Source organism: Pseudomonas sp. stari2, assembly GCF_040760005.1.
GTDB lineage: Bacteria > Pseudomonadota > Gammaproteobacteria > Pseudomonadales > Pseudomonadaceae > Aquipseudomonas.
On record NZ_CP099760.1, the window covers coordinates 55,295 to 112,965 of the forward strand.

Sequence of the window (57,671 nt, forward strand, 5' to 3'; positions counted from 1 at the left end):
TATTTGGAGTCAGCTTCCTGATTGCAGACACCTGCCGCCATCACGGCTATCGGCAGCCAGCTCATGCATAACACCAGCAGTCGTTTCACTTCACATCCTTCGAATTCATCAATTCCAATTCACCATCCCGATACAACACTTCGCACCCGATCCACGCCAGATCCACCTGCGGCATCACCGCCGAGGGCTTGCGCAGTTCCCGCAACAACGTCGAACCATGCGACAACCGCCCACCCATCCGCGCAATCACCGCCCGCGCTGCCTGATAGTGCGCGTGACGCCCCGGATCGAGGGTGTCTTCCAGCAAGATGTCTTCGCCAAGAATGCCCCGCACCTGCCCCGGGTAAATCATGAATCCGGTGGCCTGTTCGGCACCTTCGCGGCCGTCCTGCCAGAAGCTGCCGTCGCGCGTGCGGATGTCCGGGTGCGGCGCAAACCAGTGTTCGCGATCCGCCAGTGGCATGGAGTGATGCAGGCGGAAGAAGATGCGCATCAGGTTGTCGCGATACCACTCGCGTACTTGCAGGTAGTAACCACGCAGGCCCGGCAGGCCGGTTGAATGGGCGAAACGGATCAGGCCTGACCATTGCGGGAAGGCCTGTAGTGGCAACGCGCTCGACGCGGGTCGAGGTGTGGCCGGATCGGTCTCCCACGGCAGTCGATGAGGGCTGTTTTCCAGGTTGTCGTAAGCGGTGGGCGGTCGGCCCAGCCAGTCCCCGCCGCTGCTGGCCAGCGCCGTGGCGATGCACAGATTGCCCTGCACCACGAACACATAGAACCGGGTGAACCAGTCGGCCAGTTCCTGACCGTCAGCACCCTGGGCGACGAGGTCGGTCAGCTCCCGGTCGAAGCGCTGCAAGCCGTGCTCAAGGCTCAGCAAATGCCCGCGAGCGATACGCTGCATGCGCAGAAACAACGGTAGCGAACGCAACATCCGCAGCGGTCGCCACGGCAAATGCGGAGTCGCGCCGCCGACTTCACCGGCATAGTTGCTGGCACTGATGCCCCAGTCGGCCAATCGTGCGAGAAACAGGTCGTTGTTGATGTAGGACGCGCCGCCAAACACGGCCGTGAACGGTTCGTTGTCCTGCAACACCCGCGCATCCCAACGGGCCATGATCGCCGGAATGCTCGCGGCGGCCCGGCGCTGGGCGTACTCCACCAGCACGCTGGGTTGCGGCGGCAGGATCTCGGCGATGTTGGCGGCCGTCAGGTGGCGGCGCCAGCCGTAGTCGCTGATCGGCCGGTATTGCAGCAGCCACAGTTGCGTACCGTCCCAGGCCCATTCGACATCGCCCGGCACATAGTGAAACACCCGCAGGACATCCTGGAGAAAGCGCCACAGCACGTCTTCGGTCAAACCGCGGGCGGTCGCGAACGTGCCACTGCGCCAGGCATCGCCGAGCCGCGAAAGCGTCGCACGTTCCGGACTGATCTGACCGTCGGCAAGGGATTCGAGATGGCCTTCAACCCACTCGAGCTCCACCGACAGATGGCGCACAAACGCGATGCCCGACACCTGTGGCGTGATGAAACGCTGCACCACCACTTCCTCGACACCTTCGGCAGTCAGCGCGGCAATACGCGCTGGCACGTTGGCAGCCGGCTCGCGCAGATAGGTCGTGCTCAAACCGGCATTCGCCGAGTCGGCCTGATCTTCGCCGTAACTGGAGGAACGCACCGCCCAGGTCGCCTGTGATTGGCTGGCGAGAAAGGCCGGTAGTCGCGGATCGTTGCAATCGTTGAGGGTCAGCGCCGCCGGCACCGGTTGCCGGGCCAGTTCCGCCAGACGCAAACGCCCGCCCTTGGTGTGCGCGACGAAGCCGCGCTCGCCCGACTCCAGCCACTGCGCAAACTGCGCGGGCGCGTCGATCCACGGGTAATGGCCCCAACCGGGTTTCAGGCTGATGGTCAGATCTGCGCGCGCAAGAATCGCCGACCATGCGGCGGCTTGTTCGATGCCGAGCACCTTGTCCTGATCGCCCCAGACCAACTCGACCGGGTCGGTGATCCACTCCAACAATGGCAGCGCGGTGTCGGCACGGATCAGATCCCAGTGCGGCACAAACGCACGGCAGCGCGCATAACCGGCGCCCATGCGCTGGTACTGCGCGGGTGTCCAGGTCTGGTTGGAGAACTTGCGCGCAAACAGCGTGGGCTTGTTCGACAGCAGCCAGTGAATGGACTTGCGGATCGGCAGCGGTGACATCAACGCCGGCAATCGGCGCTGCCACAAAAAGGCGCCCACCGGCGCCAGCAACACACTGCGAGCAAAGTGCCCGGGCCGACGTTGCAGCGCATGCAGCACCAGCAACGCGTTGACCCCGACGGCCATGATCGCGCTGCCCTTTTGCGTCATCGCCAACAAGGTCTGCGCATAAGCCGCCAGATCCTCGCAGGGCGGCTGCGGGTTGGCGCCGAAGCCCGGCAGCTCCAGCGGCACCACGTCGTAACGCTGAAAGTGCGGCAGCGCGTCATCCCACCAATCGGCGGCGCTGCCGTTGCCGGCCAAGAGGTACATCAGGGGCTTGCTCATGGGCGATCCTCAGGCCAGATCGCGCAGCGCGGCGTCGAGGGTCGGATAGCGGAACGTGTAGCCCGCCTCGCTCAAACGCTGCGGCACCACACGCTGACCGTCGAAGAACAGCTGAGCCATTTCCCCGGCCAAGGCACGCACTGGCGCGGCTGGAATGTGGAACCACACCGGACGCTTGAGGACCTTGCCGACGTTCTCGGCGAACGCTGCCTGACTGACGGTTTCGGGCGCGACCATGTTGTAGGTGCCGCGCAAATTTTCATCGTGGAAGGATCGAGCGATCACCTGAATCACATCGTCGCGATGCACCCAGCTCATGATCTGCCGACCATCGCCCATGCGCCCGCCGAAACCCAGGCGGAACGGAATCAGCAATGGCAACAGCGCACCGCCCGGCCCGAACACCACGCCGAGGCGCAGCACCACCTGACGCACGCCAAACTGCGTGGCGGGTTGCGCCGAAGCCTCCCAACGCGCACAGAGCTCCGCCATGAAACCGTCACCCTTGCTGGCCTGTTCATCGAGGCTTTCGCTGGCATCGCGCACACCGTAAAAACCGATGGCCGAGGCCTGAATCCACAGCGCCGGTTTGTGGCTTGTGTGCTTCAGCCAGGTCATCAAGGCTTCGGTGGTATCGATCCGACTGGCGAGTAGTTGCGCCTGCCGCGCGGGGCTCCAGCGCGGCCCGGCGACCGGTGCGCCGGCGAGGTTGATCACCACGTCGAAGGGTTCGTCGCAGCCGAGTTCGCTCAACAAACGCACACAGCGAACGCGACCGTCGAACAGGTTCGCCGCTTTCAATGGATCCCGCGCCAACACGCTGACGGTGTGGCCAGCATCGAGTAACTGATTGACCACGGCTTCACCGATAAACCCGGTGCCCCCGGTGATCAGCACGCGCTTGTAGGCGCCGCCGACAAAGGGGTTGGACTTGCTCACGGTTCTTTCTGGTGGGGATGTCCGACGATCATGGCGCAACAACCAGATCAGCGGCGGCAACAACACCAGCAGCGCAAAACCGTCGAGCCACAGATGCGACCAGACCTGTTTTTGCGCTGAAAGCCACATGTCCTGCGGCGCCCATAACAGAACACCAGCCATCAACCAGGCCCAAATTGCGGGAGCTTTAAAACGGTTGCCGAGGTGCACCAACGCGAGCATGTACAGCGAATAACTTTGCAGCGTCGCGCCGAACAGCGCGAGCCACCAGACCTGTAGCTCGTGACCGGCGGCAGGAACCGCATCGGCGCCCCAGAATGCGAGTTCGAGGGTGTGAAGATAGCCGTCGAGTAATCCGGAATGACCGGCCCAGGTCAGCGTGAGACTGGCGAGCACATGCACAATTGCCGCGGCATACAGCCACAGCACCATCGCGGGGCGAAGAGAGAAAGAGGGGGCTGGCATTCCGTGTCCTGAGCGCGTTCCTTGAGGGCGGGGAGTTTAAAGGAGACAGGAAGAATACAACCCGTCTCCTTCCAACTTACTTCAATGCTTTGATGGTTGGATCTTGATAGCTTGAGTCAATTTCAATACCCGCCTTTTCCGCCTTGTCTTCTCGGGACTTCCGAATAGCAGCATATTCTTTCATCTTGGCTGGCAGCAGCTCTTTCCAACGCTTTTTATCTTCAGCCTCGGTGAAAGCAGCACTCCAGTATTCACGCTCGGTGGTGAAGCTCAAACTTACCAAATACGTTCCGCGCTCATCAGGAGCATCATCAGAGTCTCGCCGCCATGCTTGCAACGCAAGATGATTGCCATCCTTATAAAAATGCCAATTGTAGAATTTACCGACTTTCAACCATCGCTCATGATCCAGATTATAGTTCGGATCCAGCCACGGATGACTTAATACGCTATCACCCATGACTTCATCAGCTGAATTAATCTTGCCAATTTGACTACCGGAAATTCTAGGATCAGAAGGTGCGTAATAGTGTACCCAGCCCGCCTTCTTTATATCTTTTATGAGATCGTATAGAAACGCTCGATACTCATCATGCTTGCTTCCATCCGGGAGACTCCGAATTGATAAGTCGAGGTTCTCCACAGTAGTGCCTACCTCACCATCTACTGCAGTACTGACACTCGCAACCTGGTCTAGACGCAGAGATTTATTCACCTCGACTGATGGAAGGTCTTCATCACCGAATGACTTTTTAACTTTATACCAGCACATATCCACATCAGAAATGCACTCTTTTGAAAAAGACACAGGAGAACTAGAAAGTAGATTGCTTATCTCCTCACCAATCTCAACACTGATTAACTGGGTTTTGTTTGCCATGGAAACAGTCCCTACTTTGTCTGAGTCACCGCATGCAGCGAGCAATAAAAAAAACAACAACCCGTAAAATTTCATTTTCGGCTTTTCCAGGTAGAAATCGTCTCTATTTGCTGCTCCATATAATCTTTCTTTTGCCCCATCATTTTATGGTATTGCTTTGCAATTTCCAGAATAAACTCCATTCGATCAGACTCGTTAAACAAGTCCCCTTTAGTCATCTGAACCCTCAACTCCTTATTATTTACATCGCAGGCAGAACTGAAAGAAGCAACCCGCAACGGTACAAACGGTGCACCCTCAGCGGCAGCTTGTGTCTGCAGAACTTTCTGAAACAAAAAGCCGTTATAGATAAGCGGTTGAAGAATTCTTCTTTGTTCATGATCAGCAATTGCCAATAGTGATTGCTGTTGAATATTTCGTTTCGCAACCGGATCAGATGTCGTCTCGGATTTTTTTATGAGGTTGAAGCCTGCAGTGATGTCAGGAGTCAGTCCCAGATTTTTCAGAACAGGTAGTGCTTTATCCGCCCAAGGCAACTCATCGATATTCATCTGAACTTGCGCATCGCAGCTCTTCGCGTTTCGCTTCGGGGCACAGTCATTAAATTGCTCCGGATATTTTTTATAGAACCAATGCCAGACAAAAATATCCTGAAACAGCCAAAAGTTGCCCATGCCGAGGCCATTTTTGCCTATTTTGTAGGGGATCTGAAATGGCAACGGCACTATGCCTGTCAGGTACGGTTCCGAAGGAATGTAATCGAGACCACACATGACTTGCTTGCTCGCGAAAGCTGCCAATCCCATCCAGTAAAAGCGTCCCTTCAAGTCAGGTTTGCCGTCCTCACCACGCTCTAGGTAAAACTCAGCATAGGCTGCTGCAATGCGCGCGGCTCGTGCGCTGAAGTCACCCACCAATACCATTTTGCTCGACGAAGAAAACCAGCTCTTTTCTGAGACACTCAGTCGGCTGATAGCCTCTTGCTGCCCCATCGTCCACAGCTTGTCGCATTTCAACGTGATGTCTTGAACGGAGCAGCTTTGGTTATTGGTTTTGAATGTAGCAACGGGTGCGCTCATTTATTTCTACTCGCTTCGTAATCGTCGGAGCCTTCCGGCACGATGAGTTCGTCCCACATCAGATGGACCTCAGCGGTTTCCTCGCTGTCAGTCACCACACGCGGATGCAGACCATCTGTGTTGCTTTTGGAGATTTTAGGAGCGACCGACGAAGGGACAATAATCGCTGCCTTCACAGACTTTATGGGTTGACCGAGCCCGGTCACAAAACGGATTTGTTCGTCATACTTCGGACTATTGGCAGTACCGGACTTCAGTGTGTTCCCCGCCCTAGCCTGATCCGCAATCAGCGGAATGACCGGTGCCAGAATGCCAATTCCCGTACCGCTTCCTGCCGAGCCTCCGGCATTGATCTTCACCACCGGTCCAACCACCGTCACACCACCGCCATCGAGCTTGATAAAGCTCCCACCGCCCAGAATGGTCAGTTCGGTGCCAGCCTCAATCACCATCTTGTCGCCAGACTTCAGGTGGATCTCTTTCCCCACACTGGTCAACTGGGCGGTACCGAGTTTGATGTGCTGGCTTTCTCCTACCGTCAGGTGATCGTCGGCTTTCGCTTCGATCTTGCGGTCGCTTATGGTGGTGCGGTGTTCTTCTGCCTTGAGCTCGGTGTAGCTGTTCTTCACCACCGTGTCGTGACGTTCATTCCCGACGCGGATTTTCTGGTCGTGTTCGACGTTTTCATCCCAGTCGCGCTGGGCGTGGATGAAGATTTGTTCGGCGCCTTTTTTGTCTTCGATGCGCAGTTCGTTGTAGCCACCGCCGCCCGGGGAGCTGAGGGTTTTGAAGACGGTGCGGGTTTTGTTTGCCGGGAGGGCGTAGGGCACCGGGTTTTCCTTGTGGTACAGGCAGCCGGTGACCAGTGGCTGGTCGGGGTCGCCTTCGAGGAAGGTGACGAGGACTTCCATGCCGATGCGCGGGATGGAGATGGCGCCGTAGCGGTCGCCGGCCCAGGAGCTGGAGACGCGCAGCCAGCAGCTGGTTTTGTCGTCGGCCTGGCCTTCACGGTCCCAGTGGAATTGCACCTTGATGCGGCCGTACTGGTCGCAGTGGATTTCTTCGCCTTTGGGGCCGGTGACCATGGCGGTCTGGCTGCCGAGCACGCGGGGTTTCGGGTGCTCGAGGGCCGGGCGGTAGAACACGTCCCATGGGGTGGCGAGGAAGGTGTTGCGGTAGCCCTGGTGGAAGTCGTCCTTGTTGTCGGTGGTGTCGCTGGTGACCGATTCTTCGAGGACTTGCGGCTGTTTGCCTTCGTGGAAGATTTCGGTGAGCAGCCACAGGTCGTTCCACTCGCTGCGCGGGTGGTCGGACATTTCCATGAAGTGGCCGCTGACCAGTCGGGTCTGGTCGCTGCGACCTTCGGCCTGACGGTAGTCGGCGCGGTGACGTTCGAGGGCGCGCTGGCTGAGGAACTTGCCTCGCGCACGGTCGATGAAGCGGCCGGGGTAGTCGTAGTCTTCCAGATCCGGTTCAGTGCTCTCGCCGTCCGGTTTGTACGCGGCTTCCATTTGCAGGCGCGGTTTCTCGAAATCGTAGTCGCGGCGGGTGGTGCGGCTGGTGCGGGTTTCCAGGCGCAGCTTGAAGCCTTTGATCACCGGCTCTTCGGCGACCATGCCGCTGCCCTGCACGTACGCGGTCGGCTGGCCGAGGTTCGGGAATACGGTCTGGTCATCGCCGAACACCAGTAGATGGCCTTTCTGGCTGTGCTGGAAGTGGTAGTGAATGCCTTCCTCTTCGCACAGACGCTGGACGAAGTGCAGGTCGGTTTCGTCGTACTGCACGCAGTAATCGCGATCCGGGCACGGCTGGCTCAGCTGGAAGCTGTAGGCGTTGCCCTTGATGCCGTGCTCGTCGAGGATCAGCGCGATGATTTTCGGCGCAGACATCTGCTGGTAGATGCGCTGGTTGGTGCGGTGATGCAAGTATTGCAGCTGCGGCACCAGCGAAACCTTGTAGCGGGTCAGGCGCTTGCCGGCATCGCCCTGGGCGACGCGGTAGATCTGGCCGTGGATGCCCGAGCCTTGTGGATCGAGGGCGAGGAACGCCTGTTTGTGCAGGAGTTTTTCCAGGTCCAGATCCGGGTTTTCGCTGACCAGTTCCAGGTCGAAACGGAACGGCTGGCTGATGCCTTCGGTGCCGGTGAACGACAGGACTTGCAGGTCGCCTACGTAGTCTTCGACCGTCAGGCTGAAGTGCGTTTCGTTAGCTGGGTTGAACATAGTGTGCTCCCTGTTCGAATGTCATCCGTTACGCCCTCAGCCGCAAACGCTGCAACCAGGACGAGGTGGCGCCCAAGGCGTCACTCAATTGGTCAGCAGAAATGTTGCGCTCTGCCGCGTCAAAGGCCAGCGCGGTGCGCAGCGCGGGCCAGCAGTGTGTCGGCAGATTTGCCGGCGCTTGCAGTTCGCGATCCAGGTGTTCGTCACGGGCCTGGGTCGAGGGCAAGCGGCGGAACGGGTGTTTGCCGCCCGCCAGTTCATAAATCACGCAGGCTACGCCGTACACGTCTGCGCTGGCCGACAACGGTTGGCCCTCAAGCAGTTCGGGGGCGGCGTAGCCCGGGGTCCAGGCGTTGAAGCGCTCGCGGCTCAGGTGCGGCAGGCCGGGAAGGATGCCCTCCTCAGCCTGCCCGAGACCGAAATCGAACAGGCGCACGCCGTCTTCGCTGAGCATGACGTTGCTCGGTTTCATGTCTCCGTGCAGCACACCGCGACGGTGGGCGTAGGCCAGCGCGTCGAGCAGCGGCAGCGCGATGTCGCGCAGTTCTTTCCACGGCAGGCCCAGTGGCCGCTCGCAGAGCAGTTTGTCCAGGGTCAGGCCACGCATGAGTTCCATGGTGATGAAGGCCCGCTGGCAATCGGTGTCCACTTCGAACGTGTGCGGTCGCAGCACGTTGTCGTGGCGCAGGCGTCGGGTCAGGGCGAACTCGCTGTAGAGCAAGGCACTGGCGTCCGGCGACTCGGAAAATTCTTCGCTGAGGATTTTCAGCGCAATGTAAGGATCGGGATCGCCGAACTGTTCGTGCAGCAGATCCCGGGCCCGGTAAACCGCACCCATGCCGCCGGCCCCGAGCAGACGCTCAAGGTGATAGCGGCCGGCGAGTACGTCCGGCAGTGCACCGATGCTGGCCTTGGTCGGCACCAGCAAAGGCTCTGCCTTGTTTTCCTTGGCGAAGGCGAAGTAAGTCAGGTTGTTGGCCTGCTCTTCGCTCATCAGCAAGTCATCGACTGAGGATTCGATTTCAGTCATTGGCGGATCACCACGGCAGTCAGGTTGTCGCGAGCGGCACCACGCAGGGCGCCGTCGAACAGACGTTCCAGCGCCACGTGCGGCGCCGCCAGGCTGAGCGCATTGCCGAGGGCATCGCTGCTCAGGCCTTGATACAAACCATCGCTGCACAGCAGGAACACATCGCCCGGATACACCTCGAGTTCCAGCACATCCAGGGTCAGTTGTTCCGCTGCACCGACCGCCCGGGTCAAGGCCTGGGCCGCTGGGTGCGCCGCAGCCTGCTCGACGCTCATCTGTTGCTCGTCGATCAGTTGCTGCTGCAGCGAATGATCCTTCGACAGCTGATACAACCGCTGGCCGCGCCACATGTAGCAACGGCTGTCGCCGGCCCAGATGCAGGCCGCACGATTGCCTTCCACCAGCAGCGCCACGACGGTGCTGCCCATGATGCTGTCGTGACGCCCGGCGGTGACGGTCAACTCCTGCCCCAGGCGCCGGTTCAGCCAGTGCAGGCACTGGCGGATGGCTTTGAGGCGTTCGTCGAAGTCTTCGTGCTGCGGCAGTTCAGCCAGGCTGGCGACGATCATCTGGCTGGCGATGTCGCCCCCCTGATGACCGCCCATGCCGTCCGCGACCACCCACAGCCCATGCTGCGGGGTGTCGAGGAAGGCATCTTCGTTGCGCGACCGCACCTTGCCCGGGTCGGTTCGCGCCGCGCTGCGCCAGGGACTGGCCACCAGCATCAGAGCTGCACCGGCATACGGAAGGTACGCATCACGCCCATGTCGAACGGATTCGGCGTGCGCTGGCTGGTGAGCAGGTAGTTGGCGCGCAGGCCACCCACATCGGCTTTGAGCACCAGCACGTCGCGACCGGTCAGGTACTCGGTCTGCATCAGGTCGAACAGACGGAACAGCGACCACGGACCGGAGTTCTTCTCGATGCCGATCGGGCGGCCGGCCATCTTGTCCATGACGAGGCTGGTGCGACCGTCTTCAGCATCGGTCGGCCATTTGAAGTTCATCGGCAGGATCGGACCGTGGCGGTATTCCATGGTCTTGTCGCCGAACTTGAACTCGGAACGGCTGACCGCCGGATCGAGGGTGTACGGCTCCAGCTTGAACTGCACGGTCGGCTCGGCCGGGTTGATCGAGAAGAAGCTCTGGCGAATGTTCAGTGCCGCCGCCATCTGGTCGAGGAAGACCTTGGACACCGGCAGACTGCGACCGTCGACGCTGCGCATCCGGTAGTTGCCCGGATCACCGCTGACGAATGGACGCATGTAGCTGTCGAAGAAGCGGTCGATGGTGCCTTGAGCCCGGAAGAACTCGCGGAAATCGCTGATCGCCACATCGCTGGTGCTCGATGCGCTGAATGGGTAACGCTGGTTGATGGTCTTGCCATACACGCTGTACAGCTCGCTCTGATAGCGGCCGTTCAGGTATTGGTAGGCATCGTTGAGCACCAGGCGCCACGAGTCTTCGGCCAGCACGTTGAACCACACGCTCAGCGGACGCGGCAGACGACCCGACGCATTACGCAGGTTGGTCAGCGCATCACGCTGGCCGCTCATGCGGGTCTTGGCCAGTTCGAACGCGGCTTGCTCCGGCGTGCTGGAACGGGCGAGGCCCGCCATTTGCAGTTGCAGGTCGTTGAGCGCGGCGAATGCCGGGGTCAGGTCAGCGGCCGGGCCGTTGTTGTCGTCGAGCAGCTTATGCAGCGGTTCGAAGCGACGTTGCAGGGACTTCTTGGCGGTGTCCGGCAGATTCTTCGCCACGTTCATGGCCGAAGCCTTGTCCGCGACAGCGGAAGCAAGTTTGCCGACCTTGCCCAGTTTGCCCTTCTGCCCCGCCAGCGCATCGGCGGCGTCACCGGCTTCATCCACCGGCTCAGGGGCCGCCTGGAAGCGGGTGTTTTCGCGGACTTCAGTCAGCAGCGCCAGCACCGGCGAGTTGGCTGACGTCAGGCCCGCCAGTTGCTCGGCGCCTTCACCGGCATCGCTGATCGGCGGCAGCGCCACCTGGCCAACGGCCTCGCTCCAGTAGTTGGCGTAGTCGCGGAAGTACAGTTGCTCCAGCTCGACCATCAGGCGACGCAAATCCATGTCGCTGATGCCCGCGCCTTCGCCCAGTACCCAGTTGTCACGCAGGATGTCGGTCACCAGCGATGCGCCTTGTACCGAGAAATACTGCTGATAGCCGGTCTGGGTGTAGAAGCCCGGAATCACGTATTCAGTGCCAATGAACAGCGAGCCCTGCGGCCCGAGGTGCTGGCTGAAACGGTAATCCGGCAGGTTGCGCGCCTGCTCGCGGAGCATGCGGTAAACCACGGTCGCCAGCGACTCGCTGCGCAGGATCTGACGCGCCTGGGTCACCAGTTGCTCGTTGAGCGGATAGATAAACGGCTGCTGCAACAGACGCTCGAGGTGCGTGTTCAGACCGTTCTGCACTGCGGTGTTGCCGGTGTAACGCTGCGACCAGTCCGCCGCGATCCAGTCCTTGAGCCATGCCGCGTCGCGACGATCCTTCATGTTCAGCATCAGGTACGCGCGCAGGCTGTTGATCAGCTTTTCGCGGTCCTTCATGTTGGCGCGGATCTGGCCTTCAAGCATCGTTGCAACGCGCGGCAGCAGTTGCTTTTCAAGCTCGTGCTCGTAAGCCTCCTTGACCACCGGATTGACGTCCTGGCCCTGATACAGACCCATCCGTTCGTGGTAGGCAGCGTCGCCCTTCTTCGGGAACACCTGAGTCGCGGCGTAGCTGGTGTCGAGGGTTTTCAGCACGCCCATCGCGTCATCGCGCGGCGACAGTGCCGTACGCTGCTGAGTCCAGTTCTGCGCCAGGTTGCGCAGGTTTTCCAGACGCTCGTAGTTGGCCGAGAAACCTCCGGCCCAGAGCATGCCGAACAGCACCAGCGCACCCAGTGCGCCGACGTACAACGCACGCTGGCCCCAGTGGATGCGGCTGCGTTCGCGCTTGTCCAGCCCGGCCAGATCGGCCTCGGGGAAAATCACCCGGCTAAGCAAGTGATGGATGAAACGCGAACGACCGCTGCGCAGCGTCGGCAACACACCGGCGCTCATGCCCAGACTCGCGCCGATACCGGCGGTGGTCGAATCCATTTCCTGAGTCAGATGCGGAGCGCTGGTCAGGTAGAAGCCACGCAATTGAGTCGCACGCTGGTAGCGGTTGCCGGTGAACGCCATGTCGACGAACAGGCACAGACGCTCGCCGATCTGCCCCATCTGATGCGGGAAGTCGAGGATGCGGCCACGGCGCTGGGTGTCGCGCTCGGAGTGCATGCGCATGATCACCTGGCTGTTGAGGCGACGCAGCAGCTCTTCGAACTCGTTGCGCAGTACCGTCACGTCGGTGCCGACCTGATCCTTGCGGAAACTGGTACCCAGCACCTGATCGCTTTCTTCGCGGGTCAGTTGATCGAAGAACTCGTCGAAGCCCAGCAGCTTGTCGGCCTTGCTCAGCACCAGATACACCGGCACATCGACGTGCAGCTTCTGATAGACGTCTTGCAGACGCGCACGCACCTGGCGGGCCAGGGTTTCGATGTCCTGTTCGCTGCCACCGGTCAGGGTTTCCACCGGAATGGTCACCAGCACGCCGTTCAGCGGACGACCGCGACGACGCTTGCGCAGCAGCTCCAGCAGGGTGGTCCAGGCGCTGCCGTCGACTTCCGCATCCGGCTGGGTCAGGTAGCGGCCGGCGGTGTCGATCAGTACACCGTGATCGGCGAAGTACCAGTCGCAATGACGGGTGCCGTGGGTGTCACGGGTCAGCTTGCGGTCAATCTTGTTGATCGGGAATTCCAGCCCGGAGAAGTCCAGCAGGCTGGTCTTGCCGCTGGCCTGCGGGCCGATCAGCAAGTACCACGGCAAGTCATTGCGCCAGCGCTCGCTGCGGCCTCGATACAGGCTCGAAGTCTTGAGGGTTTTCAGGGCGTCCTTGAAACGCTCCTTCAACTCTTTCTGCTCTTCGTCGATCAACTCTTCGCGGCGGATACGGTCCTGGCCGTCTTCGGTTTCTTCGACGGCTTTCTTGCGAATGCCGGCGCGCCAGCTGACGAAGACCATGGTCAGGCCCCAGATCAGGAACAGCACGCTGATGGTCAGCAGACGCGACGTCGCGCTCTCCCAGAACTTGTAGTCATCTACCGCCAACAACGGGCCGACGAACCACACCAGCAGCGCCACGAACAGCACCAGCAGCAGGGTCCAGACCCAGGTCTGGCGCAGGAAGGCGCCGACTTTCTTGAAAAACTTTTTCATCACACGTCCCTGTTTACGGCTGCGACTGCGGCTGGGCCGCTGCCGGATCAAGCGGCTGATAAGGTTGCAGAACGGTGTCGCGCTGCTCGCCCAAGACCCAGGCGAAGCCCGAATACATCATCACCAGGCAGACGAAGGTGAACAGCACCACCATCCACGCCGGCACGATGCGCACCAGGTTGCGGCGCTGATCGTTGAGGCCTTCCCACTGCGGCGACAATTCACGCGGCACGTCGCCACGCAACTGACGGATCTGCCGGTATAGGGCGTCGCGGATGCCTTCGAGCTCCAGCATGCCGCGCGCCTGCACGCGATACTTGCCCTCGAAACCGAGGGACAGGCACAGGTACATCAGCTCCAGCATCGGCAGGTGCTTGACCGGGTTTTTCGACAGCCGATCGAGCAGCTGGAAGAACTTCTCACCACCGAAGGTTTCGTTGTGGAAGCTGCTGAGCAGGCTCATCTGCGACCACTCGCTCTCGTTGCCCCACGGCGTGGTCACGACGGCTTCGTCGACCACGGTGCAGAGCACGTATCGGGCGGCCATCACCTGGCTGCTTTCGGCGCCGTTGTGCAGGGCGCGCACTTCGAACAGCTTGAGCCCGGCGGTCAGGCGCTCGTTGAGCGCGTAGAGGTCTTCGCGGGTTTCGCTGTGCTTGAGGCGCACCACTTCCGACAGCAGTTCGGACGAGGCCGCCACCAGCGAATTGAGGCTGATGTTGAAGGCTTCCGCCGGACGCAGGCGCGCGGCGTAGATCATCCGTTCTTCCAGTTGTTCGAAGCGCGGCGGCGCAGCGAAGTCGGTCAGCGGACTCGCCGCCGGGCCATGGCCCTGACGGTCGAGCAGGACGGTTTTGTCGTCCTGGTTGTGTTCCATGTCCTTGATCATGTCGGTCAGTTCCTGATGGCCCAGAATTTCAGTTCAAGCTCGGCGAATTCGCCGGACACGTGGAACGCGAAGCCGCCGGAGCGCTCGAGTTGTGCCAGGTCTTCGGAACTGAGTTCGAGGATGAAATAGGTTTTGTTGGAGTGGAACGCGATCTGCCGCGGGGCCACCGGCAACGGTTTGACCTTGATCCCCGGCAGGTGCAGGTTGACCAGTTGGCGGATACGCTCCACCGGGCCGACCTTGAGGTGCGCAGGCAAGCGATTGCGCAGTTCTTCGGAGTCGCAGTTGGCACTGGCCGCCAGCACGAACGACGCCGAGCCCAGCAGTTTGTGGTCGTGCAGCGGCGAGACGATGATCCCGTACTGACGCGCTTGCAGGATCAGCTCGATGGCGTGCTGTTCCAGCACCATCGACAGCACCTGACGGATCGACTCCATCAGTTTGCGGAAGCTCGCGCCCTGGTCGGCGTGGGAGTAACGGCTGTCCAGGCGCGGGCGTTTGCTGTCGCTGGAGAAGGTCGCCAGATCGCCGAGCATGGTCAGCAGCGTGCGGTACAACTCTTCCGGGTGAACCTGCTCCAGGCCCAGGTAGTGGCGCAGCAGCAGTTCGGTGCGGTTGATCAGTTGCAGCATCATGAAGTCGCCGATTTCCGCGCCGCCGACCTTGCCGTTAGAGCGAATCCGCTCGGCAATGGTGTCGCCCCGGTGACCGAGCATGCTGATCACTTCTTTCAGGCACGACAGCAGGTAGCTGGAAGCGTGGGCCTGAATGTAGGTCGGCACGAAATCCGGGTCGAGGCTGATCACGCCGTCGGGCGTGGTGTCGAGCACGTCGCAGATCTTCAGCTTCACGTAGGCCTGGTCGCTCTGCTGCTCGCCGAGCAACAGCTTGAAGTCCGGACGACCGCAACTGACCTGACTGGCGGAATCGTCGCCGGCGTTGGAGTCGGCGACTTCGGCGTCATACGCGGTGTAGCGCGCCAGCACGTCGGACTGTTCCGGGCGACGGGCCTCGATGTGGTTACCGGTGACCAGCGGCAGCGCCAGGTAAACCGGCATGTTGCCGGTGTTTGGCGGCACGTCTAGCGCAAGCGGTTCGGTGTTGCCACCGAGCTCGAACAGGCTGCCGTCCGGCAGGATCCCCGAGGCTTCACTGATCACCAGCTTGCCCATGTTGAGGAATTGCAAGTCAATCTGAAGATTCAGGAAACCCCAGGTGTAGCCGCCCAGCAACTGGGTGCGGGTCTTCATCTGGTGATCGTAGTAGCGGTCGTTGTGCTGGAAGTGCTGCGGACGCAGCAGCATGCCTTCCTGCCAGATGACTTTATGGGTATTCATGATCAGTCATCCGCCTTGGCGAGCACTTCGTTGGTCTTGCGGATACCGGCCTGATCCAGGGTCAGATCGGCTTCGGTGACTTCCAGCGGCGTGATCGGGAACGTGTGGCGCCACTTGGTTTCCGGCAGGTCACGGTAGGCGGCGAGGATGCCGATGTAGCGGCTGCCCTCCTCCACGCTGAGTTTCAGTTCCACGGTTTCACCCGGGCGCAGTTCGAGTTCTTCGCTGGCCACCAGATCCGGGTTGAGGGATTCCTTGGCTCGCTCATAGAGGCTGAAGAAATCGGCGTTCTCGAACGTCACCGGGTGCTTGAGTTCGAACAGGCGCACCACGATTGGCGACGGACGACCATTGAGGTCCGGGTTCAACTGATCGCTGCCGGTCAGCTTCAGGTTGATCTTGGTCACTTTCGAATACGGCGACAGCGACGAGCAACCGGCGAGCAGCACCAACAGGGTGAGCGCGGTCAGCGTCTTGAAAAAAGCGGTCGAGCGGCGAGACATGCGCGTCATCCTTGGTGGTCGGTGTGGAGGGTGGAGATCAGGCGGATCTGTTCTTCGTAAGCCTGGGCGAAGTCGCGCGCCAGCAGGCGCTCGCTCCAGTCATCGTCCTGACGCAACGCCTGGTGATAACGGTTGAACGCTCTCCAGCGGCCGCCGGAGGTGGCGAGCAACGGCTTGTTGTCGCGCTCGAAACGCAGGGTCAACTGTTCCGGCGAGAAGTGCTCCAGGGTGCCGCGCACCGCCGCACGGCTGGCGGTTAGCAGCGCCACCTGATGCGCCTGCAAGTCGCGGAACGCACGGGAGATCGCCTGCTCGGCCGGCAAGTGTCCCGGCTTGTGCGGCTGCAACAGGATGTCCAGCGCTTCGCTCGGATCGACCGCGAACTTCAGCGGGTTCTTGTTGGTGCCTTGCACGGTGGTCTGGGCCAGACGCAGCTCGTTCTTCAGCTCCGAGCGGGTGCGCAGGCTCTGTTGCAGACCACCGATGCTCTGGCGCAGCAGACGCGCCGCATTCAGCGCGAGGGCTTCACGTTCGTCGTGGCCGAGGTGCTTCACGTCCACGCCGAGGGCTGCGCCGAATTTGTCCCAGAACGTTTCGCTCTGACGCTCGACGGCTTTCGGTGCAGGCGCGGGCTCAGGTTTGGGCTCGACGATCAACTCCGGCACCATCAGGCTTTCCATGTCGATACGCGCATAGTCGGCGCGCTGACGGGAGTCCGCGGGGTCGGTGGTCGGCGCGAGCATTTCCTCGAATTCCGAGTACACGCGCTCTTGCTGCTCCAGCGACTTCAACGGATCGAGATCAAGGAACGCATCGTCCGGAATGATGCTGCCAGCGGCACGCGGCAAGCCCACTTCGCCATCGAACGTCGCCGGGTCACGCACCAGTCGCGCACGAATCTCGAAGTCGCCCAGCACGTAGGTGCTGCCGTGCTCGATGCGCACCGGTTCACCCTTGTGCAGGCGTGCGCCGCTTTCGCCGTCCTGCACCCCATTGCTGCTGGTATCGGTCAGGAAAAACGTGCCCTCGCGATAGCTGACAATCGCGTGATGGTTGGACAGGTGCCGCTTGCGGTCCGGGATGATCCAGTCGCAGTCCTCGCCCCGCCCGATCACGCCGCCGGCCTGTTTGAAGGTCCGCTGGCACAGCTCGGTGGGCACGAACTGCTTGGTGTTCAGCATTTCGAAAACCAATTCCATGTTTGATGCTCCTTGCGGTCACTTGCCGCGATTGACCGCCTGCGGATCACCCAATGGGCGGTAATCGTTATCGTTGAATTTGTAATTGCCGCTGCAGCCGCCGAGGCCGCATAGAACGACGAGGGTCAGCAGGACAGCGTGCCAGTGACGAACAGACATCAGAGGGTCTCCAGGTGTAGACAAAGCACAAAGCGCCGACCCTTTCGGGCGGCGCTGATATAAGCGGACGAGGTGAAACCGACGGACTTTTGCCTACCCATCGAAGTCACCCAGATTGATGTTCAAACGGCCGAGCCGGTACAGCAGCGTGCGCCGGGGCAAGCCCAGTTCGCGGGCCGCGAGCGTCTGGTTGCCGTCGTTCTTGCGCAGGCAATCGAGCAGCAGATTGCGTTCGACCGCTTCCAGTCGTTCGCGCAGATTGAGGCCGCAGTGGTCTTCCGGCGCCGATGCCGGTTCCAGGCGCAGCGAGAAATGCTCGGCGAGCAACTCGCCGCCCTCGCACAGCAAAACCGCCCGTTCGACCAGGCCTTTGAGTTCGCGCACATTGCCGGGAAAGGTGTAACCGGACAGGTGATCCAGCGCCGCTTCCGACCAGCGCACCGGATCGCGTTGCAGGAATGCGCAGGCCTTGTCGGCGAAGTGCTTGGCCAGATCGAGGATGTCGCCTTCGCGCTGACGCAGGGCCGGCAATTCGATCGGGAATTGCGCGAGGCGGTAGTACAAGTCCTCGCGGAATTTGCCTTCGCTGACCAGCACCGACAGATCACGGTGAGTCGCGGCGATGATGCGCACATCGATCTTGTGGGTGTCGTTGGAACCCAGCGGACGGATCTCGCCTTCCTGCAACACGCGCAGCAACTTGGCCTGCAACGCCAGCGGCATGTCGCCGATTTCGTCGAGCAACAGGGTCCCGCCATTGGCCGCATCGAACAGCCCTGCGCGGTCGCGGTCGGCACCGGTGAAGGCGCCTTTGCGGTAGCCGAACAGCTCGCTTTCCAGCAGGTTTTCCGGGAACGCCGCGCAGTTCTGCACGATGAACGCCTGGGACCGGCGCGGGCCGCAATCGTGGATCGCGCGCGCGACCACTTCCTTGCCGGTGCCGGTCTCGCCGCGCAGCAGCACGGTGTACGGGCTGTGCAGGACTTTGCTGATCAGCGAGTAGGTCCGACGCATCGCCGCGCTCTTGCCGATCAGGCCGTAACCACTGGCACTCGGCAGGCTGCGCACGACCGGTGCAGCCGCATCCATGGGTTGCCGCAGGCGCTGCAGCAAATGCAATTGACCGAGCACGAACGAGCCGAGCTGACCGAGGGAATCGGCAAACCCTTGCAGGTTGATGTGGCGACGGCTGGCGCACAGCAACAGACCTTCGACAGCCTTCTGCCCGTTGACCAGCGGCACGCACAACAGTGACTGCCACGGCGTGGCCGACGCCGGCAGGAAACTGGTTTCGTGCAGGCTGCCGCCCAGGTCGTCAAGGCACACCACGCGGTTCTGGCACAGGGCGAACTGCAGCAATTGTTCGCCGTTGTAGTCCGCCGGCAGGCTCGCCGCACCACGCGGTTGCAGCAAGCCGTCGAGGCACTCGGCGTTCATGCCCAGGCACGTGTGGGTGGCATCGAGCAGATACAACTGCGCCAACTCGCAGCCACTCAACCCGGCCACGCCGCGCACGAAGTCACCCAGCAGCGCAGCACCGTCCGCCGAGCGCGACAGGCTGGCGAACTGCGCCAGCAAGGCTTCGGCATAGAGCAGTGGCTGCGGCACTTGAGTGAACATCACACTCACCTCAGGCGAACTCGCAGGTCACGCTGGCTTCACCGTCGAGCGTCGCATGCACGCGCTTGAGGCTTTCACCGGTGGCCATGGCGTCGAGCAGGCGGTCAGCCACCAGCGGCAGCACGTGCTGGTCGAGCAAATGGTCGATCAGGCGCGCACCGCTTTCGCTCTGGGTGCAGCGCTCGGACAGGTGATCGACGAGGTTCTGGCACCAGGTGAAATCCAGCTGACGACGGTTCAGGCGCTCGCCCAGACGACCGAGTTTGATCTCGATCAGCTCGCGCAGCACCGGGCCGCCGACCGGGTAGTACGGCACCACTTTCATCCGCGCCAGCAGGGCCGGTTTGAAGTGTTTGCTGAGTACCGGGCGAATGGTTTCTTCCAGCACTTCGGCAGTCGGACGCGCGCCGTCTTCGCAGAGGTCGCTGATCTTGTCGCTGCCCAGGTTCGAGGTCATCAGGATCAGCGTGTTGCGGAAGTCGATCTCGCGACCTTCGCCGTCGTTGGCCACGCCTTTGTCGAAGATTTGGTAGAACAGGTTGAGCACGTCCGGATCGGCCTTCTCGACTTCATCGAGCAGCACCACCGAGTACGGCTTCTGGCGCACGGCTTCAGTGAGCATGCCGCCCTCGCCGTAACCGACGTAGCCTGGCGGTGCACCGATCAGGCGGGAAACGGTGTGCTTCTCCTGGAACTCGGACATGTTGATGGTGGTGATGAAGCGATCGCCGCCGTACAGCAGGTCGGCGAGTGCTAGTGCAGTTTCGGTCTTGCCGACGCCGCTCGGGCCCACCAGCAGGAACACGCCGACTGGTGCATCAGGCTTGTTCAGGCCGGCAGCGGTGGCGCGCATCGAACGATCCAGTGCGTGCACGGCTTGTTCCTGACCACGGATGCGGGTGCGCAGGTCGGTGGCGAAGCTTGCGACTTTGGCGTTGTGTTCGCGGGCCAGTTGCGCCAATGGCACGCCGGTCCAGGCGCTGATCACTTCGGCCACCAGACGCGGGCAGACTTCGAAGCTGACCAGACGCTCCTTGACCTGAGCGGCGGTCAGGGCGCTGTGGGTTTCGTTGAGTTGCGCTTCCAGCGCTTCGACGCTTTGACCTTCTTCAACTTCAGCGACCACGGTTTCGATCACCGTGCCTTCGGCGTCTTCCTCAACGCTGACGGTTGGCTCGATGGCGGCAGCTTCACGAGCCTTGGCCAGTTGCTGACGCAGCTCCAGCAGGCGCTCGGCCAGTTGCTTCTGTTCGGTCCACAGGGTTTCCAGCGCGACCATTTCGGCTTCGGCTTCGTCCAGACGCGCTTCCAGAGCATCCAGCGCTTCGTGGTCGATCAGCAGACCGGCTTCGGCATCGCGGCGCAGGGCCTGACGCTGACGGCCACCTTCAGCCAGTTCGCCACGCAGGCGCTCCAGGCTTTCCGGGGCGGCGGCGAGGCTGATGCGAACGCGGGCGCACGCAGTGTCGAGCACATCGACGGCCTTGTCCGGCAGTTGTCGACCGGCGAGGTAACGGGCGGACAGCTCCGCTGCCGACACCACCGCGTCATCGCGCAGGTAGATGCCGTGGCTCTTCTCGTAGACCTGAGCCAGGCCACGCAGGATGGTCACGGCTTCGCTCACGGTTGGTTCATGCAGTTGAACCGGCTGGAAACGACGGGCCAGCGCCGGGTCCTTCTCGAAGTATTTCTTGTACTCGGCCCAGGTGGTCGCGGCGATGGTGCGCAGTTCGCCACGGGCCAGCGCCGGTTTCAGCAGGTTGGCCGCGTCGGAACCGCCGGCATTGCCGCCCGCGCCGATCAGGGTGTGGGCTTCGTCGATGAAAAGGATGATCGGCTTCGGCGAGGCTTTGACCTCGTCGATCACGCCTTTCAGACGACGTTCGAATTCACCTTTGACGCTGGCGCCCGCTTGCAGCAGGCCCATGTCCAGCGACAGCAGCTCGACGCCTTTGAGCACTTGCGGCACTTCACCGGCAGCGATGCGCGAGGCCAGGCCTTCGACGATGGCGGTTTTACCGACACCGGCTTCACCGACCACGATCGGGTTGTTCTTGCGGCGACGGGCGAGGATGTCGACCATCTGGCGGATCGCGCCATCGCGGCACAGCACCGGGTCGAGTTTGCCGTCGCGGGCCTGCTGGGTCAGGTTGTGGGTGAAGCGCTCCAGCAGCGATTCGCCCTGGGCGGCCGGTTTGCCGTTGGTCGCGGCCTGAGGCTGTTGCGACAGGGCGAATTCTTTCAGGCGATCAATGTTCAGTTTGGCGAGCAGCGGCTGATAACGGCTGCCGGCGTAGCGCATCGGGTTGCGCAGCAGCGCGAGGATCAGCGCCGCGTCTTCGACCGAGGTCTGGCCCAGTTCGAGGTTGGCGACCAGCAGCGCGTCTTGCAGCCACTGCACCAGTTCCGGGGCAAACACCGGGTTGCGCGAGGCACTGTGTTCAACGCGAGATTGCAGCGCGGCGCTCAGTTCGCCAGCGTCAACGTCGGCATCCTGCAGTGCGCGGGAGAGCAGACCGTTCGGACGCTCCAGCAGGCCGAGCAGCAAGTCTTCGACCAGAATCTTGCTGCCGCCACGGGCCACGCAGCGCTCGGCCGAACGCTCCAGATCGCGACGGGTTTCGGCGTCCAGCGCCTGGATGAGTTGTTGCAGGTCTACGTTGATCATGGCTCACGTCCTTAATGAATTTTGCTGCCCAGGGTCACCACACCGTCTGCTTTTTCGCAGCCCAGCCAACTGGTCCACCCCAGGCGACAGTCGTTCTTCTCGCCAATGCGCAGCTCACGGATTTCTTCCGGGCGCAGCACCAGGCGAATGTCGTAATCGAGCGGGTCACGCAAGGTGAACCGCACCAGCGCGCAGAGCGGCTGGTAACCGAAACCGATGGGCAGGAATTCGTGGAATCGCTCCCAGTCGAGTTCTGTGATGTGAATGCGGAACTTGCCGCTGCGGTCGCGCACGCGTTCGCCCAGCACCAGGTCTTCACCCAGCACGCTGTTGGCGAAGCCGAGGCGGTTGCGCTGTTCTTCGAGGATTTCCACGCGGCGCTCGATGCACTGCTCGATGACCAGGTCTTCGTGCTTGAAGTAGTAACGCAGCACCGCTTCGATCAACGCCGCCGAGTGCGCGCGCAGGCTAAGCAGGCCGAGGTAAGGCAGCAGGCGTTTCCAGTTCAGTTCCTTGGCCTTGCGGATCTCGTCGCCGCCGAGGCCGATCAGAGCGAACAGCTGCGACGAAAACGGGTCGACCGCGCCGCTCTGGAAGCTCGCGCGATAGCGGTACTTGCGCCAGATCGGCAGCATCAGCCGTTGCAGGCGATGGTGGAACAGGTCGAGGAAGTTGCGCGTCGGGTTGCCGTCTTCGCTGTCGCCCAGGGCTTGTTCGCCGTAGAACGCCGGTAGCGGTGAACCGGAACCGACCAGGCCGATCAGGTTGAACCGCAGCCGCGCGCGCATCTGTCCGTGCTCTTCGAAAAACTCCACGCGATCGACATCGCTGCGCGGAAATCCAAGGCTCGGGTTGGCCTGGAATTCCAGCTGGTCGTACAGGTCGTCTTCGCTCAGGTACGGGTGCGCCTCGCGCAGCCGGTCGATCACCAGCAGCACGGCCTGAAACAGCGAGTACTCGCGTATTACCTTCGTCAGCCCGCTTAAAGCAGGGGCTGCAGGCCCATACGTGGTGTCCATTGGTACACCTCTCCCTGTGTGCTTTTTACCCGCAGCTCGTGGAATGAATTGAGACTGGCGTAAAGCGCGAAAAACTCGTTGAGAACCGAGGCGAAGACGAACAGGTCGCCCTCACCGATATACCCTTCCGGGTCGATGGTCAGTTCGGTGCGCAGACCGCGCACCGGCAAGCCACGGTGCAGCCGGTCGACGTGGTGATGCTTGATCAGTTTCAGACCGCCGAGCAGGCGCTTGCTGACCTTCTCCGCGTGCTGGTCGTAGTAGCGCGGCAGGTCGTAGGTTTCCAGAATCACCTTCAACGCATTGACGTCGGCTAACGACAAGTAGTTGAGCGACATGTTGCTGATCAGTTTCCACAGGAAGTCACGGTTCAGCGGCGGCGCGAAACTGGAAGTGGCCGGGGTGATGTTGCGGAAACTCAGGAACTCCGGGGTCTCTTCGCAGGCCATGCAGATCTGCCCGAGCTTGAGCTTGCGCGGCAGGTTCTGGTTGGTGCAGACCAGCTCGATCGACAGGGTTTCATGGGCTTCGGTGTGGCGGATGCCGAAGCTCAGGTAGGTGTCGAGGCCGTCGTGCAACAACGACGAGCGCTGGCGGATGCTGTAATGCGGACGGCTGTTGGGCACGTCGAAACTCGGGTCGTGCTCGAAGGATTCGAACGGTACGTACTCCTGATAACCGAGGCCGCCGGGCTTCCAGCCGGTCACGGTTTCCACCGAGAACACGCCGCAGTTTTCCAGATCGAATTCCGCCGGCAACAGCAGGTATTCATCCTGCTTGCCGTCGAGGCGGATCGGCAGTGCGTCGTGCTTGAACAGGTTGACGATCGGCGTGCAGAACAGCTTCACGTTATCCGTCGTCGGACGCATGCGCATGATGCCGCTTTTGCGGATATCGAAGCGCAATTCCAGGCCGCGCATCTGCTTGAGGGTATCTTCCGGCAGCGCCTTGAGAATGTCCAGGCCGTGGACATCGACGAACAGGAACTTGTCCTGGAAGGCGAAGTATTCCTGCAGGTAGCGATAGCCCCGGAAGGTGTTCAGCGGATACGGGATCAACGCTTCTTCTTCGGCAAAGCCCACAGGCTTGACGCGGTCACCCGGAATCTTGAACGCCATCGGCTTGCCGCTCACGCCATCGATAGGCTTGCCGGCGCCGTCGAGGGGGATCAGTTCGATGCCGTCGAGGTTACGCAGCAGGCTCAGGTAGAGCATCTGGCTGATGTAACGCTCGCCGGCAAAGTGCAGGCGCAGCTTGCTCAGTTCCAGCTCGCCGAGGTGGCCGTCGGCACTCATCTCCAGGCGCAGGCTGAGCAGCGAACCGTCGCCCTTCACCGAGTAGTTCAGCGCGGCCAGATCCAGCGCCATGACTTCGGTCGGGTAGCAGGTGCGGAAACGGCAGCGCACGTCTTCGATGGGCACGCTTTCAATCGGCGTATCACGCTCGACCTTCAGCGCCGGCCCCGAGCGCTTGAGCGGATCGAACTGCAGAATGCTGAACGCCGGCAGCGGGCGCATGTAGTTCGGCCACAGCAACTGCATCAGGGAATGGCTGAGCTCCGGCAACTCGTCATCGAGCTTCTGGCGCAAGCGACCGGTCAGAAACGCAAAGCCTTCCAGCAACCGCTCCACATCCGGATCCCGCCCGGCCTGCCCCAGGAACGGCGCCAACGCCGGACTACGCTCGGCGAAACGGCGGCCCAGTTGGCGCAGTGCGGTGAGTTCGCTTTGGTAGTAGTGGTTAAAGGACACGGAGAGTTACCTGTTTATCGTTTTTTCAAGAAAACCGGGTGGGTGATCAGCGCCAAGGCGCTTCACGGGCAGAAAGCCCCGTCATCGAGCGTCCAGGAGCGAACTGCTTTCTCTTCGGTCTTTTCAACGCCTGCTATCGCTTTGCGCAACGCTTGCGCATCGATGGTTTTACTGGCCGTTGGGCTTTTCAGCATCAGGTTGTATCGGTGGCTGATCTGACCCAATACGTCTTCGCCGAAGGATTGATAGTTGGCGACGGAGTTGCGTTCATTCGGAGCCAACGTGAAGCTGCGTGGCTGATCGTCGTAGTTGGAGTCGTTTGCCAACGTCAGCTCCAGCGGTACTCCACAAGTGTTCTGCAGGTACACGTCATTGCGGTAAACCTGTTGGACAGTACAGGCAGCCAATGAGAGGCCCGCCCAGCTCGACATGTAGATCATTCCTGGCAGTTTCATGGGCAGATCGAAGCCTCGCGGATCGTCCACTCGCGCTGGGTTCCTTCAGTGACTTTCTCGACAACGGCCAGGCGCTGTTTCAACTGAGTAGCGTCAATGGATTTACTGCCCGCAGCGTCGTTGATGGTCAGCTGATAGTTGCTCGGGATCTGTTCGATCACGTCTTCACCGTAAGAGGCAAAGCTCGCCACGAGCGCACGAGCGCCTGTTGCAACGGTCAGGTTGCGATCCAGTGAGTGCATGTTCGAGCTGTTGGAAACCTTCATCTCGAGTGGCTGGCCACAACGGTTTTCCATGTACACATGGTTGTTGTAGACCTGCTGCGCTGCGCAGCCGTACAGGGAGACAAACAGCAGAATGAAACCGGCGAACCTAGTCATCGAATTCAACCCTGGCCAGCCAGAGCAGGCTTTTCACGTCTTGTTCAGAAGCGGCCATGCGCTTCTGCAGGCTGGCGGCCGACTGGGTGTAGCTGCTGAAGTAATGCATTACATCCACCTCCCCCGTGCTCGGTGTCGGATGGTTTGCCTTGGGGTTTTGCATCAACGTTGACGTTTCTTTGTGCGTCCACGAGTAATTCGGGATCAGTCCGCCACCGTATTCGTTGAGAATCAGATGCCCGAACTCATGGGCCGAGGTCTCTTTGAACTCTTCCTGTGCATAGTTGGCAGCATCCGCAGCCGCAAGGCCTTGACGCTTGACGAGTTGGTCAAAGGCATAGCCGGCGTTGTGGTAAACCTTCCGGGCAATTGCCAGGCTGGTCGAACGACCGAAGTCCGCTGACAACGAGTCAATCAACGGGAAGTTCCCGGCCTTAGGCTCGACGTTGACCTCGGCCTTGACCGTGACTTTGTAGACCCCTTTGCTGGTGGTGATCCCTTCGGCGATACCACCACCGCGCGAACCATTGCGTGACCAATACAATTCGATGCCTTCCTTGGCCCAACCCAGCAAAGTGCTGAACGGCGTAGGCACCAGGCCAGGCGTAGAACCACTGCTGCCACCATTCGAGAAGCTCGGGCGCAGCGTTACTTCCACGGTCTTGGCATTGCGATCAATACGCACATCGACCCACTTCACCTCTTCAGCCGAACAAGTGAGCTTCACTTCGGTGACTTGCTGCTTGCCCGCTCCGGTCGCGGTCAGACGAACTTTGAGGTTCGGGCTTTTCAGGATTTTGGTGTCGAGGATGCCGGCAGTGTCGTACCCATCCCATTGCCACGGGTGCTTGCCAGGGGGCAAGAACGGGGCGGTATTGGCTTCGGTGTAGACCGGCTTTTCACCGTCCAGCACTTCCAGCTTCACACTATCTGCCGCGTCCATCCGGTTCTCGACGACAAAGTCGACCAGCTCGCGGTTTTTCGATGTTCCGGACTTCAGTTCATCGAAGTCCGGTATTTCCAGCGGGGTCAAAACCGAGTTGCCACCCGACTTCAGACCCAGTCGGTACTCCAGAGCAGCGGCGACCGCAACCGCTGCCAGCCCCGAGAATGGTGCGGGCGTATGCGAATTCCCGATGATTACCGTCCCGGAGCCGGCAGTGACCTTGTTGCCATGGGCCCCGACCGAACCAACGGTGGCAGCCGGCTTGCCGTTGATCAGAACCGTCGTCGCCAGATCGCCGACCAATGCGCTACCACACGCCGAAGCATCGCCCTGGCGAGCGGCCGGGAGGCCGTCGAAGAACACGTCGCCGGAACCGGCGGCAATCGGGTTGGTGCCGTGACCGGGGAGCGGGCAAGCAGTGGGGTCGGATACGCGTGCTGCAGGTTTGCCAGACATCGGGGTTCTCCTTAGGTGACCTTCACTTGACCGCTGCCATCCAGGCGCGCGGCAAAACTGACCTGACGCTTGAAACCCTCGACTTCCAGTAGGCCTTCGATGCTGAAGGCCAGGCGAAGCTGGTCGTGGTCACGCGGCAGGGAAATGACACGCACGTTGCTCAGGCGCGGCTCGTAGGCTTCGATGAAGCTTTCGATGGCCAGGCGGGCCTGACTCAGGGAGTCGTGCAGGCTCAGGCGCATGTCATTGAGATCGGGCAACCCGTAGTCGGACAGCGTTTGCACACTGCCCGCCCGGGTGCTGAGCATTTTGGCCAGATGGGCAGCCACCGACGCCATGGCCGAAGCCTCGAGGCTCTTGCCCTTGCGCTGTTCCGCGTCGCCGTTGAGGCGCTCGAAAAGGCTGCCGTATCCGTCCATGAGTCGCTCTTACTCTTTGTCCAGCTTGCCAACCAGCGACAGGGTGAAATCGGCACCCATGTACTTGAAGTGCGGGCGCACGTTCAGGCTGACGCGGTACCAGCCCGGCTCGCCTTCAACGTCGCTGACGATCACTTGCGCAGCGCGCAGCGGACGACGGCCACGCACTTCGGCGCTCGGGTTTTCCTGGTCGGCCACGTACTGGCGGATCCACTTGTTCAGTTCCAGCTCGAGGTCGGTACGCTCTTTCCACGAACCGAGTTGCTCGCGCTGCAGCACTTTCAGGTAGTGAGCCAGGCGGTTGACGATCATCATGTACGGCAGTTGGGTGCCGAGCTTGTAGTTCAGCTCTGCAGCCTTGCCTTCTGCGCTGATGCCGAAGAACTTCGGCTTCTGCACCGAGCTTGCGGAGAAGAACGCCGCGTTGTCGGAGCCTTTGCGCATGGTCAGGGAGATGAAGCCTTCCTCGGCCAGTTCGTATTCACGACGGTCGGAAACCAGAACCTCGGTAGGAATCTTGGTTTCGATTTCGCCCATGCTTTCGAAGTGGTGCAGAGGCAGGTCTTCAACCGCGCCGCCGCTCTGTGGGCCGATGATGTTCGGGCACCAGCGGAACTTGGCGAAGCTGTCGGTCAGCTTGGTGCCGAACACGTAAGCGGTGTTGCCCCACAGGTAGTGCTCGTGGCTGTTGGCAACGTTTTCCTTGTACACGAACGATTTGACCGGGTTTTCTTCCGGGTCGTACGGGTTACGCAGCAGGAAACGCGGAACGGTCAGGCCGACATAGCGGGAGTCTTCCGAAGTACGGAAGCTCTGCCATTTGGCGAATTGCGGGCCTTCGAAGTGATCTTTCAGATCCTTCAGGTCCGGCAGACCGGTGAAGCTTTCCAGACCGAAGAATTTCGGGCCGGCGGCGGCGATGAACGGCGCGTGGGACATGCAGGCTACGCTGGACACGTACTGCATCAGCTTCACGTCCGGCGAGCTTGGGGACATGTAGTAGTTGGCGATGATCGCGCCAACCGGCTGACCACCGAACTGGCCGTATTCAGCGGTGTAGATGTGCTTGTACAGGCCCGACTGCATCACTTCCGGCGAATCTTCGAAGTCGTCCAGCAGGTCGTCCTTGGAGACGTTGAGGATTTCGATCTTGATGTTTTCGCGGAAGTTGGTGCGGTCGACCAGCAGCTGCAGGCCACGCCACGACGATTCCAGCGCCTGGAAGTCCGGGTGGTGCAGGATTTCGTCCATCTGACGGCTGAGCTTGGCATCGATCTCGGCGATCATGCGGTCAACCATGGCTTTCTTGACCGGCTCACCGTTGTTCTGCGGCTTGAGCAGCTCTTCGATGAACGCCGACACACCGCGCTTGGCGATGTCGTAGGCTTCGTCGTCCGGCGTCAGGCGGGTTTCGGCGATGATGCTGTCGAGGATGCTGTACTCGCCGTTTTCTGCGGCGTTCTGTTGTGCTGCGCTAGTGCTCATTGTGTTGGCTTCCTTGGCTGCTGGAGTCTCAAGCGTCCGGGGCTGCGGCGTTCAGGCCCAGCTCACCGAGTACGCGACCGCGGGATTCGTCGTCGGCGAGCACGCCTTCGATGGCTTTACGGAACGCAGGTGCGTTACCCAGCGGGCCTTTGAGGGCCACCAGCGCATCGCGCAGTTCCATCAGTTTTTTCAGCTCAGGCACTTGCTCGACCAGGCTGGCCGGGTTGAAGTCCTTCATGGAGTTGACGCGCAGTTGCACAGCCAGCTCGTCGGCCTCGCCATCTTCCTGCAGACGGTTCGGCACGCTCAGCGTCAGACCCAGCTCTTGCTTGGCCAGCACTTCGTCGAAGGTCATCTTGTCGATGCTGATCGGCTTGCGATCCTCGATCTTGCGATCGTCCTTGCGGTGGGTGTAGTCACCGATTGCCAGCAGCTTCAGCGGCAGTTCAATCTCTTCCTGAGCACCGCCGGTGGCGGGTTTGAAGGTGACGTTGATGCGTTCCTTGGGGGCTACCGAGCCTTCTTTGGCCATGGCTTTTCTCCTTGCGGTTGTGGCCCTGGGGCCTATTCGAGTACCACTTCGAGGTCGAGGTGGCACAGCCTGCGATAAATCTCTTCCTTGCGTTCACGTACGGCATGGTTCTGCGGTAACAACTCGCAGCAACTGTGCAGCAGGTGCAGCACTTCCAATGCAAGATCGGGCTCCCAGGCGTGCAGGCCTGAGTCCTGTAATGTCTGATCGAGGGTTTCGAGCTGGTTCTTGGCCAGTTCGTATTTCTTGGCCAGGAAGCACAGCCGCGCGAGGGCGAACTGCCAGAAAAAGCGTTCGCGACCGCCGTGTGCCGATTGCAGGCCCTGCTTGAGGATCTGCACGGCGGGCTTGAGGCCTTCCTTGCGCAGGATCGGCTGGACTTCTTCGAGAGCCTTTTCCCAGGCTGGCTGGGTTTCGGCGTTTTCGGTTTCGACCTTGCGCGGCGCGCTGGCGCTTTGCAGGTGCGGCATGACGTTGGCGGCGATCCACGCCCGGGTGGACGGATCGGCGAACGGCGCGCCGTCATGGAAACGCAGCTCAATGATGCCGGGCAGGCGCTGAATCAAAAGCGCGAAGTGGATTTCCACTTCGCGCATGGCCAGCTCGGCGTTGAGATTCTGGAGACACTCCCAGACCATCCTCTGGCCATCGAACCAGAATGGCGCCTTCGCCAGGCTCGCCTCCAGTTCCACCAGCAGGTCGGCGTATTTGCCCTGATCGAAACGGTCCTGATACTGCTTGAGCTTGTCGACCGGCAACCCGCGCAGCACGGTGATCTGCTCGGCATTGCGCTCGGGAACGGCGTCGATCGTCATCCACAGCAAGGTGCGGTTGAGGCGCAGGGCGCGCAGATCGGTGGCTTTCTGCTTGAGCCACCAGGCGCACAACGGACGGGCGCTTTCCTGCTGGGCGCGCAGGGCCTTGTGGGCTTCTTTCTCGTTGTCGATCGGCGCGCCGGGCGCCAGCAACTGGCTGGCGGCCTGTTTGACCTGTGCCACCGCCGCGCCCACCACGCCGGGAGCCGGCTGGTTGTCGGCGGCGCGCTGGATCATGGTTTTCAGGCGGCGGGAAAGCGGCAGCAGCAGCGGTGCATCATCGCCCAGATGCTCGGTGCAGGCGGCGTCGAGACCGGACAGATGCTCCGATAACTGCCGGAACATCGGCAGCTGTTCCTTGATCGCGATGTTCTCGGTGATCACCTGCTCCAGACGCGGCACCAGCCAGCCAATGGCGGCGGCCCGGGTGCGGGGTTTGAGCGGGTGAATCTCGGCCCAGTTGTTTTCCGACAAATGGTGCAGAAAACCGAGGCCGGCTAGCAGACCGGGGAAGGATTCACGCTGGTACAGCGACCAGGTCAGCCAGGCGCCGACACGCAAATCCTTTGATTGAGTACGCAGGAGGTTTTCGCTGTTTTCGCGAATTTTCAGCCAGTCGATCTGCCCGCTTTCGTGCATCGACGAGGCTTTGGCCAGCTCGCTTTCCAGCGCCTCGAACTCGCTCGAGAAACGAACGTCTTCGCCCGCAAAATTCTCTTTGGAAACAGAGACTTTAGCGAGTTCGAGGTAATGGGCGGAAAGTTTGCTTGAGTAGGACATCCATGGCCTTTATTTGGATTACGGTCGTGCGCCTATTGGAATTGCAGCGGCGCGGGACAGTATCGAAGAGCAGTGGGAAAACTCATCCAATTGAGTGTTTGCTCTTTCAAGTGCGCGCATCGTAATCAGTATGATGGCCACTAGCAAGCATCTGATTAAACAACAAGACGAAGTGTTCATTGGGGTGTGTAGGAGATCGCCCTATATGTCGCAGGGTTTTCCCTGATATCGGTTTATATTTCACATTTTCGGCATTCTGCCCCGTAAGCATTGATCTAGAGCGCCCAGTGTAAGCCAGCAACAGTGATGGCACGCCCGTTCCATAAATACGGATAAAAGCATGACAAAAACGAAAAAAATTTGAAGTAGGACGCTTCCGAAAATACACGCTCATCTATTAACAAATGACTGGCGACAACTACAAACAGTAAAAGTGCCATCAAATTGATGGCAATTCATACGTTGAATATTGTTGGAATACCTGCACAGACAGCACTATCGCAGGGGGCGTTATCGCCTTGAATCACTTTCCCACAGGCATTTCCCACAACCCTGACGCTGTTTTACAACACGGAATGTTCCGACTTAAACCAGGGACTCTTCTTACATAAATCTGTTTCATGCCTTGTTAGCGTGCCGGCCAATGTTCGCGTGCGCTGACCAGGGAGGGTTTCGACATCACGCCAAATTTCCCTCTCTGCTTAAGGACAAGCGTATGTCTGGAGCTGTCATTTCTGCGCGCTTTACGCTGCAGATTCCCGCCGTTCGCAACGACTTCAAGGTGTTGGCTTTCGAGGGTTCCGAGGCCGTCGGCACGCTGTATGCCATCAAGGTAGAACTCGTCTGCGAGGTTCATGATTTCGACATGGAACCTTTGCTTGGTCAGCCGGCGTTCCTGCGCTTCGGACTGAATGGCGAAGGTATTCACGGGTGCATCGAGGATGTACAGGCCGGCGAGTCGGGAAAGCGCCTGTCGCACTATGGCCTGACACTGGTTCCAGTCCTCCACTATTTGCAGTTCAGTCACGATCAACAGATTTTCCAGAACCAGACTGTCCCGCAAATCATCACCCAAGTGCTCAAACGGCACGGCATCCTTGCCGATGCGTTCAGGTTCCATGTCCGGACCTTGCCACCACGCGCATACTGCACCCAGTACGGTGAAAGCGATTTCGAGTTCATCCAGCGCCTGTGCGCCGAAGACGGCATCACATGGCATCACCAGCATTCTGTGGAGAGGCATTTGCTGGTGTTCACCGATGACACGGTGTTCCTGCAGACATTGCACGCAACAACCTACCGGCACGACAGCGCGATGGTGGCGGAGCACCCGGTGGTCCACCGGTTTTCCTGGCACGCCCGAACACGTACCAGCCGCGTCACCCGTCGAGACTACGATCTGAAGCGCCCGCACCTGTTGCTTGAAAGCCGCTTTGTCGCCGATTTCACACCCGGACTTGAGGACTATCGATACCCGCTGGCGATGGAGAACGAAAAACGTGGCAAACAGCTTGCCCGTCAGGCCCTGGAACGCCATCGCGCCGATTATGAAACGGCCGAGGGTCACAGCAACCAGCCAACCCTGCGCTGTGGCCACCTGTTCGAACTGACCGAACATCCCCGCAAGCAATGCAACGGACTGTGGCAATTACTTGAGGTCACGCACACCGGGCGACAACCTCAAGTTCTGGAGGAACACGCTACACACGAAACCGCTTCTGCAGACGGTTTTACCCAGGGATATCGCAACAGCTTCCGCGCCATACCTGCCGAAGTGGTTTTCCGCCCGCCTCTATCTGCGCGCCGTCCTCCGTTGGTGAGCCAGACGGCTCGGGTAACCGGGCCAAAAGGTGAAGAGATCTACTGCGATGAGTTCGGTCGCGTGAAGATCGAATTCCACTGGGACCGGGCCGAGCTGAACTGCGAACGCAGCAGTTGTTGGGTACGAGTGTCGTCGAACTGGGCCGGAAACGGTTTTGGCGCAATGACCCTTCCCCGCGTCGGAATGGAAGTCGTGGTGACCTTTCTGGAGGGCGACCCCGATCAACCACTGATTACCGGTTGCGTGATCAACAAACTCACACCCGCGCCTTACAGATTGCCCGAGCACAAGACCCGCACCGTACTGCGCAGTCGCAGCTCACCCGACACCGGCGGCTACAACGAACTGACGCTAGAAGACCGCGCCGGCCAGGAACTGGTTTACCTGCGCGCCCAACGAGACATGGAGCGGCAGATCCTCCATGACAGTCGACTGGAGGTCGGACGCGATCGACGAGAAAGCATCCAGGGCAGCAGCCAGACATCTGTCGGCAAGGTCATTGCCGTCGAGGCGGGACAGCACGTGCAGATCAAGGCCGGTGCCAATGTGGTGCTGGATGCGGGCGCCAGCATCACGCTGAAAGCAGGCGGTCATCACATCGTGATCGACGAGGGCGGGATCTTCAGCAGTACCGAGATTGTGATGGGCGGCGAGGTATCCAGGGATGGATCTGCCAAGCGTTTTGTGTCGCAGGCCATGGGTGATCCGGCAGCAAGACAGACGACCGCCTCGCAACCCTCCCCAGAGGAAAGCGAGCTCGAAGAAGAGGAAGAAGAAGTCGAGCTGGAGGATGAAACGCCTGCCGGGATTACGTTGAGGATTGGCGTGTTTTTCGATGGGACGGGGAACAACCTGTTTAACAGCGAACACGTAAAGGGCTGTCATGCACGAGATGTAAATCTGGAAAAGGAAGCCGAGGACATTCAAAAGTTCTGCCAAATGAACGGATATGACGCAAAGGGCAATGCGCCGGATAACAGCTATGGGAATGACACCAGCAATGTGGCGAAATTGTTTGGGTTGTATAGAGATGACCAAGTTCGGCATCTGAGTGAGGACGAAACTATTGGGTACATCCCGATCTACCTTGATGGCATCGGCACCAGCAGGCATGAAGGTGACTCGACCCTTTCGCAAATAACCGGCACAGGTGCACAAGGAATAGTGGCGAAAGTTCAACAAAGCCCGGCTCGTATCCTGGATGGGATTCGCCTTTTCGAGTTGGCGAACCCGACCCGCAAGATTAAGGCAGTTCAATTCGACATCTTCGGCTTCAGCCGCGGCGCCGCAGCGGCGAGGCACTTTGCAAATGAAGTGTTAAAAGGCGAGCAAAGCCCATTGGCCCGCCTCATCCCGGCAGACTCTCCGCTATTTCTTGAGGGTTTCTCCTGGCGCGCCAACAGCGATTCCAGCATCAACTTTATCGGCATCTTCGACACGGTTGCCGCCGTAAGCAGTATGGCTGACGGCGATTTCAGCGCTCATGACGCCAACAACCCCGGCATCAACCTGTATCTGGCGCCCGGCATGGCGAAGAAAATCGTGCATCTGGTTGCCCAGGACGAGCGTCGCCACAACTTTTCGCTCAACAGCGCCGGCAATGCCGACATTGTGTTGCCAGGCGTTCACGCTGACTTGGGAGGCGGGTATCTGCCGGGTTTCGTTGAACGAGTACTGCTTGGCAAGCCACGCTGCAGTCGCGATGTGGACTTCAATACCCCGTCATCGGCAACCAATGCTTATCGATTGGCTGAACAGGAACTCCATCGGCTTCAGGACCAATTGCGGCTTTATGGGCTACCCCTTCAAGTGAAAAACTGGGCAGTGGAAACGGTCAGTAACGTCAAGGGCGACAGGCGAAAGTCAAAAAATGTGTATGCGGCAGTCTATTGCGAACGCATCGTGCGCAATGATCTGTCCCTGATTTACCTGCGAATCATGCGGGAGTTGGCGACCCGGAACGGTGTCGAGTTCGAAACGATTAACGAAGAAGCTCAGAGTTACGCGTTACCAGAAGAGCTCATGGGTATTGCCCAGAAATTGATGGCTTATGCGCTGGGCGAAACCCGCAATACCGGTCTTGGCCTGAACGAGCATGCGGTACTCGCTCAACGCTACATCCATCTGTCATCCAACTGGAATGCTGCGAAGGGTTTGAACGAATCCGAATTGAGCATCCTGTTTATCAATCGTCCTGCCGAAAAGTCTGTTCGCGTGGTGCACCCCAATGCATGAGAACTCATACATGCTCAAAATTGGCTTCACATGGATATTGGTTGTCTTGCTGGGCGGCTGCGCATCCAGTAGCACAAGTTCACTGCCTTATGATGGCTGGATGCTCAGGTTCTTCACACCCGACTACATGGAGGCCTGGATCGAAACTGCCGATGTCGTGGACGTTAACAAACGCGTATTTCTGGAGGCAGCCTGGGGAGTTCCAGCGTTTGTCTATCCTCGACCGCACAGTAAAGGTGTACCCACCACTTTTCGTGGGCAGGCATCAGGATGGCCAGAACATCCGGTAGGCAAAGGTCGACGTGTCACGGGGGCCGCGCTGCCCTATCTGGTTTACGTCCGCTGGCAGTCCATGGCCGAACCACAAACTTACAGGGCCTTCATAAAAATCCCGGATTCAGTGCGTCAGACAATGCTCAAGGGTGAGAGAGCTTTCTGTAGGGCAGACGGCAAGTGGATCACGGATTACCGAAATATGATGGTCATCGGCCTCGCGCCAGGCGGCATCACCAAGGTCTGGCTGGGTGGCCGATGTCTTTTGTCGACCGAGGTCATGCGAGTCCAGGGCAAGATCTATCCCAAAGGCCCCTACGATGGCAAAACCAACGGAAGACACAGGGAGTTCTATGAAGAGTCCAGGGCTTACATCGAAAAATACGGCATCCCCTACGGAAGCTGGTAAAGCATCACACCTCCTCCAGTTACTTGCCAATCTGCAGTCACTGAACAAAGGGATCCATAAACAATAAAAGGGAGCTTTAAAACCAACATGAGCGGTAAACACAATAAACAATCAATATCGGGGATTGGATGCGCTCTGGTTGTCATGCTGACGCTCACAACCAGCACCTCTGTTCGAGCGGAAGGCTGCGTTGGTATTGGATGCCTGGTGAACGGTGGTCCCCTGGAGTTCTCAATGCTGACGGGTATCGGCTTGCTTTTCACCGTGGCGGGACCGTTCATTTCCACTTCGGAAGCCAGTGCAAACAAATCCTCGAAACATTACACCCAGGCCCTGATAGATGATGCAGCTACACATCTGGCGACGGAGGGCGAATACGAAAGCCCCATACTCGAGTCCGAGTGGCGTCAATACCTGAAATCCTATGGGCACCAGCCAAGCAAGGACGAGTTCGCCAGAATGGTGATGGCCACCTACGGGTAACCGGCCAAGACAAATGCCATTACGATCTGCCAAGACCGGCTCGGCTGGTCAACAGCCAACAAAAATGGGCATCCGACCGCAATCGAGATGCCCATTTTTTATTCCGCTCCCCCGCTGTGCGGGCTCTGGATTACGGATTGACGCTGTCTTTCAACGATTTGCCCGGCTTGAACGCAACAGTGTTGCTGGCCTTGATTTTGACGGGTTCCCCGGTTTGCGGGTTTTTGCCGGTGCGGGCACCGCGGTGGCGTTGCAGGAAGGTGCCGAAACCCACCAGCGTGACGCTGTCCTTGCGGTGCAAGGCGCCGGTGATTTCTTCGAGAACGGCGTTGAGAACGCGGTTGGCCTGCTCTTTGGTCAGATCTGCTTTTTCAGCGATTGCAGCGGCGAGTTCTGGTTTACGCATTAGTGAAGCCCCTTTGAGTCGGTTTTTTGTTGTTATGTCCGTGCTGTTCTCGTTGGAACAGCGCCCAAGGCGCCGCAGGCTCTACTCTGCGGCAGACGGGAGTGAGGATGGCACGCGGTTAAGGGCGGCGCCAGTCTCCCCGCGACCTTTGTGGGGGCAAAAGCGGGGTGATTCCGACAGAACGACCGGTATTTACGCCAGCAAGGCCGGAAGCTGCTTGTTCAGCGCAAGTTTTTCCATCACCGCCGCGCCAGTCAGGGCGTAACCGAGCAATTGCCCTTGCGCATCGTGACACAGCGCCTTGACGTCGGCGCCCTGCCCTTCGACGGTCCAGACGCCTTCACGGCCCCGTGGCGGCGGCGAAACCACCAACGGGCAGACCGGGGTTTTCACGGTGATCGGCATCGGTCCGTAGTTCACCACAGTCGGGTTGCCGGCCAGGGTCTGTGCCAGCGCTCGCGCACAACTCATGAGGGGCATGACGTACAGAAGATTCAGCCCGTCGACCTCGGCGCAGTCGCCCAAGGCGTAAATATTGGCGTGAGAGGTTTGCAGATGACGGTCGACCACCACACCGCGGTTGGTCTGGATGCCGGCAGCCGCTGCCAGATCAATCCGTGGGCGCAGGCCGATGGCCGACACCACCACATCGCACGGGATGACCTGACCGTCGGAGAGGTGTGCTTCCAGCCCATCCGCGACTTTCTGCAAACGGGTCAGCACCGGGCCGAGGTGGAAACGGGCTCCGAGACTTTCCAGCCCGGCCTGCACCGCTGCGGCAGCGGACGGGTGCAACAGGGTCGGCATCACCTGCTCGCACGGCGCAACCAGTTGCACTTCGTAGCCGCCGAGGATCAGGTCGTTGGCGAACTCACAGCCGATCAGACCGGCACCGAGCAGCAACACCCGACGCTTGCCCGCCACGGCCGCGCGAAACCGTGCGTAGTCTTCGAGATCGTTGATCGGGAACACCAGATCCCCAGCATCGCCTTCAATCGGCACACGCACGGTTTCGGCGCCCCAGGCGAGGATCAGGTCGCGATAACTCACCGCTTCCTCGCCGATCCACAGCCGCTTGTGGCCCGGGTCGATGCCGCTGATGCGGGTGTGGGTGCGGATCTCGGCCTTCAACTGCTCGGCCATGGCGCCCGGTTCGGCCATGCTCAGGCCGTCGGCGTCCTTGTTCTTGCCAAAGCCGGTGGAGAGCATCGGCTTGGAGTAGGAACGACCGTCATCGGCGGTAATCAGCAGCAGCGGGGTTTCGCCATCGAGTTTGCGAAACTCGCGGGCCAGGTTGTAACCCGCAAGCCCGGTGCCAACGATTACGACAGGTGCGCTCATGCCCTACTCCTCAGTGTTTTCTCAGTTGATTTCGATCATTTCGAAGTCCATCTTGCCGACGCCGCAGTCCGGGCACAGCCAGTCTTCCGGCACGTCCTGCCACAGGGTGCCCGGCGCAATACCATCATCCGGCCAGCCGTCGGCTTCGTTATAGATCAGGCCGCAGACCACACATTGCCACTTTTTCATTCAGGTACTTCCTCAGGGTTCAGGCTTTAGCCGGCGCGGACGGTCGATGGTGCAGCGCTGCCGTCCGGCTCAGGGCGTTTTGTACTGATGGTACCGGCCAGATGCAAGCCTGTTCGGCGCAATGGCGGCCCGGATCAATCAAATTCGCGGTGCGCCATGGTAAGCTCGCCGCCTCATTTGCTGCCAATAATGACTCATTGTGCAACTCAAAAACGCCCCGTTGTGGCGCCCGCAAAGCCACCTGACACCCCTCCCCGACACGTCCACGCTCGACTGGCTGTTCGACGAAGGCTCCCTGACCCGCCGGCTGACGCGCCTGTCCGATGACGGTTTCAGTGTCACGCCGCTGTTCGAAGGCTGGCAGACCCTGCGTGACGACGAATGCGCGGCGCTGGACCTGGCCGAAGGCAGCGAAGGCTGGGTGCGCGAGGTGTATTTGCGCGGGCGTGGCGAGGCGTGGGTGTTCGCCCGCAGCGTGGCCTCGCGCAGCGCCTTGCAGGGCGACGGGTTGCATATGGATGAGTTGGGCAGCCGCTCGCTGGGCGAACTGCTGTTCTGCGATCACGCGTTCCAGCGGCGCGCCATCGAAGTCTGCCATTACCCGGAACACTGGCTGCCCGAGGATTCCCGGGCCATCGGTCTGTGGGGCCGTCGTTCGCGTTTCGACCGTGGTGCATTGAGCGTACTGGTGGCGGAGATTTTCCTGCCCACGCTGTGGGAAGCCGTCCGCGCCCGTCCGGAGAACTGCTGATGTATCAAAGCCTGCTCAAATCCCTGAATCGCCTGAACCCTCGCGCCTGGGACTTCATCCAGTTGACCCGCATGGACAAGCCGATCGGCATTTACCTGCTGCTGTGGCCGACACTCTGGGCGCTGTGGATTGCCGGTAAAGGTTCGCCGTCGCTGGCCAACGTCGTGATTTTCGTCCTTGGCGTGGTGCTGACTCGTGCCGGCGGCTGCGTCATCAATGACTGGGCCGACCGCAAGGTCGACGGCCATGTGAAGCGCACCGCCGAACGCCCGCTCGCTGCTGGCCGGATCAGCTCGAAAGAGGCGCTGGTGTTCTTCGCCCTGCTGATGGGCATGAGCTTCCTGCTGGTGCTGTGCACCAACGCCGCGACGATCTGGCTGTCGCTGGGTGGCCTGGCGCTGGCGTTCACTTATCCGTTCATGAAGCGCTACACCTATTACCCGCAGGTAGTGCTGGGTGCGGCGTTTTCCTGGGGCATGCCGATGGCGTTCACCGCCGAAACCGGTGAGCTGCCAGCGACTGCCTGGCTGCTGTGGATCGCCAACCTGCTGTGGACGGTGGGCTACGACACCTATTACGCGATGACCGACCGCGACGATGACTTGAAGATCGGAGTGAAATCCACGGCGATCCTGTTCGGCGAGGCGGACCGGGTGATCATCCTGACCTTGCAGGCCCTGTCGCTGGGCTGCCTGTTGCTGGCCGGATCGAAGTTCGAGTTGGGGATGTGGTTCCACCTCGGCCTGCTGGTGGCGGCCGGGTGCTATGCCTGGGAGTTCTGGTACACCCGTGATCGCGACCGGATGCGCTGCTTCAAGGCGTTCCTGCACAACCACTGGGCCGGTTTGGCGATTTTCGTCGGGATCGTGCTGGATTACGCGTTGCGCTGACCTCAAAGCATCGCGGCCCGAGGCAATGCCTGCGGGCCGCGATGCTGTTTCACTGCCGATGGCTTACTTGTGCTCGTGAACCACATGCCACGCGTCCATCTTGCCGTCACCCATCATGTCACCTGGTTTGGCGTCCATCTTGAAGGTATACAGCGGCTTGCCGTCGTAGGCGTACTGCATCTTGCCGTCATCGCGCTTGATCACCGTCCACTTGCCCTCTGCCTTCGCACCTGCCGGTGCCATCATCGGAGGCCAGTTCTCGGCGCATTTGTCGTTGCACATCGACTTGCCGCCAGCGTCCTTGTCGAACGTGTAAACGGTCATGCCTTTGTGGTCGACCATCATGCCGTCTTTCATCATCGCCGGTTCGGCCGCCATCGCCAGTCCGGGCAGGGTCAGGGCAGCGGCCATCAGCAGAGTTTTAAAGGAAGTAGTCATTTGAGTCATGGAAACCTTCTTTTGTGGTTGTCAGGATTCGGACTTAGAGCTTAGTTCAGGATTTGCACAATCGCCGCCGGACTAAAATACTGTCACACGACTGCAATAATTCCGTTATCTAATGCGGCGCAAGACAGTTAAATGACAAGAGGATTAAGGCATGGTTGGCAGGAGCATTCTGATCGTCGACGACGAAGCGCCCATTCGCGAAATGATCGCCGTTGCGTTGGAAATGGCCGGCTATGACTGCCTCGAGGCAGAGAACTCGCAGCAGGCGCACGCCATTATCGTCGACCGCAAACCGGACCTGATCCTGCTCGACTGGATGCTGCCCGGCACCTCCGGCATCGAGCTGGCCCGCCGCCTCAAGCGTGACGAACTGACCGGGGACATCCCGATCATCATGCTCACCGCCAAGGGCGAAGAAGACAACAAGATCCAGGGCCTGGAAGTCGGCGCCGACGACTACATCACCAAACCGTTTTCCCCACGCGAACTGGTGGCTCGCCTCAAGGCCGTGCTGCGCCGCGCCGGCCCGACCGATGGCGAAGCGCCGATCGAAGTCGGCGGCCTGCTGCTCGACCCGATCAGCCACCGCGTGACCATCGACGGCCGTCCGGCCGAGATGGGCCCGACCGAATACCGTCTGCTGCAATTCTTCATGACCCACCAGGAACGCGCCTACACGCGTGGTCAGTTGCTGGATCAGGTCTGGGGCGGCAACGTCTATGTTGAAGAGCGCACGGTCGACGTGCACATCCGGCGCCTGCGCAAGGCCCTCGGCGACGCCTACGAAAATCTGGTACAAACCGTGCGCGGCACCGGCTATCGGTTCTCCACCAAGGCCTGAGCCGACCGCCAGACTCGCTGACAAGGACCGTATTTCCCGTGAATCAAAACTGGCATGGCACCCTGATTCGCCACATGCTGTTGCTGGTCACCGGCTGCCTGGTGATCGGCCTGATCACCGGCTACTACGGCTGGAGCCTCGCGGCGGGGCTGGGCCTGTACCTGGCCTGGACGCTCAAGCAACTGCTGCGCCTGCACGAATGGCTGCGCCTGCACCAACCCGATGAAGCACCACCCGACGGCTACGGTCTGTGGGGTGAAGTGTTCGACAGCATCTACCACCTGCAACGCCGCGACCAACGGGTACGCGGGCGACTGCAAGCGGTGATCGACCGCGTTCAGGAATCCACCGCTGCGTTGAAAGACGCGGTGATCATGCTCGACAGCGACGGCAACCTGGAATGGTGGAACCGCGCCGCCGAAACCCTGCTCGGCCTGAAAACCCCGCAAGACAGCGGCCAGCCGGTGACCAACCTGGTCCGCCATCCGCGCTTCAAGGAATACTTCGAGCAGGAAAGCTACGCCGAACCGCTCGAAATCCCTTCGCCGACCAACGACCGCGTGCGCATCCAGCTGTACCTCACGCGCTACGGCAACAACGAACACTTGATGCTGGTGCGCGACGTCACGCGCATCCATCAACTGGAACAGATGCGCAAAGACTTCATCGCCAACGTCTCCCACGAGCTGCGCACCCCGCTAACGGTGATCTGCGGCTATCTGGAAACCCTGCTCGACAACGTCGAGGAAGTGAACCCGCGCTGGAGCCGTGCCCTGCAGCAGATGCAGCAACAGGGTGGGCGCATGCAAACCCTGCTCAATGACTTGCTGCTGCTGGCCAAGCTGGAAGCCACCGATTACCCGTCGGACAACCAGCCCGTGCACATCGACACCCTGTTGCAGTCGATCAAGAGCGATGCACAGCAGCTGTCGGGGTCGAAAAATCAGAAAATCACCCTGGAAGCCGACGCCAGCATCCTGCTCAAGGGCAGCGAGGCGGAACTGCGCAGCGCGTTTTCCAACCTGGTGTTCAACGCCGTCAAATACACCCCGGCCGAAGGCAATATCCGCATCCGCTGGTGGGGCGACGATCAGGGCGCGCACCTGAGCGTGCAGGATTCCGGGATCGGCATCGACAGCAAACACCTGCCGCGCCTGACCGAACGCTTCTACCGCGTCGACTCCAGTCGCAACTCCAACACCGGCGGCACGGGCCTGGGCCTGGCCATCGTCAAACACGTGTTGCTGCGCCATCGTGCGCGGATGGAGATCAGCAGCGTGCCCGGCCACGGCAGCACGTTCACCTGCCATTTCGCCCCGGCGCAGGTCGCCCAGGCACGGCTCATCAGCGCCGCTGAGTAATGCCGGACTAGGCAATCGCCAGGTCAGCCGCTACATTGGCTGACTTGCGCCTGCCTATCAGGCGCGATTTCTTATCTCTTACGAATCACACGGAACCCGCATAACTCCATCATGGACCCTTCCCCTGGCTTGTCCCTCGCAACAATATTCGCCGATTTCGGCATGATTCTTTTCGCTCTGATCCTGGTTCTGCTCAACGGCTTCTTCGTTGCGGCGGAGTTCGCCATGGTCAAACTGCGCTCGACCCGGGTCGAAGCCATCGCTGAACAGCACGGCTGGCGCGGGCATATCCTGCGCACCGTACACAGTCAGCTCGATGCGTACCTCTCGGCGTGCCAGCTCGGTATCACCCTCGCCTCCCTCGGCCTGGGCTGGGTCGGTGAGCCGGCGTTTGCGCACATTCTCGAGCCGCTGCTGAGCGCGGTCGGCGTGCAGTCGGCCGAAGTCGTCAAAGGCATTTCGTTCTTCACCGCGTTCTTCATCATTTCCTACCTGCACATCGTGGTCGGCGAACTCGCACCCAAATCCTGGGCGATCCGCAAACCCGAATTGCTGTCGCTGTGGACGGCGGTGCCGCTGTACTTGTTCTACTGGGCCATGTACCCGGCGATCTACCTGCTCAACGCCAGCGCCAACACCATCCTGCGCATCGCGGGGCAAGGCGAGCCCGGCCCGCATCACGAGCACCATTACAGCCGTGAAGAACTGAAACTGATCCTGCACTCCAGCCGCGGCCAGGACCCAAGCGACCAAGGCATGCGCGTGCTGGCCTCGGCGGTGGAAATGGGCGAACTGGAAGTGGTCGACTGGGCCAACTCCCGGGAAGACCTGATCACCCTCGAGTTCAACGCCCCGCTGAAAGAAATCCTGGCGATGTTCCGTCGCCACAAGTTCAGCCGCTATCCGGTGTACGACAGCGAGCGCAAGGAATTCGTCGGCCTGCTGCACATCAAGGACCTGCTGCTGGAACTGGCAGCGCTGGATCACATTCCCGAGTCGTTCAACCTCGCCGAACTGACCCGACCGCTGGAACGCGTATCGCGGCACATGCCGCTGTCGCAGTTGCTTGAGCAGTTCCGCAAGGGCGGCTCGCACTTCGCGGTGGTTGAAGAAGCCGACGGCAACATCATCGGCTACCTGACCATGGAAGACGTGCTGGAGGTGCTGGTCGGCGACATCCAGGACGAACACCGCAAGGCCGAGCGCGGCATCCTCGCCTACCAGCCAGGCAAACTGCTGGTGCGGGGCGATACGCCGCTGTTCAAGGTCGAGCGCCTGCTGGGTATCGACCTGGACCACATCGAAGCCGAAACCCTCGCCGGGCTGATCTACGAAACCCTGAAACGGGTACCGGAAGAGGAAGAAGTGCTGGAAGTCGAAGGCCTGCGGATCATCATCAAGAAGATGAAAGGCCCGAAGATCATTCTGGCCAAGGTGCTGATGCTCGACTGACGGGGATTACCGCTTGCCCAACGCAAAGTTGGGCAATGCCCCCAGCGGCTGGTTGAACTGATACGGAATCGATACCAGCCCCCCTCCTGTATTGCGCTGCACCACGAAGTGCAGGTGCGGGCCGCTGCTGTTGCCGGTGTTGCCGGACAGCGCCAGCGGACTGCCCACCGCCACTCGCTGCCCTTCCCGCACACTCACCGACCCTTGCTTGAGGTGCAGGTACACGCCCATCGTGCCGTCGTCGTGCAGGATCCGTACGAAATTGCCGGAAGGATCGGTACCGCGCCCGCTCTGGGAATTCTCGGTCTTCACCACCACGCCAGCCCGGGCCGCGATGATCGGCGTACCGACCGGCATGGCGATATCCATCGCATATTTGTTCTTCGGCCCGTAGTGGCTGTAATCGCCATTAGCGCCCTGACTCAGACGGAACGGTCCGCCCCGCCACGGAAACGGATAGCGATAGCTCTGAGCCGCACCTGCGGGGTCACCGAGGGAATACTGGAACATCGGCGTGTACACCAGCGGCTTGCCACCGGACACCGCCGTCAGCAGCGCCAGCCGCGTATTGCTGCGCGCCGGCAGTACCCGGCGGATCGTTTCCGTCGGCGCACCGCGCACATTGCTCATCCCGGTGAACGCCAGCGCGACCTCCACCGGTGCATACAGGTCGTTGCGCACGAATACCACGTCCGTGCCCTTCTGCTTCTTGATGTCGAGATAGACCTGACGCTCGAGCCTCTCGACCATCCGGTCCTGAAACACGAACACCTGGGAGCCTTTGCTCGGACGGTCGCTGTACGAAACCACTCCGTTGGCATCGGTGGATTTGTAGATCGTCATGGCCACAGTCGAGGTGGAGGCCATGAACAGACCACAGAAAAACAGCAGGCGCAGGAGCATGGGCAAAAGTTCTGTCGAGTAAGGCCTGGGAATGAGCCTAGCAGCTGAAGCAGACCAGGCTAGTCGACAGATGTTTCAAATTTGGCACAGCACAAAACAAAAGGCCGCAGCCCGGGGCCGCTCACGCATTGGAATACTCTCCTTTGCGGGGCTGACCCAGGCTGCGACCTTTTTCGCCGCGACGCTTACGCGCCCGGAACGAAGTGCTTCTGCGCCGTGCCGCGGGCGATCAGGCGGGAGATGTAGTCGAGCTTCTGCGCGTCCTGGTCGACGAAGCGGAAGGTCAGTTGCAACCAGTCGCTGTCGGGTTTCGGCTCGTGGGCGACGACGGCATGCAGGTAGCCGTTGAGGCGGGCGATTTCGGCGTTGTCGCCCTGCTCCAGATCGAGCACGGCACTGTCGAGGATCTGCGGCAGGGTGTCGGTGCGTTTCACCACCAACAGCGCTTCCTTGATGCTCAGGGCCTTGATCACGCATTGCTGGGTGCCGCTCGGCAGGCGCAGTTGGCCCTGACCGCGACCACCGGCCGGAGCGCTGGAGGCTGCCGGGGCTTTCACGGGCGGGCTGTTGAGCAGGCCACGCTGTGGCGCGGCGGCAGGTGCCGGGGCCGCAGCGGCAGGCTTGGCAAACGGGTTGGCCGCAGCAGCAGCCGGTGCGGAACCGACCACGGCAGCCTTGCCGCCGGTCAACGCGCTCAGCGAGTCGTTGCCGAATGCCGAGTTCATCTTGGTCGGAGCGCTGTTCATCAGGGTGTCGAGCTTGCCGACCTTGTTCAGGGCCTGCTTGACCTTGGTCAGCAGTTGCTCGTTGGTGAACGGCTTGCTGACGTATCCGGTGACGCCGGCCTGGATCGCCTGCACGACGTTTTCCTTGTCGCCCCGGCTGGTGACCATGATGAACGGCATGGTCTTGAGGTTGTCCTGCTCACGGCACCAGGTCAGCAGTTCGAGGCCGGACATTTCCGGCATTTCCCAGTCGCACAGCACCAGGTCGAAGGCTTCCTTGGCCAGCATGGCCTGAGCCTTCTTGCCGTTGATGGCGTCCTCGGCGCGGATCCCCGGGAAGTAATTACGCAGGCACTTTTTCACCAGGTCACGAATGAACGATGCATCGTCCACGACCAACACACTGATCTTGCTCATCCAACACCCCTATTAAAATCCCGGCAAGCATAACGCTGGCTGATGGCACATTGCCAAAACTCTTCAGTCACGCCGGGACTTTTCGTTCGCGGGTGCTGCTTTTTAATTCGCTCTTCAACTCGGATCTGCCTTCTGAAAAGCAGAAACAAAAACGCCCGGCCAAAGGGCCGGGCGCTTTTCTCAGGCAATCTTACTTATCGTCAGCATCACCCGGAACATTAGCGGTTTCGCCGCTTGTCCCTTCAACTTCTTCCTTCATGCGCTTGAGGCCCATGTGGCGCACGTCGGTGCCGCGCACCAGGTAGATCACCAGCTCCGAAATATTGCGCGCGTGGTCGCCGATCCGCTCCAGCGAACGCAGCACCCAGATAATGCTCAAGACCCGCGAGATAGAGCGCGGGTCTTCCATCATGTAGGTCGCCAGCTCACGCAGGGCGGTCTTGTATTCGCGGTCGATGATCTTGTCGTACTGCGCCACCGACAACGCCAGGTCGGCGTCGAAGCGGGCAAAGGCGTCCAGCGCATCGCGGACCATGTTGCGCACCTGGTCGCCGATGTGGCGCACTTCGACGTAACCGCGCGGTGCCTCGCCTTCTTCGCAAAGCTGGATCGCGCGACGGGCGATCTTGGTCGCTTCGTCGCCGATGCGCTCAAGATCGATCACCGACTTGGAAATGCTGATGATCAGACGCAGGTCGGACGCCGCCGGCTGACGACGGGCCAGAATGCGCAGGCATTCTTCGTCGATGTTGCGTTCCATCTGGTTGATCTGGTCGTCGATCTCGCGCACTTGCTGGGCCAGGCCCGAGTCGGCCTCGATCAGCGCGGTGACCGCGTCGTTGACCTGCTTCTCGACCAGCCCGCCCATGGCCAGCAGGTGGCTGCGCACTTCTTCCAGTTCGGCGTTGAACTGCGCGGAAATGTGATGGGTAAGGCCTTCTTTACTAATCATGTTGGCGTCCTTGGAGCGTCCGGTAAGGTGCGGCGGGCCGCAGCGTCAATTCAGTGAGCGACAACCAGTGTCTGCTAGCCGTAACGACCGGTGATGTAGTCTTCGGTCTGCTTCTTGGCCGGATTGGTGAACAGGGTATCGGTGTCGCCGAATTCCACCAGTTTGCCCATGTACATGAACGCGGTGTAGTCGGACACCCGCGCCGCCTGCTGCATGTTGTGGGTCACGATGACGATGGTGAACTTGGATTTGAGTTCGTAGATCAGCTCTTCGACTTTCAGGGTCGAGATCGGGTCGAGGGCCGAGCACGGTTCGTCGAGCAGCAGCACTTCCGGTTCCACGGCGATGGTGCGGGCGATCACCAGACGCTGTTGCTGACCGCCGGACAGGCCGAGTGCCGAGTCATGCAGACGGTCTTTCACTTCGTCCCACAGGGCCGCGCCCTTCAGTGCCCATTCGACGGCTTCATCAAGGATGCGCTTCTTGTTGATGCCCTGGATGCGCAGGCCGTAGACCACGTTTTCGTAGATGGTCTTCGGGAACGGGTTGGGCTTCTGGAACACCATGCCGACCCGGCGACGCAGCTCGGCCACGTCCTCGCCCTTGCGGTAGATATTATTGCCGTAGAGGTTGATCGCGCCTTCGACGCGGCAGCCGTCCACCAGGTCGTTCATGCGGTTGAAGGTACGCAGCAGCGTGGACTTGCCGCAGCCGGACGGGCCGATGAAGGCGGTCACGCGCTGTTTCGGGATGTTCATGCTGACGTCGTACAGCGCTTGTTTCTCGCCGTAGAACAGACTCAGGCCCGGCACTTCGATGGCCACGGTTTCCTGCTCGAGGTTCAGGCTCTGCTTGTCGCGGCCCAGGGCAGACATGTTGATGCCGTGGGTATGTGTTTCGTGCTGCATGGGAGATCCCCTGTGCTAACAAATTCGGTTCGGTTGGCTGCCGGGAATCAGGCCGGCAGCCCTTCAATTCTTGTAACGGCGATCAGCTGTCCAGCGCCTTGTACTTCTCGCGCAGGTGGTTACGAATCCACACCGCCGACAAGTTGAGCACGGCAATCACCAGCACCAGCAGCAACGCGGTGGCGTACACCAGCGGTCGCGCGGCTTCAACGTTCGGGCTCTGGAAGCCGACGTCATAAATATGGAAGCCCAGGTGCATGATCTTCTGATCCAGGTGCAGGTACGGGTAGTTGCCATCAACCGGCAGCGACGGCGCCAGTTTCACCACACCCACCAGCATCAGCGGCGCCACTTCACCGGCGGCGCGGGCCACCGCGAGGATCATGCCGGTCATCATGGCCGGGCTGGCCATCGGCAGAACGATCTTCCACAGGGTTTCAGCCTTGGTCGCGCCGAGGGCCAGCGAACCTTCACGCACGGTGCGCGGGATCCGCGCCAGACCTTCTTCGGTGGCCACGATCACCACCGGCACCGCCAGCAGCGCCAGGGTCAGCGACGCCCAGAGCAGACCCGGCGTACCGAAGGTCGGTGCCGGCAGCGCTTCCGGGAAGAACAGACGGTCGAGCGAACCGCCCAGCACGTAAACGAAGAAGCCCAGACCGAACACGCCGTAAACAATCGCAGGAACACCCGCCAGGTTGTTCACCGCGATCCGGATAACCCGGGTCAGGGTGTTCTGTTTGGCGTATTCACGCAGGTAAACCGCCGCCAGCACGCCGAACGGGGTCACGATCATCGCCATGATCAAAGTCATCATCACGGTGCCGAAGATCGCCGGGAAAATCCCGCCTTCGGTGTTCGCTTCACGCGGGTCGTCGGACAGGAACTCCCAAACCTTGTTGAAGTAGAAGCCGACCTTGGTGAAGGTGCCCATCGCGTTCGGCTGGTAGGCGTGAACCACTTTGCCCAGGCCGATTTCGATTTCCTTGCCGTTGGCATCGCGAGCGGTCAAAGCGTCGCGGTTGAATTGCGCGTGCAGATCGGCCAGACGGGCTTCGACGTCCTGATAGCGGGCGTTCAGCTCGGCACGTTCGGCGTCCATGTCCGCTTGCGCGGTGGCGTCGAGCTTGCCCTCCAGTTCCAGTTTGCGACCGTGCAGACGGATGCGCTCGAGACCGGCGTTGATCGCGCCGATGTCGGTTTTTTCCAGGGTCTTGAGCTGCGCGGCAAGGCCGTTCACGCGGTTGATCCGCGCTTGCAGCTCGGGCCAGGCCGCTTCGCCCTCGGCAATCACTTTGCCGTCCTGTTTGACGTTGACCAGGTAGCCGTAGAAGTTGCCCCACTCACGACGCTCCAGCGCCATCAGCTCCGGCGGGTTCTTCTGGTCAGTCAGCCACTCGCCGACGATCCAGGTGAAGTCGTTGCCGTTCAGGTCGCGGTTGCCGACCTTGATCAGCTCGCGGGTCATGAATTCCGGGCCCTGGTCAGGCACCGGCAAGCCGGCGCTCTTCAGGCGTGCGCGGGGCACTTCTTCCTTCTGCACCACTTCGCCGATGACCAGGTGATTGCCTTGGCCAGGGACGTTGTAGCTGGCGTGGATCAGGTCCGCCGGCCAGAAGTGACCCAGACCACGCACGGCAATCACCGCCAGCAGGCCAATGGTCATGATGACCGCGATGGACACCGCGCCACCGCTGATCCAGACGCCCGGGGCGCCGCTCTTGAACCATCCATTCAGGGAGTTCTGTTTCACAGACTTCTACCTTTCTTAAAGCGACGAGTATTTCTTGCGCAGACGCTGACGAATCAGTTCCGCGAGGGTGTTCATGACGAAGGTGAACAACAGCAGCACCAGCGCCGAGAGGAACAGCACGCGGTAGTGGCTGCCGCCGACTTCCGACTCCGGCATTTCCACCGCAACGTTGGCGGCCAGGGTGCGCAGGCCTTCGAACAGGTTCATTTCCATGACCGGGGTGTTGCCAGTGGCCATCAGCACGATCATGGTTTCACCGACCGCACGGCCCATGCCGATCATCAGTGCCGAGAAGATGCCCGGGCTGGCGGTCAGGATGACCACGCGAGTCATGGTCTGCCACGGCGTGGCACCGAGGGCCAGCGAGCCCAGGGTCAGGCCGCGCGGCACGCTGAACACGGCGTCTTCGGCGATCGAGTAGATGTTCGGGATCACCGCGAAGCCCATGGCCAGACCGACCACCAGTGCGTTGCGCTGGTCGTAGGTGATGCCCAGGTCGTGGGAGATCCACATGCGCATGTCACCGCCGAAGAACCAGTTCTCCATGAACGGGCTCATGTACAGCGACAGCCAGCCCACAAACAGAATCACCGGGATCAGCAGCGCACTCTCCCAGCCGTCCGGGACTTTCAGGCGGATCGACTCAGGCAGGCGGCTGAAGGTGAAACCGGCCACCAGGATGCCGATCGGCAGGAGCATCAGCAGGCTGAAGATGCCCGGCAGATGCCCTTCCACATACGGTGCGAGGAAAAGACCTGCGAAGAAGCCGAGGATCACCGTCGGCATCGCTTCCATCAGCTCGATCACTGGTTTGACCTTGCGGCGCATGCCCGGGGCCATGAAGTACGCGGTGTAGATCGCAGCGGCAACGGCCAGTGGTGCCGCCAGCAGCATCGCGTAGAACGCGGCTTTCAGGGTGCCGAAGGTCAGTGGCGACAAGCTCAGTTTCGGTTCGAAATCGGTGTTGGCCGCAGTCGATTGCCAGACGTATTTAGGCTCGTCGTAGTTCTCGTACCAGACCTTGCTCCACAGCGCGCTCCACGATACTTCCGGGTGCGGGTTGTCGAGCAACAGCGGTTGCAGCTTGCCGCCGGCCTCGACGATCACACGGTTGGCGCGTGGCGACAGACCGAACAGGCCCTGTCCTTCGACCACCTGATCAACCAGCAAGGTGCGATGCGCGGTGCTGTGAAACACGCCAAGCTTGCCGCTGGCATCCAGTGCGAGGAAGCCTTTGCGACGCTCTTCAGCGGTGATTTCAACGATCGGCGTCTTGCCCATCTGGAAGGTGCGGATCTGCTTCAGGCGCAGCTCGCCATCGGTGTCGCGGGCCATGAACCACTGGGCCAGGCCACCGGTGGAGTCGCCGACGATCAGCGAGATGCCACCCACCAGTTGAGTGGCGGCAGTGACTTGCGCGTCGGCGTTTTCCAGCAGCTTGTAGCGACCGTTGAGGCTCTTGTCGCGCAGGCTGAACACGTCGGCCTGAGCACGACCGTTAACCACATACAGCCATTGCTGGCGCGGGTCGACGAAGATGTTTTTAACCGGTTCAGTCATCTGCGGCAGATCAATGCGCTTCTGTTCGTTGGTGACTTCGCCGGTCATCATGTTTTCTTCGCTGGTCAGCGACAACACATTGAGTTGCGAACCGGTGGAGCCGACCAGCATCAGGGTCGAGTCGGAGGCGTTGAGGCTGACGTGCTCCAGCGCACCGCCGCTTTCGTTCAGCGCAATCGGCGTCTCGCCGTACGGGAACTCGATCGCCGGGGCGATGGTTTTCTTGCCTTCCGGGTAGCTGACTTTATAGGTGTGACGGAACACCAGCGCCTGACCGTTGGACAGACCCACGGCCACCAACGGATGGCCCGGCTGGTCTTCGCCGATGGAGGTCACGCTAGTGCCTGCCGGCAACGGCAGATCGACGCGCTTCAATTCAGCGCCACTGTCGATATCAAAGAACAGCGCCTGGCCCTTGTCGGAAACGCGCATGGCCACCTGATTCTGCTCTTCGAGCGAAATCATCAGTGGCTTGCCGGCGTCCTGCATCCAGGCCGGGGTGATAGCGTCTTTCGCAGTCAGGTCAGCGCCCTTGAACAGTGGCGCAACGACGTAGGCGAGGAAGAAGAAGATCAGGGTGATGGCTGCCAGTACCGCCAGACCGCCGACGAGGACGTACCAGCGGGTGAAGCGATCCTTGAGCGCGCGAATGCGGCGCTTGCGTTGCAACTCAGGCGTATTGAAGTCAATGCGCTTGGGAGGGTTCGTAGTCATTTTGGAATTGGCCAGATCATTCATGCGCACACCCTAGCGATCCTGTATGACAGAAAGATGACAATGCAGTGACGCACCAAATCCGCCGCCAGCAGGGCACTGGCAGTGGATAGAAGAATTCGGGGAGTGTGGGGGCCGGGCCGCTTGCGGGCCGGGCCCCACACATGAGTCAGGCGGGGTTCACCCCTGACTCAGTTTGTTACTTTTTTGCGACTTCAGCGCCGCCTTCCTGCAGACCCAGGTCAGCCAGTGCTTTTGCAGCAACCTTGGCTGGCAACGGGATGTAGCCGTCTTTCACTACCACTTCCTGGCCCTGTTTCGACAGAACCAGTTTCACGAACTCGGCTTCCAGCGGGGCCAGAGGCTTGTTCGGGGCTTTGTTGACGTAAACGTACAGGAAACGCGACAGCGGGTACTTGCCGTTCAGGGCGTTTTCTTCGGTGTCTTCGATGAAATCGGTGCTGCCTTTCTTCGACAGAGCAACGGTTTTCACGCTGGCGGTCTTGTAGCCGATGCCCGAGTAACCGATGCCGTTCAGCGAGGAGCTGATCGACTGCACGACCGAAGCCGAGCCTGGTTGTTCGTTGACGTTAGGCTTGTAGTCGCCTTTGCACAGGGCTTCTTCCTTGAAGTAGCCGTAGGTGCCGGATACCGAGTTACGACCGAACAGCTGAACCGGCTTGTTGGCCAGGTCGCCGGTCACGCCCAGGTCGCCCCAGGTTTTCACTTCGGCCTTGGCGCCGCACAGACGGGTGGACGAGAAGATCGCGTCAACCTGTTCCATGGTCAGGTGCTGGATCGGGTTGTCCTTGTGTACGAATACAGCCAGGGCGTCCACGGCAACCGGGATAGCGGTTGGCTTGTAGCCGTATTTCTGTTCGAAGGCCGCCAGTTCGGTGTCCTTCATCTTGCGGCTCATCGGGCCCAGGTTGGAGGTGCCTTCGGTCAGCGCAGGTGGCGCGGTGGCGGAGCCAGCGGCCTGAATCTGGATGTTTACGTTCGGGTATTCTTTCTTGTAGTTCTCGGCCCACAAGGTCATGAGGTTGGCCAGGGTATCGGAGCCGACGCTGGACAGGTTGCCCGACACACCAGTGGTCTTGGTGTAGCTCGGGATCGACGGGTCAACAGCGGCGAACGCGTTGGCGGTCGCAACGCCAGCAGCGACAAAAGTCATTGCCGCCATCAAACGCTTCAGTTTCATGCCTTACTCCTAGCAGATAGGGGGTGTTAAGTCGGGGCCAAGTATCAGCAGGCCGTGTGAACACTCTATGGCTGAAATATGACAATTGGATGAAAGGCCAGCATCCCTGTCGGAAGGCTGGCCTTTCAGATGTAACCGAACGTGTGGGATGAATCAGCGGCCCTTGCTCCACAGCCAGGCGCCGACCAGGATCCCCATCCCGCACAGCACGGCCACGTAATAGGCAGGCCCCATCGCACTTTCTTTCAGCAGCAGGCTGACCACCATCGGGGTCAGGCCGCCGAAGATCGCGTAGGCGACGTTATAAGAGAAGGACAGACCGCTGAAGCGCACCACCGGCGGGAACGCCTTGACCATCACGTACGGCACCGCGCCGATGGTGCCGACGAGGAAGCCGGTCAGCGCATACAGCGGGAACAGCCAGTCCGGGTGATCGGCGAGGCTGTGATAGAAGGTCCAGGAGCTGATCAACAACCCCAGGCAGCCGAACACGAAAACGCGACCGGCACCGAAGCGATCCGCCAGCGCGCCGGAAATGATGCAGCCCAGGCTCAGGAAGACGATGGCTAGGCTGTTGGATTGCAGCGCCATCGTCGGCGAGAAGTGATAGACCGTCTGCAGCACGGTCGGGGTCATCAGGATCACCACGACGATGCCGGCGGACAGCAGCCAGGTCAGCAGCATCGAGATGGCGATCGCACCGCGATGGTCACGCAGCACCGCGCGCAGCGGCACTTCTTCGGCCAGGGCCTTGCGCTGTTGCAGTTCGGCGAACACCGGGGTTTCGTGCAGCCAGCGACGCAGGTAAACCGAGAACAGGCCGAACACGCCGCCGAGCAGGAATGGAATCCGCCAGGCGTAATCCGAGACTTCCACTTGCGTATAGATGCTATTGATCGCGGTGGCGACCAGCGAGCCCAGCAGGATGCCGGCGGTCAGGCCGCTGGTCAGGGTGCCGCAGGCATAACCAATGTGCTTTCCAGGTACGTGTTCGGAAACGAAGACCCACGCCCCCGGCACCTCACCGCCAATCGCCGCACCCTGAATGACGCGCATCAACAACAGCAGGATCGGCGCCCACATGCCGATCTGCGCGTAGGTCGGCAGCAGGCCCATGATCAGGGTCGGCACGGCCATCATGAAAATGCTCAGGGTGAACATCTTCTTGCGCCCCAGCAGGTCGCCGAAGTGCGCCATCACGATCCCGCCCAACGGCCGCGCGAGGTAACCGGCGGCGAAGATGCCGAAGGTCTGCATCAGGCGCAGCCACTCGGGCATGTCGGCCGGGAAGAACAATTTGCCGACCACGGTGGCAAAGAACACAAAGATGATGAAATCGTAGAACTCCAGCGCACCGCCCAGGGCCGATAGCGACAGAGTCTTGTAGTCATTGCGGGTCAACGGTCGTGCGGGTTGGTCGGGCTGCGCGAGGCTCGAGGGCGCTGTGGTCATGGCAAGGTCTTCTCTTATAGTCGGATCTGCCGCCACAACAACGCTGGCTGTGGCTCGGGCAGGTTCGGCACCATAGCAAATTGTTCGAAAAAGCACATAGAGGCGCGTATTTGACGGTCGAAATGAGAACCGGACGGTCGTCGCGGAGTCTACCGACCGATATACTCGCAACCTTGCTCCGGTCTGTAGGGGGTTGCTGTGCGAAAACGTCGTTGGTCGCCTTGGCGCGTGTATCCAGCCGGTTTCGCAGAGTTTCCCCTTTAGACGCCTTATGGAAAACGTGACGAACGTAGTATGTTCGGTGCTGAATCGTTTTTCCTGAAGACGGCTACCACCAGCAATACCCAACGAAGAGTCACGGGTCAGAGGCACCCCCGGCATGATAGAGCTCGAACAAGAAGATCCGATCCCGCAAGGCGACCTAGCCCTGCAAATCACTGCGCTTCCCCGCGAAACCAACGGCTTCGGCGATATTTTCGGCGGCTGGCTGGTGGCGCAGATGGACCTGGCCGGTACTGCAATGGCCAGCCGCGTCGCCGGTGGCCGTGTCGCGACCGTTGCCATCGACCGCATGGCGTTCCTGGTGCCGGTGGCGGTCGGCGCGCAATTGTCCTTCTATACCCAGACCCTGGAAATCGGCCGCAGCTCGATCCAGATGATGGTCGAGGTGTGGAGCGACGATCCGCTGTCCAGCGAGTGGCGTAAAGTGACCGAAGCGGTGTTCGTGTTCGTGGCCATCGATGGCAGCGGTCGCACCCGTTCGGTTCCGCCACGCGCACGTTAAACCTCGTGGCCGTTTCAAGGTCGATAGTCGTCCCAAGTTGCTGATTCGAGAGTTGTCCCATGAACACGCCCAACGTTGAAGCCGTGAAACTGGATGAACTGAACTGCTGGCGCATCCGCCACGGTCAGGCCGAAGTGCTGGTGGCCCAGCAAGGCGCGCACATCCTCAGTTATCAGGTGGATGGCCAGCCGCCGCTGATCTGGCTGAACGACAAGGCGGTGTTCAAGGCCGGCAAGAGCATCCGCGCCGGCGTGCCGGTGTGCTGGCCGTGGTTCGGCGTCTTCGCCCGTAACCCGCAGAGCGTGCAGGCGATGCGCGTCAGCGAAGAGCCGGCCGCCGCTCACGGGTTTGTCCGGGCGATGGACTGGGAACTGGGCGGTATCGAAACCGAGGGCGAAAGCCTGAAAGTGGAATTCACGCTGCCCTACCCAGAAGATGGTTTTCCGGGCTGGCCCCACCAGGTCGACCTGACCTTGACCCTGCGCCTCGACGATCAGTTGCACATCAGCCTGACCAGCCACAATCGTGGCGCCGACACCGTCAGCATCAGCCAGGCGCTGCACAGCTATTTCGCGGTCAGCGACGTACGCAACGTGCGCGTCGAAGGCGTGGACGGCCTGGATTACGTCGAGACGTTGGATAACTGGAACACCCACACCCAGCAAGGCGACCTGTGCTTTGCCGGGGAAACCGACCGCATCTACCTCGACGCTCCGCCGCAACTGAGCATCGTCGACCCGGCTTGGGAGCGGCGGATTGTGCTGACCGCTACCGGTTCACGCACGGCGGTGATCTGGAACCCGTGGATCGACCGCGCCGCCGCGTTCAGCGACATGGACAACGATGGCTGGCAGCGCATGCTGTGCATCGAGACGGCGAACGTGATGGACGATGTGGTGACCCTGGCACCGAAGGCCAGCCACACCATGGGCGTCAGCGTCAGCAGCCAGCCACTCTGAAAACAAAAATCGCAGCCCTGGGGCTGCGATTTTTTTTGCTGCTCGAGATTACAGATCCTTTTCCTGCACCACCCGCACCTTGTCCGCCTCCAGCGCATACGCCGCATCGGCCAGGTCGTTGCTGACCTTTTCGATCTTCAGCGTGCCGGTCACCCACAGCGGTGTATAGATGTCGTCCAGTTTCAGGCCCTTTGGATAACGCACCAGCACCAGTTGATTCGGCGGCGGCGGCGGTACGTGGATGCACGCGCCCGGGTACGGCACGAGGAAGAACAGCGTGCTGCGGCCCTTGGCGTCGGACTCCAACGGCACCGGATAACCACCGATACGGATATGTTTGTCGTTCATCGACGCCACGGTCTTGGTCGAGTACATCACCGCCGGCAAGCCCTTGGCCTGTTTCATCCCGCCTTTCTGGGTGAAGGTGCCGGTGGCTTCCGGAGAGTTGTGGTCGATTTCAGGCATGGCCTCGAGGGCTTTCTGATCCGACTTGGGCATCAGTTCCAGCCAGTCGGTTTCCGGCAGTTCGCCGGCGTGGGCCAGACCGCTGCCCAGCAAAAGGAGAGTCAACAGAAGACGGCGCATGAAGATGCTCGTAGGAAAAAGGAAACAGTAAATCGCCGAGCATTCTAGCCCTCTCCACCGTTTTGGCAGAGAGGGCTTTGTCGCTTTGGATCAGTTCTTTTTGATCAGGCCGTAGATCACCAGCAGGATGATCGCGCCGACCAGCGCGCCGATGAAGCCTGCGCCCTGACCCGCCTGATAGATGCCCAGGGCCTGGCCGCCGTAAGTGGCTGCCAGCGAACCGCCGATACCCAGCAGGATGGTCATGATCCAGCCCATGCTGTCATCGCCCGGTTTCAGGAACCGCGCCAGCAGGCCGACGATGAGGCCGATAAAGATGGTTCCGATAATTCCCATGGCATTTCCCTCTGAATTGGTCGATATGCGAAAGCCTAGTCAGACTTTGGCATCCTGCCATCAGAGAACGGCGGCCCTTATTGGTTCCGCCGCTGCCAGATGAAACTGTCGTTACTCGGCGATCAGCGCTTCGACCTTGAGGATCTGCTGCTCGAGGGTCGCCTTGTCCTTGCAGCGCAGGTTGGCGTGACCGACCTTGCGCCCGGCCTTGAAAGCCTTGCCGTAGTGATGCAGGTGGCAATCGTCGATCGCGATGACTTTCTCGACCGGCGGAACAACGCCAATGAAGTTGAGCATCGCGCTTTCGCCGACTTTGGCGGTCGAACCCAGCGGCAGACCGGCAACCGCCCGCAGGTGGTTTTCGAACTGGCTGCACTCGGCGCCTTCAGTGGTCCAGTGCCCGGAGTTGTGCACGCGCGGGGCGATTTCGTTGGCCTTGAGGCCACCGTCGACTTCAAAGAACTCGAACGCCATCACGCCGACATAGTCCAGCTGCTTGAGGACGCGGCTGGAGTAGTCTTCAGCCAGGGCCTGCAACGGGTGATCGGTACTGGCAATCGACAGCTTGAGGATGCCGCTGTCGTGGGTGTTGTGCACCAATGGATAGAACTTCGTCTCGCCATCGCGGGCACGCACGGCGATCAGCGACACTTCGCCGGTGAACGGCACGAAGCCTTCCAGCAAGCAGGCCACG

49 protein-coding genes and 1 pseudogene (2 of these 50 running past the window's edge) are annotated in these 57,671 nt (G+C 60.6%); 10 read left to right on the forward strand and 40 right to left on the reverse strand.

Annotation, left to right across the window (positions count from 1 at the left end; all coding sequences use genetic code 11):
• The 25 genes and pseudogenes from NH234_RS00290 to tssA all read right to left on the reverse strand — a co-directional run.
• Positions 1-89, reverse strand: the beginning of a protein-coding gene (locus NH234_RS00290) for a hypothetical protein (RefSeq protein WP_367255259.1). Its footprint begins 421 nt before the window's first position; the window shows 89 of its 510 coding nt (coding positions 1-89); it begins with the start codon at positions 87-89; its stop codon lies off the left edge, out of view.
• Positions 86-2,536 carry an alpha/beta hydrolase gene (locus tag NH234_RS00295; protein WP_367255261.1) on the reverse strand — a complete coding sequence of 817 codons (2,451 nt, stop codon included), beginning with the start codon at positions 2,534-2,536 and terminating at the stop codon, positions 86-88. The genes NH234_RS00290 and NH234_RS00295 overlap by 4 nt, the downstream gene beginning before the upstream one ends.
• Before the next feature lie 9 nt (positions 2,537-2,545).
• A complete protein-coding gene (locus tag NH234_RS00300; RefSeq protein WP_367255263.1) occupies positions 2,546-3,940 on the reverse strand; it encodes a TIGR01777 family oxidoreductase in 1,395 nt (464 codons plus the stop codon).
• A 76-nt stretch (positions 3,941-4,016) separates the two neighbouring features.
• A complete protein-coding gene (locus tag NH234_RS00305) occupies positions 4,017-4,820 on the reverse strand; it encodes a hypothetical protein (RefSeq protein WP_367255265.1) in 804 nt (267 codons plus the stop codon).
• Between the two features lie 71 nt (positions 4,821-4,891).
• Positions 4,892-5,899: a hypothetical protein gene (locus NH234_RS00310; protein WP_011336580.1), complete on the reverse strand. Its 1,008-nt coding sequence runs from the start codon at positions 5,897-5,899 to the stop codon at positions 4,892-4,894.
• Positions 5,896-8,121, reverse strand: a complete 2,226-nt coding sequence (locus tag NH234_RS00315; protein WP_367255267.1) for a type VI secretion system tip protein VgrG — start codon at positions 8,119-8,121, stop codon at positions 5,896-5,898. The genes NH234_RS00310 and NH234_RS00315 overlap by 4 nt, the downstream gene beginning before the upstream one ends.
• Positions 8,122-8,149: 28 nt before the next feature.
• Entirely contained in the window at positions 8,150-9,151 is a 1,002-nt protein-coding gene (locus tag NH234_RS00320) for a serine/threonine-protein kinase (RefSeq protein WP_367255269.1), read from the reverse strand.
• Entirely contained in the window at positions 9,148-9,876 is a 729-nt protein-coding gene (locus NH234_RS00325) for a PP2C family serine/threonine-protein phosphatase (protein ID WP_085685940.1), read from the reverse strand. Before NH234_RS00325 ends, NH234_RS00320 begins: the two co-directional genes overlap by 4 nt.
• Positions 9,876-13,415 (reverse strand): type VI secretion system membrane subunit TssM, encoded by a 3,540-nt coding sequence (gene tssM / locus NH234_RS00330; RefSeq protein WP_367255270.1) that lies wholly within the window; start codon positions 13,413-13,415, stop codon positions 9,876-9,878. Before tssM ends, NH234_RS00325 begins: the two co-directional genes overlap by 1 nt.
• A gap of 13 nt (positions 13,416-13,428) precedes the next feature.
• A complete protein-coding gene (gene icmH, locus NH234_RS00335; protein WP_011336585.1) occupies positions 13,429-14,304 on the reverse strand; it encodes a type IVB secretion system protein IcmH/DotU in 876 nt (291 codons plus the stop codon).
• Positions 14,305-14,309: 5 nt separating this feature from the next.
• Positions 14,310-15,641 (reverse strand): type VI secretion system baseplate subunit TssK, encoded by a 1,332-nt coding sequence (tssK, locus tag NH234_RS00340; protein ID WP_367255272.1) that lies wholly within the window; start codon positions 15,639-15,641, stop codon positions 14,310-14,312.
• Between the two features lie 2 nt (positions 15,642-15,643).
• Positions 15,644-16,144 (reverse strand): type VI secretion system lipoprotein TssJ, encoded by a 501-nt coding sequence (tssJ, locus tag NH234_RS00345; RefSeq protein ID WP_085731356.1) that lies wholly within the window; start codon positions 16,142-16,144, stop codon positions 15,644-15,646.
• Between the two features lie 5 nt (positions 16,145-16,149).
• Positions 16,150-17,343, reverse strand: a complete 1,194-nt coding sequence (gene tagH / locus NH234_RS00350; protein WP_367255275.1) for a type VI secretion system-associated FHA domain protein TagH — start codon at positions 17,341-17,343, stop codon at positions 16,150-16,152.
• 18 nt (positions 17,344-17,361) lie between these two features.
• Positions 17,362-17,502: a hypothetical protein gene (locus NH234_RS00355; RefSeq protein ID WP_003229566.1), complete on the reverse strand. Its 141-nt coding sequence runs from the start codon at positions 17,500-17,502 to the stop codon at positions 17,362-17,364.
• Positions 17,503-17,595: 93 nt separating this feature from the next.
• Positions 17,596-19,122, reverse strand: coding sequence for a sigma-54 interaction domain-containing protein (locus NH234_RS00360; protein ID WP_367255278.1), 1,527 nt, complete (start codon positions 19,120-19,122; stop codon positions 17,596-17,598).
• Positions 19,123-19,132: 10 nt separating this feature from the next.
• Complete coding sequence (gene tssH, locus NH234_RS00365) at positions 19,133-21,790, reverse strand: type VI secretion system ATPase TssH (RefSeq protein ID WP_367255280.1); 2,658 nt, start codon at positions 21,788-21,790, stop codon at positions 19,133-19,135.
• Between the two features lie 11 nt (positions 21,791-21,801).
• On the reverse strand, positions 21,802-22,809 hold the full coding sequence (gene tssG, locus NH234_RS00370) for a type VI secretion system baseplate subunit TssG (protein ID WP_367255283.1): 1,008 nt from the start codon (positions 22,807-22,809) through the stop codon (positions 21,802-21,804).
• A complete protein-coding gene (gene tssF, locus NH234_RS00375; protein WP_007954380.1) occupies positions 22,773-24,560 on the reverse strand; it encodes a type VI secretion system baseplate subunit TssF in 1,788 nt (595 codons plus the stop codon). Before tssF ends, tssG begins: the two co-directional genes overlap by 37 nt.
• Positions 24,561-24,622: 62 nt before the next feature.
• A complete protein-coding gene (locus tag NH234_RS00380; protein ID WP_256576001.1) occupies positions 24,623-25,045 on the reverse strand; it encodes a hypothetical protein in 423 nt (140 codons plus the stop codon).
• Positions 25,012-25,395 (reverse strand): hypothetical protein, encoded by a 384-nt coding sequence (locus NH234_RS00385; protein WP_085731352.1) that lies wholly within the window; start codon positions 25,393-25,395, stop codon positions 25,012-25,014. The genes NH234_RS00380 and NH234_RS00385 overlap by 34 nt, the downstream gene beginning before the upstream one ends.
• Positions 25,396-26,515: 1,120 nt before the next feature.
• Positions 26,516-26,797: pseudogene (locus tag NH234_RS00390) on the reverse strand (PAAR domain-containing protein); the annotation flags it as partial.
• Between the two features lie 11 nt (positions 26,798-26,808).
• The gene (gene tssE, locus NH234_RS00395; protein WP_085685965.1) at positions 26,809-27,216 is read right to left on the reverse strand and encodes a type VI secretion system baseplate subunit TssE; all 408 of its coding nucleotides are present in this window, start codon (positions 27,214-27,216) and stop codon (positions 26,809-26,811) included.
• 9 nt (positions 27,217-27,225) lie between these two features.
• Positions 27,226-28,701 carry a type VI secretion system contractile sheath large subunit gene (tssC, locus tag NH234_RS00400; RefSeq protein WP_367255284.1) on the reverse strand — a complete coding sequence of 492 codons (1,476 nt, stop codon included), beginning with the start codon at positions 28,699-28,701 and terminating at the stop codon, positions 27,226-27,228.
• A 28-nt stretch (positions 28,702-28,729) separates the two neighbouring features.
• Positions 28,730-29,233 (reverse strand): type VI secretion system contractile sheath small subunit, encoded by a 504-nt coding sequence (tssB, locus tag NH234_RS00405; protein WP_003229587.1) that lies wholly within the window; start codon positions 29,231-29,233, stop codon positions 28,730-28,732.
• A gap of 32 nt (positions 29,234-29,265) precedes the next feature.
• A complete protein-coding gene (tssA, locus tag NH234_RS00410; RefSeq protein ID WP_085731349.1) occupies positions 29,266-30,828 on the reverse strand; it encodes a type VI secretion system protein TssA in 1,563 nt (520 codons plus the stop codon).
• A 715-nt stretch (positions 30,829-31,543) separates the two neighbouring features.
• On the opposite strand from tssA, the gene tssI reads away from it, so the two are divergent.
• The 3 genes from tssI (at position 31,544) to NH234_RS00425 (ending at position 36,050) form a co-directional block, all read left to right on the forward strand.
• A complete protein-coding gene (gene tssI, locus NH234_RS00415; protein ID WP_367255287.1) occupies positions 31,544-34,885 on the forward strand; it encodes a type VI secretion system tip protein TssI/VgrG in 3,342 nt (1,113 codons plus the stop codon).
• Positions 34,878-35,567: a DUF2931 family protein gene (locus NH234_RS00420; protein ID WP_367255288.1), complete on the forward strand. Its 690-nt coding sequence runs from the start codon at positions 34,878-34,880 to the stop codon at positions 35,565-35,567. The genes tssI and NH234_RS00420 overlap by 8 nt, the downstream gene beginning before the upstream one ends.
• 87 nt (positions 35,568-35,654) lie before the next feature.
• A complete protein-coding gene (locus tag NH234_RS00425) occupies positions 35,655-36,050 on the forward strand; it encodes a hypothetical protein (protein WP_367255290.1) in 396 nt (131 codons plus the stop codon).
• Between the two features lie 130 nt (positions 36,051-36,180).
• Here NH234_RS00425 and NH234_RS00430 read toward each other — a convergent pair whose 3' ends face one another.
• The 3 genes from NH234_RS00430 to NH234_RS00440 form a co-directional block, all read right to left on the reverse strand.
• Positions 36,181-36,456, reverse strand: coding sequence for an HU family DNA-binding protein (locus tag NH234_RS00430; RefSeq protein WP_003213368.1), 276 nt, complete (start codon positions 36,454-36,456; stop codon positions 36,181-36,183).
• A 192-nt stretch (positions 36,457-36,648) separates the two neighbouring features.
• On the reverse strand, positions 36,649-37,797 hold the full coding sequence (locus tag NH234_RS00435; protein WP_367255292.1) for an NAD(P)/FAD-dependent oxidoreductase: 1,149 nt from the start codon (positions 37,795-37,797) through the stop codon (positions 36,649-36,651).
• A gap of 21 nt (positions 37,798-37,818) precedes the next feature.
• A complete protein-coding gene (locus NH234_RS00440; RefSeq protein ID WP_007954349.1) occupies positions 37,819-37,986 on the reverse strand; it encodes a rubredoxin in 168 nt (55 codons plus the stop codon).
• Positions 37,987-38,185: 199 nt separating this feature from the next.
• On the opposite strand from NH234_RS00440, the gene NH234_RS00445 reads away from it, so the two are divergent.
• A complete protein-coding gene (locus NH234_RS00445) occupies positions 38,186-38,737 on the forward strand; it encodes a chorismate lyase (protein WP_367255294.1) in 552 nt (183 codons plus the stop codon).
• Positions 38,737-39,627, forward strand: coding sequence for a 4-hydroxybenzoate octaprenyltransferase (gene ubiA, locus NH234_RS00450; RefSeq protein WP_367255297.1), 891 nt, complete (start codon positions 38,737-38,739; stop codon positions 39,625-39,627). The genes NH234_RS00445 and ubiA overlap by 1 nt, the downstream gene beginning before the upstream one ends.
• 63 nt (positions 39,628-39,690) lie before the next feature.
• Here ubiA and NH234_RS00455 read toward each other — a convergent pair whose 3' ends face one another.
• Positions 39,691-40,074, reverse strand: coding sequence for a hypothetical protein (locus NH234_RS00455; protein ID WP_367255298.1), 384 nt, complete (start codon positions 40,072-40,074; stop codon positions 39,691-39,693).
• Positions 40,075-40,225: 151 nt separating this feature from the next.
• On the opposite strand from NH234_RS00455, the gene phoB reads away from it, so the two are divergent.
• From phoB to NH234_RS00470, 3 genes are all read left to right on the forward strand, one after another.
• Entirely contained in the window at positions 40,226-40,915 is a 690-nt protein-coding gene (gene phoB, locus NH234_RS00460) for a phosphate regulon transcriptional regulator PhoB (RefSeq protein ID WP_003229608.1), read from the forward strand.
• A gap of 74 nt (positions 40,916-40,989) precedes the next feature.
• The gene (phoR, locus tag NH234_RS00465; RefSeq protein ID WP_256576007.1) at positions 40,990-42,276 is read left to right on the forward strand and encodes a phosphate regulon sensor histidine kinase PhoR; all 1,287 of its coding nucleotides are present in this window, start codon (positions 40,990-40,992) and stop codon (positions 42,274-42,276) included.
• Positions 42,277-42,387: 111 nt separating this feature from the next.
• Positions 42,388-43,728 carry a hemolysin family protein gene (locus tag NH234_RS00470; protein WP_007954342.1) on the forward strand — a complete coding sequence of 447 codons (1,341 nt, stop codon included), beginning with the start codon at positions 42,388-42,390 and terminating at the stop codon, positions 43,726-43,728.
• Between the two features lie 6 nt (positions 43,729-43,734).
• Here NH234_RS00470 and NH234_RS00475 read toward each other — a convergent pair whose 3' ends face one another.
• The 8 genes from NH234_RS00475 to NH234_RS00510 all read right to left on the reverse strand — a co-directional run bounded on the left by NH234_RS00475 (position 43,735) and on the right by NH234_RS00510 (position 54,313).
• Positions 43,735-44,631 (reverse strand): M23 family metallopeptidase, encoded by an 897-nt coding sequence (locus NH234_RS00475; protein ID WP_085731340.1) that lies wholly within the window; start codon positions 44,629-44,631, stop codon positions 43,735-43,737.
• Positions 44,632-44,816: 185 nt separating this feature from the next.
• Positions 44,817-45,773, reverse strand: coding sequence for a response regulator (locus NH234_RS00480; protein WP_367255301.1), 957 nt, complete (start codon positions 45,771-45,773; stop codon positions 44,817-44,819).
• A 190-nt stretch (positions 45,774-45,963) separates the two neighbouring features.
• Positions 45,964-46,725, reverse strand: coding sequence for a phosphate signaling complex protein PhoU (phoU, locus tag NH234_RS00485; protein ID WP_007954334.1), 762 nt, complete (start codon positions 46,723-46,725; stop codon positions 45,964-45,966).
• Between the two features lie 74 nt (positions 46,726-46,799).
• On the reverse strand, positions 46,800-47,633 hold the full coding sequence (pstB, locus tag NH234_RS00490; protein ID WP_065258233.1) for a phosphate ABC transporter ATP-binding protein PstB: 834 nt from the start codon (positions 47,631-47,633) through the stop codon (positions 46,800-46,802).
• An 82-nt stretch (positions 47,634-47,715) separates the two neighbouring features.
• The gene (pstA, locus tag NH234_RS00495; protein WP_367255304.1) at positions 47,716-49,386 is read right to left on the reverse strand and encodes a phosphate ABC transporter permease PstA; all 1,671 of its coding nucleotides are present in this window, start codon (positions 49,384-49,386) and stop codon (positions 47,716-47,718) included.
• 15 nt (positions 49,387-49,401) lie between these two features.
• Complete coding sequence (locus tag NH234_RS00500) at positions 49,402-51,435, reverse strand: ABC transporter permease subunit (protein WP_367257267.1); 2,034 nt, start codon at positions 51,433-51,435, stop codon at positions 49,402-49,404.
• A gap of 424 nt (positions 51,436-51,859) precedes the next feature.
• Positions 51,860-52,861, reverse strand: coding sequence for a phosphate ABC transporter substrate-binding protein PstS (locus NH234_RS00505; RefSeq protein ID WP_085731336.1), 1,002 nt, complete (start codon positions 52,859-52,861; stop codon positions 51,860-51,862).
• 153 nt (positions 52,862-53,014) lie between these two features.
• Positions 53,015-54,313 carry an MFS transporter gene (locus NH234_RS00510; protein WP_085731335.1) on the reverse strand — a complete coding sequence of 433 codons (1,299 nt, stop codon included), beginning with the start codon at positions 54,311-54,313 and terminating at the stop codon, positions 53,015-53,017.
• Between the two features lie 379 nt (positions 54,314-54,692).
• Here NH234_RS00510 and NH234_RS00515 point away from each other — a divergent pair, with 379 nt between their 5' ends.
• Positions 54,693-55,097, forward strand: a complete 405-nt coding sequence (locus NH234_RS00515; RefSeq protein WP_003229628.1) for an acyl-CoA thioesterase — start codon at positions 54,693-54,695, stop codon at positions 55,095-55,097.
• A 59-nt stretch (positions 55,098-55,156) separates the two neighbouring features.
• Positions 55,157-56,056 carry a D-hexose-6-phosphate mutarotase gene (locus tag NH234_RS00520; RefSeq protein WP_367255307.1) on the forward strand — a complete coding sequence of 300 codons (900 nt, stop codon included), beginning with the start codon at positions 55,157-55,159 and terminating at the stop codon, positions 56,054-56,056.
• A 48-nt stretch (positions 56,057-56,104) separates the two neighbouring features.
• Here NH234_RS00520 and NH234_RS00525 read toward each other — a convergent pair whose 3' ends face one another.
• The 3 genes from NH234_RS00525 to NH234_RS00535 all read right to left on the reverse strand — a co-directional run.
• Positions 56,105-56,641 (reverse strand): DUF3299 domain-containing protein, encoded by a 537-nt coding sequence (locus tag NH234_RS00525; protein ID WP_085708811.1) that lies wholly within the window; start codon positions 56,639-56,641, stop codon positions 56,105-56,107.
• Between the two features lie 90 nt (positions 56,642-56,731).
• Positions 56,732-56,977 carry a GlsB/YeaQ/YmgE family stress response membrane protein gene (locus NH234_RS00530; protein ID WP_085696742.1) on the reverse strand — a complete coding sequence of 82 codons (246 nt, stop codon included), beginning with the start codon at positions 56,975-56,977 and terminating at the stop codon, positions 56,732-56,734.
• 111 nt (positions 56,978-57,088) lie between these two features.
• Positions 57,089-57,671 carry the 3' portion of a 5-(carboxyamino)imidazole ribonucleotide synthase gene (locus NH234_RS00535; protein WP_085731333.1) on the reverse strand. The gene runs 500 nt beyond the window's last position, so the window shows 583 of its 1,083 coding nt (coding positions 501-1,083); its start codon lies beyond the right edge, outside the window; it ends in the stop codon at positions 57,089-57,091.

What these genes read in the sequence shown, in the direction of transcription:
- NH234_RS00425 (WP_367255290.1), top strand. Translation starts at nt 35,655, where the DNA reads ATGAGCGGTAAACACAATAAACAATCAATATCGGGGATTGGATGCGCT.
- NH234_RS00430 (WP_003213368.1), bottom strand. Translation starts at nt 36,456, where the DNA reads ATGCGTAAACCAGAACTCGCCGCTGCAATCGCTGAAAAAGCAGATCTG.
- ubiA (WP_367255297.1), top strand. Translation starts at nt 38,737, where the DNA reads ATGTATCAAAGCCTGCTCAAATCCCTGAATCGCCTGAACCCTCGCGCC.
- tagH (WP_367255275.1), bottom strand. Translation starts at nt 17,343, where the DNA reads ATGGAATTGGTTTTCGAAATGCTGAACACCAAGCAGTTCGTGCCCACC.
- tssK (WP_367255272.1), bottom strand. Translation starts at nt 15,641, where the DNA reads ATGAATACCCATAAAGTCATCTGGCAGGAAGGCATGCTGCTGCGTCCG.
- NH234_RS00480 (WP_367255301.1), bottom strand. Translation starts at nt 45,773, where the DNA reads ATGAGCAAGATCAGTGTGTTGGTCGTGGACGATGCATCGTTCATTCGT.
- tssM (WP_367255270.1), bottom strand. Translation starts at nt 13,415, where the DNA reads ATGAAAAAGTTTTTCAAGAAAGTCGGCGCCTTCCTGCGCCAGACCTGG.
- NH234_RS00510 (WP_085731335.1), bottom strand. Translation starts at nt 54,313, where the DNA reads ATGACCACAGCGCCCTCGAGCCTCGCGCAGCCCGACCAACCCGCACGA.
- tssH (WP_367255280.1), bottom strand. Translation starts at nt 21,790, where the DNA reads ATGATCAACGTAGACCTGCAACAACTCATCCAGGCGCTGGACGCCGAA.
- NH234_RS00500 (WP_367257267.1), bottom strand. Translation starts at nt 51,435, where the DNA reads ATGCAGGACGCCGGCAAGCCACTGATGATTTCGCTCGAAGAGCAGAAT.
- NH234_RS00300 (WP_367255263.1), bottom strand. Translation starts at nt 3,940, where the DNA reads ATGCCAGCCCCCTCTTTCTCTCTTCGCCCCGCGATGGTGCTGTGGCTG.
- NH234_RS00355 (WP_003229566.1), bottom strand. Translation starts at nt 17,502, where the DNA reads ATGTCTGTTCGTCACTGGCACGCTGTCCTGCTGACCCTCGTCGTTCTA.
- NH234_RS00530 (WP_085696742.1), bottom strand. Translation starts at nt 56,977, where the DNA reads ATGGGAATTATCGGAACCATCTTTATCGGCCTCATCGTCGGCCTGCTG.
- phoU (WP_007954334.1), bottom strand. Translation starts at nt 46,725, where the DNA reads ATGATTAGTAAAGAAGGCCTTACCCATCACATTTCCGCGCAGTTCAAC.
- NH234_RS00505 (WP_085731336.1), bottom strand. Translation starts at nt 52,861, where the DNA reads ATGAAACTGAAGCGTTTGATGGCGGCAATGACTTTTGTCGCTGCTGGC.
- NH234_RS00315 (WP_367255267.1), bottom strand. Translation starts at nt 8,121, where the DNA reads ATGTTCAACCCAGCTAACGAAACGCACTTCAGCCTGACGGTCGAAGAC.
- NH234_RS00525 (WP_085708811.1), bottom strand. Translation starts at nt 56,641, where the DNA reads ATGCGCCGTCTTCTGTTGACTCTCCTTTTGCTGGGCAGCGGTCTGGCC.
- NH234_RS00360 (WP_367255278.1), bottom strand. Translation starts at nt 19,122, where the DNA reads ATGTTCACTCAAGTGCCGCAGCCACTGCTCTATGCCGAAGCCTTGCTG.
- tssI (WP_367255287.1), top strand. Translation starts at nt 31,544, where the DNA reads ATGTCTGGAGCTGTCATTTCTGCGCGCTTTACGCTGCAGATTCCCGCC.
- tssA (WP_085731349.1), bottom strand. Translation starts at nt 30,828, where the DNA reads ATGTCCTACTCAAGCAAACTTTCCGCCCATTACCTCGAACTCGCTAAA.
- tssG (WP_367255283.1), bottom strand. Translation starts at nt 22,809, where the DNA reads ATGGACACCACGTATGGGCCTGCAGCCCCTGCTTTAAGCGGGCTGACG.
- phoR (WP_256576007.1), top strand. Translation starts at nt 40,990, where the DNA reads ATGCTGTTGCTGGTCACCGGCTGCCTGGTGATCGGCCTGATCACCGGC.
- NH234_RS00455 (WP_367255298.1), bottom strand. Translation starts at nt 40,074, where the DNA reads ATGACTCAAATGACTACTTCCTTTAAAACTCTGCTGATGGCCGCTGCC.
- tssB (WP_003229587.1), bottom strand. Translation starts at nt 29,233, where the DNA reads ATGGCCAAAGAAGGCTCGGTAGCCCCCAAGGAACGCATCAACGTCACC.
- pstB (WP_065258233.1), bottom strand. Translation starts at nt 47,633, where the DNA reads ATGCAGCACGAAACACATACCCACGGCATCAACATGTCTGCCCTGGGC.
- NH234_RS00320 (WP_367255269.1), bottom strand. Translation starts at nt 9,151, where the DNA reads ATGACTGAAATCGAATCCTCAGTCGATGACTTGCTGATGAGCGAAGAG.
- NH234_RS00385 (WP_085731352.1), bottom strand. Translation starts at nt 25,395, where the DNA reads ATGACTAGGTTCGCCGGTTTCATTCTGCTGTTTGTCTCCCTGTACGGC.
- NH234_RS00520 (WP_367255307.1), top strand. Translation starts at nt 55,157, where the DNA reads ATGAACACGCCCAACGTTGAAGCCGTGAAACTGGATGAACTGAACTGC.
- phoB (WP_003229608.1), top strand. Translation starts at nt 40,226, where the DNA reads ATGGTTGGCAGGAGCATTCTGATCGTCGACGACGAAGCGCCCATTCGC.
- NH234_RS00305 (WP_367255265.1), bottom strand. Translation starts at nt 4,820, where the DNA reads ATGGCAAACAAAACCCAGTTAATCAGTGTTGAGATTGGTGAGGAGATA.
- tssJ (WP_085731356.1), bottom strand. Translation starts at nt 16,144, where the DNA reads ATGTCTCGCCGCTCGACCGCTTTTTTCAAGACGCTGACCGCGCTCACC.
- tssC (WP_367255284.1), bottom strand. Translation starts at nt 28,701, where the DNA reads ATGAGCACTAGCGCAGCACAACAGAACGCCGCAGAAAACGGCGAGTAC.
- NH234_RS00475 (WP_085731340.1), bottom strand. Translation starts at nt 44,631, where the DNA reads ATGCTCCTGCGCCTGCTGTTTTTCTGTGGTCTGTTCATGGCCTCCACC.
- NH234_RS00310 (WP_011336580.1), bottom strand. Translation starts at nt 5,899, where the DNA reads ATGAGCGCACCCGTTGCTACATTCAAAACCAATAACCAAAGCTGCTCC.
- NH234_RS00440 (WP_007954349.1), bottom strand. Translation starts at nt 37,986, where the DNA reads ATGAAAAAGTGGCAATGTGTGGTCTGCGGCCTGATCTATAACGAAGCC.
- NH234_RS00515 (WP_003229628.1), top strand. Translation starts at nt 54,693, where the DNA reads ATGATAGAGCTCGAACAAGAAGATCCGATCCCGCAAGGCGACCTAGCC.
- icmH (WP_011336585.1), bottom strand. Translation starts at nt 14,304, where the DNA reads ATGATCAAGGACATGGAACACAACCAGGACGACAAAACCGTCCTGCTC.
- NH234_RS00435 (WP_367255292.1), bottom strand. Translation starts at nt 37,797, where the DNA reads ATGAGCGCACCTGTCGTAATCGTTGGCACCGGGCTTGCGGGTTACAAC.
- NH234_RS00295 (WP_367255261.1), bottom strand. Translation starts at nt 2,536, where the DNA reads ATGAGCAAGCCCCTGATGTACCTCTTGGCCGGCAACGGCAGCGCCGCC.
- NH234_RS00325 (WP_085685940.1), bottom strand. Translation starts at nt 9,876, where the DNA reads ATGCTGGTGGCCAGTCCCTGGCGCAGCGCGGCGCGAACCGACCCGGGC.
- NH234_RS00420 (WP_367255288.1), top strand. Translation starts at nt 34,878, where the DNA reads ATGCATGAGAACTCATACATGCTCAAAATTGGCTTCACATGGATATTG.
- tssE (WP_085685965.1), bottom strand. Translation starts at nt 27,216, where the DNA reads ATGGACGGATACGGCAGCCTTTTCGAGCGCCTCAACGGCGACGCGGAA.
- NH234_RS00470 (WP_007954342.1), top strand. Translation starts at nt 42,388, where the DNA reads ATGGACCCTTCCCCTGGCTTGTCCCTCGCAACAATATTCGCCGATTTC.